The sequence below is a fragment of the Nocardia sp. NPDC049935 genome, from assembly GCF_055586645.1.
Genome location: NZ_JBVJHV010000003.1, coordinates 222,923 through 280,593 on the forward strand (window position 1 = coordinate 222,923; position 57,671 = coordinate 280,593).

47 protein-coding genes (2 of these 47 running past the window's edge) are annotated in these 57,671 nt (G+C 70.0%); 18 read left to right on the plus strand and 29 right to left on the minus strand.

Annotation, left to right across the window (positions count from 1 at the left end):
• A protein-coding gene (gene nudC, locus ACZ6SF_RS14000) for an NAD(+) diphosphatase (protein WP_466062492.1) crosses the window boundary here: on the minus strand, positions 1-714 show its 5' portion. The gene continues 219 nt to the left of window position 1, outside the view; only the first 714 of its 933 coding nucleotides appear in the window; the start codon lies at positions 712-714; its stop codon lies off the left edge, out of view.
• A gap of 41 nt (positions 715-755) precedes the next feature.
• Positions 756-1,721: a potassium channel family protein gene (locus ACZ6SF_RS14005; RefSeq protein WP_466062979.1), complete on the minus strand. Its 966-nt coding sequence runs from the start codon at positions 1,719-1,721 to the stop codon at positions 756-758.
• 239 nt (positions 1,722-1,960) lie between these two features.
• Here ACZ6SF_RS14005 and ACZ6SF_RS14010 point away from each other — a divergent pair, with 239 nt between their 5' ends.
• Positions 1,961-2,374 (plus strand): DoxX family protein, encoded by a 414-nt coding sequence (locus ACZ6SF_RS14010; RefSeq protein WP_466062493.1) that lies wholly within the window; start codon positions 1,961-1,963, stop codon positions 2,372-2,374.
• A 42-nt stretch (positions 2,375-2,416) separates the two neighbouring features.
• On the opposite strand, the gene ACZ6SF_RS14015 is transcribed toward ACZ6SF_RS14010, so the two are convergent.
• Positions 2,417-5,827 carry a UvrD-helicase domain-containing protein gene (locus ACZ6SF_RS14015; RefSeq protein ID WP_466062494.1) on the minus strand — a complete coding sequence of 1,137 codons (3,411 nt, stop codon included), beginning with the start codon at positions 5,825-5,827 and terminating at the stop codon, positions 2,417-2,419.
• Positions 5,824-9,657, minus strand: coding sequence for an ATP-dependent helicase (locus tag ACZ6SF_RS14020; RefSeq protein ID WP_466062980.1), 3,834 nt, complete (start codon positions 9,655-9,657; stop codon positions 5,824-5,826). The genes ACZ6SF_RS14015 and ACZ6SF_RS14020 overlap by 4 nt, the downstream gene beginning before the upstream one ends.
• 87 nt (positions 9,658-9,744) lie before the next feature.
• Here ACZ6SF_RS14020 and ACZ6SF_RS14025 point away from each other — a divergent pair, with 87 nt between their 5' ends.
• From ACZ6SF_RS14025 to ACZ6SF_RS14035, 3 genes are all read left to right on the plus strand, one after another.
• A complete protein-coding gene (locus ACZ6SF_RS14025) occupies positions 9,745-10,521 on the plus strand; it encodes an alpha/beta fold hydrolase (RefSeq protein ID WP_466062495.1) in 777 nt (258 codons plus the stop codon).
• Between the two features lie 8 nt (positions 10,522-10,529).
• A complete protein-coding gene (locus ACZ6SF_RS14030) occupies positions 10,530-10,826 on the plus strand; it encodes an MGMT family protein (protein ID WP_466062496.1) in 297 nt (98 codons plus the stop codon).
• 98 nt (positions 10,827-10,924) lie between these two features.
• Complete coding sequence (locus ACZ6SF_RS14035; protein ID WP_466062497.1) at positions 10,925-12,676, plus strand: NTP transferase domain-containing protein; 1,752 nt, start codon at positions 10,925-10,927, stop codon at positions 12,674-12,676.
• A gap of 21 nt (positions 12,677-12,697) precedes the next feature.
• Here ACZ6SF_RS14035 and narI read toward each other — a convergent pair whose 3' ends face one another.
• From narI to ACZ6SF_RS14055, 4 genes are all read right to left on the minus strand, one after another.
• The gene (narI, locus tag ACZ6SF_RS14040) at positions 12,698-13,438 is read right to left on the minus strand and encodes a respiratory nitrate reductase subunit gamma (RefSeq protein ID WP_466062498.1); all 741 of its coding nucleotides are present in this window, start codon (positions 13,436-13,438) and stop codon (positions 12,698-12,700) included.
• Positions 13,435-14,115 carry a nitrate reductase molybdenum cofactor assembly chaperone gene (narJ, locus tag ACZ6SF_RS14045; protein ID WP_466062499.1) on the minus strand — a complete coding sequence of 227 codons (681 nt, stop codon included), beginning with the start codon at positions 14,113-14,115 and terminating at the stop codon, positions 13,435-13,437. The genes narI and narJ overlap by 4 nt, the downstream gene beginning before the upstream one ends.
• 61 nt (positions 14,116-14,176) lie before the next feature.
• On the minus strand, positions 14,177-15,973 hold the full coding sequence (gene narH, locus ACZ6SF_RS14050; RefSeq protein ID WP_466062981.1) for a nitrate reductase subunit beta: 1,797 nt from the start codon (positions 15,971-15,973) through the stop codon (positions 14,177-14,179).
• Positions 15,974-16,012: 39 nt separating this feature from the next.
• Positions 16,013-19,744 (minus strand): nitrate reductase subunit alpha, encoded by a 3,732-nt coding sequence (locus ACZ6SF_RS14055; protein ID WP_466062500.1) that lies wholly within the window; start codon positions 19,742-19,744, stop codon positions 16,013-16,015.
• A 567-nt stretch (positions 19,745-20,311) separates the two neighbouring features.
• On the opposite strand from ACZ6SF_RS14055, the gene ACZ6SF_RS14060 reads away from it, so the two are divergent.
• Entirely contained in the window at positions 20,312-20,986 is a 675-nt protein-coding gene (locus ACZ6SF_RS14060) for a chymotrypsin family serine protease (protein WP_466062501.1), read from the plus strand.
• A 31-nt stretch (positions 20,987-21,017) separates the two neighbouring features.
• Here ACZ6SF_RS14060 and ACZ6SF_RS14065 read toward each other — a convergent pair whose 3' ends face one another.
• The 9 genes from ACZ6SF_RS14065 to ACZ6SF_RS14105 form a co-directional block, all read right to left on the minus strand.
• Entirely contained in the window at positions 21,018-22,001 is a 984-nt protein-coding gene (locus ACZ6SF_RS14065) for an alpha/beta hydrolase (protein ID WP_466062502.1), read from the minus strand.
• 40 nt (positions 22,002-22,041) lie between these two features.
• Positions 22,042-22,803: a DUF6875 domain-containing protein gene (locus ACZ6SF_RS14070; protein WP_466062503.1), complete on the minus strand. Its 762-nt coding sequence runs from the start codon at positions 22,801-22,803 to the stop codon at positions 22,042-22,044.
• Complete coding sequence (locus ACZ6SF_RS14075) at positions 22,800-26,825, minus strand: amino acid adenylation domain-containing protein (protein ID WP_466062504.1); 4,026 nt, start codon at positions 26,823-26,825, stop codon at positions 22,800-22,802. The genes ACZ6SF_RS14070 and ACZ6SF_RS14075 overlap by 4 nt, the downstream gene beginning before the upstream one ends.
• 291 nt (positions 26,826-27,116) lie before the next feature.
• Positions 27,117-27,995, minus strand: a complete 879-nt coding sequence (locus ACZ6SF_RS14080) for a sirohydrochlorin chelatase (protein WP_466062505.1) — start codon at positions 27,993-27,995, stop codon at positions 27,117-27,119.
• Complete coding sequence (locus ACZ6SF_RS14085) at positions 27,992-29,212, minus strand: uroporphyrinogen-III synthase (RefSeq protein WP_466062506.1); 1,221 nt, start codon at positions 29,210-29,212, stop codon at positions 27,992-27,994. The genes ACZ6SF_RS14080 and ACZ6SF_RS14085 overlap by 4 nt, the downstream gene beginning before the upstream one ends.
• On the minus strand, positions 29,209-29,601 hold the full coding sequence (nirD, locus tag ACZ6SF_RS14090; protein WP_466062507.1) for a nitrite reductase small subunit NirD: 393 nt from the start codon (positions 29,599-29,601) through the stop codon (positions 29,209-29,211). The genes ACZ6SF_RS14085 and nirD overlap by 4 nt, the downstream gene beginning before the upstream one ends.
• A 66-nt stretch (positions 29,602-29,667) precedes the next feature.
• Positions 29,668-32,238: a nitrite reductase large subunit NirB gene (nirB, locus tag ACZ6SF_RS14095; RefSeq protein ID WP_466062508.1), complete on the minus strand. Its 2,571-nt coding sequence runs from the start codon at positions 32,236-32,238 to the stop codon at positions 29,668-29,670.
• A gap of 24 nt (positions 32,239-32,262) precedes the next feature.
• On the minus strand, positions 32,263-33,738 hold the full coding sequence (locus tag ACZ6SF_RS14100; RefSeq protein WP_466062982.1) for a nitrate/nitrite transporter: 1,476 nt from the start codon (positions 33,736-33,738) through the stop codon (positions 32,263-32,265).
• Between the two features lie 282 nt (positions 33,739-34,020).
• Positions 34,021-35,292: a CynX/NimT family MFS transporter gene (locus tag ACZ6SF_RS14105; protein ID WP_466062509.1), complete on the minus strand. Its 1,272-nt coding sequence runs from the start codon at positions 35,290-35,292 to the stop codon at positions 34,021-34,023.
• Positions 35,293-35,357: 65 nt separating this feature from the next.
• Here ACZ6SF_RS14105 and ACZ6SF_RS14110 point away from each other — a divergent pair, with 65 nt between their 5' ends.
• A complete protein-coding gene (locus ACZ6SF_RS14110) occupies positions 35,358-36,026 on the plus strand; it encodes a FadR/GntR family transcriptional regulator (protein ID WP_466062510.1) in 669 nt (222 codons plus the stop codon).
• Between the two features lie 203 nt (positions 36,027-36,229).
• Positions 36,230-37,720: an MFS transporter gene (locus ACZ6SF_RS14115; RefSeq protein ID WP_466062511.1), complete on the plus strand. Its 1,491-nt coding sequence runs from the start codon at positions 36,230-36,232 to the stop codon at positions 37,718-37,720.
• 168 nt (positions 37,721-37,888) lie between these two features.
• Here the strand turns inward: ACZ6SF_RS14115 and ACZ6SF_RS14120 are convergent, their stop codons facing one another.
• From ACZ6SF_RS14120 to ACZ6SF_RS14130, 3 genes are all read right to left on the minus strand, one after another.
• Positions 37,889-38,743 (minus strand): TIGR02569 family protein, encoded by an 855-nt coding sequence (locus ACZ6SF_RS14120; protein WP_466062512.1) that lies wholly within the window; start codon positions 38,741-38,743, stop codon positions 37,889-37,891.
• A 105-nt stretch (positions 38,744-38,848) separates the two neighbouring features.
• On the minus strand, positions 38,849-40,030 hold the full coding sequence (moeZ, locus tag ACZ6SF_RS14125) for an adenylyltransferase/sulfurtransferase MoeZ (protein ID WP_466062513.1): 1,182 nt from the start codon (positions 40,028-40,030) through the stop codon (positions 38,849-38,851).
• Between the two features lie 96 nt (positions 40,031-40,126).
• Positions 40,127-41,179: a DUF3152 domain-containing protein gene (locus ACZ6SF_RS14130; protein WP_466062514.1), complete on the minus strand. Its 1,053-nt coding sequence runs from the start codon at positions 41,177-41,179 to the stop codon at positions 40,127-40,129.
• Positions 41,180-41,397: 218 nt separating this feature from the next.
• Between ACZ6SF_RS14130 and ACZ6SF_RS14135 the strand changes: the two genes are divergently transcribed.
• Positions 41,398-42,054 (plus strand): TetR/AcrR family transcriptional regulator, encoded by a 657-nt coding sequence (locus ACZ6SF_RS14135; RefSeq protein ID WP_466062515.1) that lies wholly within the window; start codon positions 41,398-41,400, stop codon positions 42,052-42,054.
• Positions 42,055-42,119: 65 nt separating this feature from the next.
• Here the strand turns inward: ACZ6SF_RS14135 and ACZ6SF_RS14140 are convergent, their stop codons facing one another.
• From ACZ6SF_RS14140 to ACZ6SF_RS14150, 3 genes are all read right to left on the minus strand, one after another.
• Positions 42,120-42,347 carry a DUF3107 domain-containing protein gene (locus ACZ6SF_RS14140; RefSeq protein ID WP_466062516.1) on the minus strand — a complete coding sequence of 76 codons (228 nt, stop codon included), beginning with the start codon at positions 42,345-42,347 and terminating at the stop codon, positions 42,120-42,122.
• 496 nt (positions 42,348-42,843) lie between these two features.
• The gene (locus tag ACZ6SF_RS14145) at positions 42,844-43,545 is read right to left on the minus strand and encodes a ferritin-like fold-containing protein (RefSeq protein ID WP_466062517.1); all 702 of its coding nucleotides are present in this window, start codon (positions 43,543-43,545) and stop codon (positions 42,844-42,846) included.
• Between the two features lie 195 nt (positions 43,546-43,740).
• Positions 43,741-44,841 (minus strand): alpha/beta hydrolase, encoded by a 1,101-nt coding sequence (locus ACZ6SF_RS14150; RefSeq protein ID WP_466062983.1) that lies wholly within the window; start codon positions 44,839-44,841, stop codon positions 43,741-43,743.
• 577 nt (positions 44,842-45,418) lie between these two features.
• On the opposite strand from ACZ6SF_RS14150, the gene ACZ6SF_RS14155 reads away from it, so the two are divergent.
• From ACZ6SF_RS14155 to ACZ6SF_RS14175, 5 genes are all read left to right on the plus strand, one after another.
• The gene (locus tag ACZ6SF_RS14155) at positions 45,419-47,197 is read left to right on the plus strand and encodes a DEAD/DEAH box helicase (RefSeq protein WP_466062984.1); all 1,779 of its coding nucleotides are present in this window, start codon (positions 45,419-45,421) and stop codon (positions 47,195-47,197) included.
• A 119-nt stretch (positions 47,198-47,316) separates the two neighbouring features.
• The gene (locus ACZ6SF_RS14160; RefSeq protein WP_466062518.1) at positions 47,317-48,606 is read left to right on the plus strand and encodes an Rv3212 family protein; all 1,290 of its coding nucleotides are present in this window, start codon (positions 47,317-47,319) and stop codon (positions 48,604-48,606) included.
• Between the two features lie 37 nt (positions 48,607-48,643).
• A complete protein-coding gene (locus tag ACZ6SF_RS14165) occupies positions 48,644-49,156 on the plus strand; it encodes a nitroreductase/quinone reductase family protein (RefSeq protein WP_466062519.1) in 513 nt (170 codons plus the stop codon).
• Positions 49,157-49,203: 47 nt separating this feature from the next.
• Positions 49,204-49,803 carry an acid phosphatase gene (locus ACZ6SF_RS14170; RefSeq protein WP_466062520.1) on the plus strand — a complete coding sequence of 200 codons (600 nt, stop codon included), beginning with the start codon at positions 49,204-49,206 and terminating at the stop codon, positions 49,801-49,803.
• Positions 49,804-49,882: 79 nt separating this feature from the next.
• Positions 49,883-50,386 carry a GNAT family N-acetyltransferase gene (locus ACZ6SF_RS14175; protein WP_466062521.1) on the plus strand — a complete coding sequence of 168 codons (504 nt, stop codon included), beginning with the start codon at positions 49,883-49,885 and terminating at the stop codon, positions 50,384-50,386.
• A gap of 10 nt (positions 50,387-50,396) precedes the next feature.
• Here the strand turns inward: ACZ6SF_RS14175 and ACZ6SF_RS14180 are convergent, their stop codons facing one another.
• Positions 50,397-50,813 (minus strand): hypothetical protein, encoded by a 417-nt coding sequence (locus tag ACZ6SF_RS14180; protein WP_466062522.1) that lies wholly within the window; start codon positions 50,811-50,813, stop codon positions 50,397-50,399.
• 346 nt (positions 50,814-51,159) lie between these two features.
• Here ACZ6SF_RS14180 and ACZ6SF_RS14185 point away from each other — a divergent pair, with 346 nt between their 5' ends.
• Both ACZ6SF_RS14185 and ACZ6SF_RS14190 read left to right on the plus strand, forming a co-directional pair.
• Positions 51,160-52,107, plus strand: a complete 948-nt coding sequence (locus ACZ6SF_RS14185; RefSeq protein WP_466062523.1) for a diacylglycerol/lipid kinase family protein — start codon at positions 51,160-51,162, stop codon at positions 52,105-52,107.
• Between the two features lie 252 nt (positions 52,108-52,359).
• Entirely contained in the window at positions 52,360-52,614 is a 255-nt protein-coding gene (locus ACZ6SF_RS14190; protein WP_062998119.1) for a WhiB family transcriptional regulator, read from the plus strand.
• 219 nt (positions 52,615-52,833) lie between these two features.
• Here ACZ6SF_RS14190 and ACZ6SF_RS14195 read toward each other — a convergent pair whose 3' ends face one another.
• Both ACZ6SF_RS14195 and ACZ6SF_RS14200 read right to left on the minus strand, forming a co-directional pair.
• Complete coding sequence (locus ACZ6SF_RS14195) at positions 52,834-54,348, minus strand: sensor histidine kinase (protein ID WP_466062524.1); 1,515 nt, start codon at positions 54,346-54,348, stop codon at positions 52,834-52,836.
• A gap of 44 nt (positions 54,349-54,392) precedes the next feature.
• A complete protein-coding gene (locus tag ACZ6SF_RS14200; RefSeq protein ID WP_466062525.1) occupies positions 54,393-54,608 on the minus strand; it encodes a biotin/lipoyl-binding carrier protein in 216 nt (71 codons plus the stop codon).
• Positions 54,609-54,753: 145 nt separating this feature from the next.
• Between ACZ6SF_RS14200 and ACZ6SF_RS14205 the strand changes: the two genes are divergently transcribed.
• A complete protein-coding gene (locus tag ACZ6SF_RS14205; protein WP_022597109.1) occupies positions 54,754-54,828 on the plus strand; it encodes a 50S ribosomal protein bL37 in 75 nt (24 codons plus the stop codon).
• A gap of 94 nt (positions 54,829-54,922) precedes the next feature.
• Here ACZ6SF_RS14205 and rsrA read toward each other — a convergent pair whose 3' ends face one another.
• Both rsrA and ACZ6SF_RS14215 read right to left on the minus strand, forming a co-directional pair.
• Positions 54,923-55,198, minus strand: a complete 276-nt coding sequence (gene rsrA, locus ACZ6SF_RS14210) for a mycothiol system anti-sigma-R factor (RefSeq protein WP_466062985.1) — start codon at positions 55,196-55,198, stop codon at positions 54,923-54,925.
• A 20-nt stretch (positions 55,199-55,218) separates the two neighbouring features.
• Positions 55,219-56,055 carry a sigma-70 family RNA polymerase sigma factor gene (locus ACZ6SF_RS14215; RefSeq protein ID WP_466062526.1) on the minus strand — a complete coding sequence of 279 codons (837 nt, stop codon included), beginning with the start codon at positions 56,053-56,055 and terminating at the stop codon, positions 55,219-55,221.
• A gap of 127 nt (positions 56,056-56,182) precedes the next feature.
• Here ACZ6SF_RS14215 and ybaK point away from each other — a divergent pair, with 127 nt between their 5' ends.
• The gene (gene ybaK, locus ACZ6SF_RS14220; protein ID WP_466062527.1) at positions 56,183-56,674 is read left to right on the plus strand and encodes a Cys-tRNA(Pro) deacylase; all 492 of its coding nucleotides are present in this window, start codon (positions 56,183-56,185) and stop codon (positions 56,672-56,674) included.
• 154 nt (positions 56,675-56,828) lie between these two features.
• Positions 56,829-57,125, plus strand: a complete 297-nt coding sequence (locus ACZ6SF_RS14225; RefSeq protein WP_449999290.1) for a hypothetical protein — start codon at positions 56,829-56,831, stop codon at positions 57,123-57,125.
• 60 nt (positions 57,126-57,185) lie between these two features.
• Here the strand turns inward: ACZ6SF_RS14225 and ACZ6SF_RS14230 are convergent, their stop codons facing one another.
• Positions 57,186-57,671: the 3' portion of an SOS response-associated peptidase gene (locus tag ACZ6SF_RS14230; protein ID WP_466062528.1), read on the minus strand. It continues 375 nt past the right edge of the window; 486 of the gene's 861 nt are visible here — the last part of the coding sequence; its start codon lies off the right edge, out of view; its stop codon occupies positions 57,186-57,188.

Below are 57,671 nucleotides of genomic sequence, written 5' to 3' on the forward strand. Positions count from 1 at the left end.
CAGGGCACAGAACCCCAGCATCAGCGAGCGCGGGAACGGCCACGGCTGACTGCCGAGATACTGGATATCGCCGACATCGAGCCCGACCTCCTCGCGCATCTCCCGTTCGACACAGCGCTCCAGGGACTCACCCGCCTCCACGAAACCGGCCAGCAACGAGAACATGGTCTCGGGCCAGCTGTGCTGCCGGCCCAGCAGCACCCGGTCACCGCCGTCGTGGATCAGGCAGATGACGGCCGGATCGGTACGCGGGAAATCCTCCCGGCCGTCCTCGGCCACCCGGGACCAGCCGCCCTTGGCGGGCCGGGTGGGGCTGCCGTCGGCACCGTGGAAAGCGGCCGAGGTGTGCCAGTTGAGCAGCGCGAGAGCGGCCGAGAGCACACCGGCGGTGAAATCGTCGATCGCGGTATCGGCGAGCCGGCGCAGATCCCGCAGCGAACCGGTGAGCTCGGGATCGCGGACGGCCCACAGGTGTACACCGGCGTCGACACCGAGGAATACCGCGTCCGGGCTGGGTTCGGCGGACAGTTCGGTGGCTCGATCCCAGACCAGCGCCTCGTCTCCGTAGCGCACCGCGCCACCGCGGCCGACCCGGAGCAGCCGGGCGGTGGCCCAGCCTTCTTTCAGCGCGCGGTCGTCGGCGCGCAGATGATCGGCGCGATCGAGTGCGGAGCGAGAGAGCAGGGGAAGCTGGTTGAGCTGGAATACCGCCACGCCTCCGAGCGTATCGCGGCGCCGTTCGCGCCCGCGCCGGGTCAGCGGGCCCGGCGGATGTAGAGCAGTTTGTCGCCGGATTCCAGGGCGTCGGCCTCCGATTCGCCGACCCGGATCAGCACACCGGCGCGCACCACACCCAGCACGATATCGCTGAGATGCCGTGGTGAACCGCCCACCTCGCCGGGTTCGACCTCGCGTTCGGCGACGGCGAAACCGTGTTCGGGGGTGAGCAGATCCTCCATCATCTCCACGACGCTGGGAGTGGTGGTGGCGATACCGAGCAGCCGCCCGGTGGTCTCCGAGGACACCACCACCGAATCGGCGCCGGACTGGCGCAGCAGATGGGTGTTCTCCGATTCCCGGATGGATGCGACGATCTTGGCCTTCTTGGTGAGCTCCCGGGCGGTGAGGGTGACCAGGACCGCGGTGTCGTCCCGGTTCGCGGCGACGATCACCGAGGACGCGTTCTGCACGCCGGCCAGCCGCAGTACATCGGACTGGGTCGCCGATCCGTGCACGGTGACCAGGCCGGCGGTGGACGCGGCCTCCAGGCTCACCGCGTCGGTATCGACGACCACGATATCGGCGGGCTGGACGCCGTCGCCGAGCATGGCGTCGATCGCGGTGCGGCCCTTGGTGCCGTAGCCGACCACGACGGTGTGATTACGCACGGTGCGCCTCCAACGCTGGATCTTCAAGGCCTGGCGGGAACGTTCGGTGAGCACCGCCAGGGTGGTGCCGACCAGGACGATGAGGAACAGCACGCGCAGCGGGGTGATGACGAAGATGTTCACCAGGCGTGCCGACGGGGTGACCGGGGCGATATCGCCGTATCCGGTGGTGGACAGGGACACCGTCGCGTAATAGAAGGCGTCCAGCAGGGTCACCGAATCGTCGGCGTTGTCGCGGTAGCCGTCGCGGCCGAGGTAGACGACCAGCGCCGCCAGGCAGAGCAGCCCGACGGCGAACAGCACCCGCCGCCACAGCGAGATCCAGGGACTCATCTGCGCTTCCGGGATGCGCAGCAGACCGACCAGCGCGAAATCGGGGCGGTTGGCGCCCGCACCCAGCCGCGTCCGCCCGCCGAGTTGCGCGAAGCGTGAATTCACCGGCGATTCCATCGACCGCCCCGGGCTTTACGCCGCTGTCCTGCTGTCAGTCCCTCCGACACAGCTCGGGAGCCTACCCGCTGGTCCGGTCGAACGCCGCGCACGCGGCCCGTAACGATCTCTAGGGTGTGGGCATGGCAGATCTCTCGCCCTCCGGCACACCCGATCCGGGCCGCACTCCCGCGCTGCGGCTGGCCGCGCTTCTCTTCGGCGCCGGCGTCATGCATTTCGTCGTTCCCAAACAGTTCGATTCGATCGTTCCGCCCCAATTGCCCGGTAAGCCACGGTCCTACACCTACTGGTCGGGGGTCGCCGAGATCGGTGTCGGCGCCACGCTGCTGGTGCCACGGACCCGGCGGCTCGGCGGCCGGCTGGCCGCGGTGCTGTTCATCGCGGTGTTCCCGGCCAATATCCAGCTCGTGGTGGATTCGCTGCGCAACCCGAAGACCCCGCGGTTGCTGACGGCGGCCTCGATCCTGCGGCTGCCGTTGCAGTTGCCCATGATCACCCAGGCGCTGAAGGTGAGCCGGTCGGGCCCACAGCGGTGAACCGCTCAGACCTACAACGGTGAACCGTGGCGGGCCGCCGGGCTACCCGGGTGAACCCGGCGGCTCGTCCGGCGACGCCGTCCGGTCCGGCGCGGTGGTCTCGGCGAGCAGGGCCGCGAGCTCCCCGGGGCCGGGCAGCCCACGCGGCGCCACGGTACGACCGCTGCGCACGTAATGGAACGCCGCGCCCACCCGCTCCAGAATCCGCTCCTCGGATTCGCCGGTGCGGGCCGACAACAACCGGGCCCAGGCCAGCCGGTAGACCGCCAGCTGCACCGCGACCGCGGGTTCCTCGGCGGGGCGCGGTTCGGCGCCGGTCTTCCAGTCGACGATCGTCCAGCGCTCCCCCGGCTCGGCGAACACCGCGTCCATCCGGCCGCGGATCACCACTCCGGCGAGGGTGGTCTCGAACGGCACCTCGATCTCCACCGGCCGCCGCGCCGACCACGGTGAGGACAGGAAGGCCTCCTGCATCCGGGCCAGTTCGGCGTCGGCCGCGGCCCCGGAATCGGCCGCACCGGGCAGATCGTCCAGACCGGGCAGCTGATCGGTGGCGAACCAGCGCTGCACCCAGGCGTGGAACGCCGTACCGCGCCGCGCCAGCGGATTGGGCGGATAGGGCAGCGGGCGGCGGAGCCGGGCGGCGAGGCGGTGCGGATCGGCCCGCATCTCCACCAGCGCCGTGGCGGGCAGCTGGGTCGGGAGTTCCACCTCGGTGGCCGCCGCCGTGCCGGCCCGGTATTCGGCGAGCAGGGCGTCGACATCGGCGATCCAGCCGTCGGGGTCCTCGGAGTCCTCGCCGGACTCCGGAGCACCGGTTCCGGCGGCGAGGCCCGCCAATGCGGTGTGCACCAGGGCCGCGCCCGCTTCGATATCGGCGCGGCGCGTACCCAGCGGATCACCGGGCCAGGGCGCCGTCACCGGGGTGCCGGTGAGCGGATTGGGTTCGCCGGGCTCGGGGGCGTCGTCCCACACGGCGATGTCGACACCGCTGCCGGGGAGTTCGGCGGCGGCCCGCACCTCCAGCAGGAATTCCGACGGGCCCTTCGGCTTGTCACCGGTTTCGGCCCAGTGGTGCGCCGAGACCAGCAGCACTCGTTCGGTCCGGGTGAGCGCCACGTAGAACAGCCGCCGGTCTTCGTCGAGACGGCGGCGGGCCAGCGCCTCCTTGTGCGCGGTGAGGCCGCGCTGCAGATCCGAGCGGTCGCCGAGGTCCGCGAGATCCAGGACCGGTACGCCGTCCGGGGAGTCGGCGGTGGCCCGGTCGCCGCGCAGCGAGGTCGGGAGTTCGGCCAGCGCGCCGAGCCAGGTGTTCGCGCCCCGGGTGGACGGGAACACATCGCGGGTGACGTGCGGGACCGCGACCACCTCCCATTCCAATCCTTTCGCCGCGTGCACCGTCAGCACCTGGACCCGGTCGGGCGCGACCTCCACCTCCCCCGGTTCGAGCCCGTTCTCCACCGATTCCGCCGCCGCGAGGAACGCCAGCAATCCGCCCAGCGTGGCACCGGTATCACCGGCGTATCCCGCGACCACCTCGGCGAAGGCGTCGAGATGTTCCCGCCCGGCGCCGGACCCCGCCAGGGCCCGGCGGGCCTGCGTCTCCACCCCCACGCCGATCGTGCGTTCCACATCGGCCACCAGTTCGGTGAGCGGCTGGCCGGCACGTTCCCGCAACGCCGCCAGTTCCCGGCCCAGCACGGTGATCCGGCGATGGCCGGCGACCGAATAGCGGTCCGGCGGCCCCGGATCGGCGATCGCGTCGGCGAGGCCCGCGCGTTCGGCGGGTTCGGGAGCGACCTCGTGCAGGGCCGCGGCCAAGGCGGCCGAATCGGTGATATCGGCGGTGGGTTCGTGCCCGATCGACAATTCCCGGGCGCGCCGGGCCAGGGTGGCGAGATCGGCCATGCCGAGCCGCCAGCGGGCGCCCGTCAGGATCCGGACCGCCGCGCTGCCGGCGGCGGGGTCGGCGATCAGGCGCAGGGTGGCGACGATATCGGCGACCTCGGGCGTCGAGAGCAGCCCACCCAGTCCCACGATCTCCACCGGCAGGCCCTGGGCGCGTAGCTGTTCGGCCAGTTCGGCGGCGTCGGCGTTCCGGCGGATGAGAACCGCGGAGGTGGGGGGCGGCGCGCCGGCGTCCGCGGCGCTACGCCACACGGCCGCGACCTGTTCGGCGATCCAGCGCCGCTCGTCGGCGACCGTCGTGGTGAGTGCGAGTGCGACGACACCGGGTTCGGCACCCGGGCGGGCGCGCAGCGGATCCACCGTCACTCCGCCACCGGCCCGCGCGGCCGCGCGCAGCGGTTCGACCACCATATTGGCGAGTTCCAGGGCCTCCGGCGGATTGCGCCAGCTGGTGAGCAGCGGCAGCACCGGCGCCGGATCGCCGGGGCCGCGCGGGAAGTCGGTGGTGAACCGGGGCAGGTTGGCGGCGGAGGCCCCGCGCCAGCCGTAGATGGACTGCATGGGGTCGCCGACGGCGGTGACCGCCGGGGGGCGCGGCCGGTTGCGCCGGGGCCCGGAACGTTCGGCCGGATAGCCCGCTCCGAACAGCGCGGACAGCAGGATTCGTTGCGCGTGCCCGGTGTCCTGGTATTCGTCGAGCAGTACCAGGCGGAACCGCCCGCGTTCGGCGGCGGCCACCTCGGGGTGTTCGGCCGCCAGCCGCGCCGCCAGCGACATCTGGGCGCCGAAATCCAGGGCGCCGCGCTGGTGCAGCGTTTCGCGCAGCTGCCGGACCAGCGGAAGCAGCGCGACCCGTTCCCGCTGGGCCCGCAGCACCGCCAGCAGGTCCTTGTTCGGCCCGCCGCGCTGGCGCGGGCCGGGCGGCAGGGTGTGCACGAGTTTTTCCAGTTCGGTGTGGGCCTCGGCGAGTTCCTCGGGCTCCACCAGATGTTCGGCGAGCTGCCCCGACAGCGCCAGCACCGCCTCGGTGACGGTGAGCGGTGAGCGTTCGGTCTCCAGATCGCCGTCCCAGCTCCGCACCGCCTGATGCGCGAGCTGCCACAGCTGGGTTTCGGTGAGCAGGGCGGCCGTGGGTTCCACCGGTAGCAGCAGCCCGTGTTCGCCGAGCAGCCGCCCGGCATAGGAGTGGTAGGTGCTGATCTCCGGTTCCGCCCCGGACAGGACCGCGCGCAGTTCGCCGGTCGGGTCGAGATCGCGCAGCAGCCGGGAGCCCGCCAGCCGCGCGAGGCGGGTCCGGATCCGGGCCGTGAGCTGCTGGGCGGCCTTGCGGGTGAAGGTGAGCCCGAGCACCTCCTCGGGGGTGACCAGCCGGTTGGCGACCATCCAGACGACACGGGCGGCCATCGTCTCCGTCTTGCCGGCCCCCGCCCCCGCCACCACCAGGACCGGGCCCTCGGGCGCCGCGATCACCGCTTCCTGTTCCGCGGTCGGCGGCGGCAGGCCGAGCGCCTCGGCCAATTGCCCCGGCGTGACCCGGGCGCTCACTCGTCGGTCACCTGACGTCCGGCGTCCTGCACGGGGCAGCTGTTGCGCACCGAGCAGTGCCGGCAGCCCTCGTTGCGGATGGCCAGGAACCCCGGTCCCTCGGTGGCCGCGGCGGCCTCGTGGACGGTATCGCGCCAGGCCGCGAGCGCGTCGTCGTCCAGCGGGGACTGGACCCGTTCCTTGGCGACTCCCGTCGCCCCGGGCGCGGCCACGTAGACCAGCCGGGCGCCACCCGGTTCCGCGGTATCTCCGCCGGACGCACCGTCGCGTCCTTCCTCGCCCAGCGCGCCGGCGGCGGCCGCCACCTGATAGGTCGCCAGCTGAGCGTGCTGGGCCGTATCCGCTTCGGTGACCGGATTCTTCCCCGTTTTCACATCGACGATGACGAACCGGCCGTGCTCGTCGCGTTCCAGCCGATCGATCCGGCCCCGGATCCGCACCTGCGGCGTCCCCGGCAGGACGCAGTCGACCGGGACCTCGACACCGGCCTGGGTGAGTTCACCGCGCGTACTGCGTACCCAGGCCACGAACGCGTCCAGCATGGCCTCGGTGCGGCGCAGCTCCTGCCGGGAATGCCAGCCCGCCTCCGGATCGATCCCGGGCCAGCTCCGGACCAGTTCGGCGCGGACCTCGTCGAGCGGGACACGACCGGCGAGCGCCTGGACGAGGGTGTGTACCAGGGTGCCCTTCACCGCGTAGGGGTTCTCGCCGTCGGAACCACCGTTACGTTCCAGTGCCCAGCGCAGCGGGCAGGTGCGCAGCAGTTCCACCGTCGAGGGCGATAACGCGATGGGGCCGTCGTCGTCCCACAGGGTTTCGCTGGAGCTGAGTCCCGGGACCCCGTACCAGTCGTCGGGGGCGGTGCCCGGGATACCGGCGAGCGCCAGCCGGGCCAGTTGCTCGGCGGCGCGGCGTCGGCGTACGTCCCCCGCTCCCGGATCGCAGACCGCGGCGCGCAATTCGGCGACCAGGGCGTGCAGGGCGAGCACCCGGCCGGGTTCGGCGACCGGCAGCGCTCCCGGCTCCCCGCCGAGATCGCCGCCTGTCAGCTCGGACAGGAACCGCGACGGCACCAGATCCCTTTCACCTGTCACCGATTCGACCGCGGTGACCAGCAGCGACCGTCGCGCCCGGCTACAGGCCACGAACAGCAGACGGCGTTCCTCGGCCAGGATCGGCGCGGTGCGGCTGACCCGCTCGGTGATTCCGGCGACCTCGTCCACCAGGTCCTCGGTATGCAGCAGCGTGCCGCGGGGGCGGGGGTCGGGCCAGATCCCCTCCTGCACCCCGGCCACCGCGACGACCTCCCACTCCCGGCCCGCCGCGGCGTGGGCACTGAGCAGGTCCACCGCCTCCTCCCGGCGGGCGGCGGCGCCCCGGTCCTGTGCGATCTGCTGCCGCTCCAGATATTCGACGAAACCCTCGATGGTCGCGCCGGGCAACCGGTCGGTATAGGCGGCCGCGGCGTCGAACAGCGCCACCGCGGCGTCGAGATCCCGGTCGGCCTGCACCCCCGCCGCGCCGCCGCGTTCGGACTGCGTCAGCCAGCGCCGCTCGAGCCGCGACCCGGTCCACAGCGCCCACAGCACATCTTCGAGCGCACCGCCCTCGCGCCGCACCCGGCGAGCGCGTTCGAGGGCTCGAACGGCCCGGTTCAGGGGTGCGAGTTCCACCTCGGTGAGCCCCGCCAGGATCCGTTCGTCCCCGGCGCCGAGCAGGAGGTCGCGGAGGAATTCCACGGACGGCCGGTCGGTGACGGGCGGATTCGCGGTGGCCGGATCGTCGTCCGCGGGGTCGGTGGTGGACGGGTCGGCCGGAACCGCCGCGGGGGCCTCGGTGGACCCTGCCGGCGGGACGGAATCCGGTGGGTCGAGCAGAGGGTCGGGTGGAGTGTCTTCGTCGGCGGGTTCCGGTGGTAGCCCCTCCCACGGGTCCTCGTCCACGGGGTCCTGGTCCAGCCCGAACCAGTCGGCGTCGGCGGCGTAGCGGGCGGCCTCGGTGAACGGGTCGCGCGTGGAGTCCTCGGGCGGCGCTCCGGCCGCGGCCTCCGGGTCGGGAAAGGGCGGTTCGCCGGGCAACGGCTCCGCGGGCGCGCCGGGCCGCGCCGGATCCGGTGTGGCCCGGGCGAGTTCCACCGTGGTGCGGCGGATTCCCCGGCGCAGCCGGCGCAGGCTGATCTGATCGGCGCCGCCGAGCGGGCCGGACAGCAGGTCCAGCGCCTCGTCCGGGCCGAACAGCGATTCGGTCGAGCCGGTGCCCCGGCGGGCGGCCTCGCTCGCGAGTACGGCGCGCAGCGCGAGCAGCATCCAGGCGGCGCCGCGCCGGCGGGCCAGCGGCGTATCGTTCACCGGCCGCCGCACCGGCACCCCGGCCGCCATCAGCGCCCGGCGCAGCGGCGGCAGCAGCAGCGGTACCGAGCGCACGATCACCGCCATCCGCGACCACGGCACCCCCTCGGTGAGATGTGCGCGGCGCAGATGGTCGGCGATGAGTGACGCCTCCTTGGCCGGGCTGCCCAGTACCCGCACCCGGACCTGCGCGGCCGGGCTCTCGGAGTGCCCGGGGGTCTCGCCGCGTTCGTCCGGGCCGAGGTCGGCCCGGGTGGTGCGATGCGCGGCGCTACCGGGCAACCGGGCGGCGATCCGGGCGGCCGCGGTATGCACCGCGGGGGCGCTGCGATGGTTGTGATGCAGCACCACCCGGCGCGCGGCCGGGACCTCGAGGCCGGTGAGGAACCGGGAGTCGGCGCCGCGGAAGGTGTAGACGGCCTGGTCGGGGTCACCGGCGACGACAGTGGTGCCCGCGCCGGCCGCGAGTACCCGCACCAGCAGCGCCGCCTGCGGGTCCAGGTGCTGGGCGTCGTCGACGAGCAGACAGCGCAACCGGCCGCGTTCGGCCGCCAGCAGCTCGGGGTCGGCGGCCAGCGCGTCCAGTGCCGCCCCGACCAGTTCGGCCGCGTTCAGCGCCGGAGCCGAGGCCTCCGGCGCCGCCACTCCCACCGACCAGCGCAGCAGCGTCGCCTGTTCGTAGCGGGCCGCGAACCGGCCGGCCGCCACCCAGTCCTCCCGGTCGCGGCGCCGGCCCAGTTCCACCAGGTCTTCCGGGCCGAGCCCGCGTTCGGCGGCGCGCAGCATCAGATCGCGCAGTTCGTCGGCGAACCCGGCCAGGCCGAGCGCGGGCTGTAACCGGCGCGGCCAGAGACCGGTGGCGCCCGCCGCGATATCGGTGAGGTCGCCGTGCAGCATCTCCCGCAGCACCGCGTCCTGTTCGGCGCCGGTGAGCAGCCGGGGCGGCGGATTACCGTGCCGGGCGGCCTGGCGCCGCAGGATCCCGAAGGCATAGGAGTGGACGGTGCGGGCGAGCGGTTCCCGGGTCGCGCCCGGGTATCCGCCGGGGGGCGCGTCCGCCGGCGCGCCGGGATCCTCCGCGAGCGCGAACAGCGCCGTATCGGACGGCACGCCGAGCGGAGTCACGTCGCCGGACCCGTCCGGCGCGTCACCGCCGAACTCCGGCGCGCAGATGTCCCAGTGCGCCAGCCGCTCGGTGAGCCCGTCGCGCGCGGCGGCGGCCGCCTGTTTGGAATGGGTGAGCAGCAGGATCGATTCCGGATCGGCGCCGCCGGCGATACGCGCGGCGGCCACGTCCACCAGCAGCGCGGTCTTCCCGGTTCCCGGACCGCCCAGCACTCGCCACACCCGGCCGGTCCGGGGTTGCGCGGCGGTTGCGGGCGGGTCGGGTGCGAAGAGCGCGCGAAGACCGGCGCCCCAGGTCCGAGCCCGGGGAGCCGATGTCTTCCGGCGCACCAGCCGCACCGGCCTATCCGAACGCACCACGAGGGCTATTGCAACAGACGGGGCCGACACCGCACCGGACCCACCCGCGCTGCGGGTGTCCGGCACAGCGATGAGAATGTCACCGTGTCCACACTGCATGTTCATCGTTTCGGCCCGGCGACCGGGCCGGTGGTGCTGGCCCTGCACGGCCTCACCGGTCACGGCGGGCGCTGGGCGGCGCTGGCCGAGGGGTTGCTGCCCGACGTCCGCGTGGTCGCACCGGACCTGCGCGGACACGGCCGGTCGAGTGCGCTCCCGCCGTGGGATTTCGAAACCGTGGTGGCGGATCTGGTGGCTGTGATCACCGCCGAGACCGCGGAGCCGGTGCTGGTGGTGGCGCATTCCTTCGGCGGCGCCTGCGCGTTGCATCTGGCCCACCGCCATCCGGAGCTGGTCCGCGGTCTGGTGCTACTGGACCCGGCGGTCGCGCTGGACCCGCGGTGGCTGGCGGAGATCGCGACCGCGACCCTCGGCTCCCCCGACTACACCGATGTCGAGGAGGCCCGGATGGACAAACTCGCCACCGGCTGGGGCGCGGCCGCGCCCGGACTGCTGCAGGCCGAACTGGACGAGCACCTGGTGCCCACCGCCGGGGGCCGGGTGGGCTGGCGGGTCGATACCGCCGCCCTGATCGCCTACTGGGGCCAACTCGCGCGGGAGGCGGTGCTGCCGGAGCCCGGTCTGCCGACCGTTCTGGTGCGGGCGACGAAGGTGGAGCCGCCGTTCGTGACACCGGAGTTGCGCGCCGCGCTTACCGCCCGACTCGGCGCGAACCTGGTCGCGCACGAGTGGGACTGCGACCATATGGTGTCGCAGGTCCTGCCCGAGGACACCGCGGCGCTGATCCGCGCGGCACTGTAGGCGGGCCGGTGGCGACGACCGACGAGGAGATCGAACGGGTGCGTGATCTGGTGGCCTCGATCCCGCCGGGGCGGGTGGCGACCTATGGCGATATCGCCGCGGCGGCCGGGCTGTCGACGCCGCGCACGGTGGGCTGGATCATGCGCACCGATGCCGGCGATCTGCCGTGGCACCGGGTCATCGGCGCCTCCGGAAGGCCCGCGGCGCACCTCACCGAGCGACAGCTGCGGCTCCTGGCCGCCGAGGGCGTCCCCGTCACCGACGGCCGCGTGAAACTGCGCACCGCCCGCCACCGCTTCCCCTGACCCGCCCCGCATACCCGGCCTTCCGGCCGGCCGCGACCGGCGCGCGGCGCCGCCGCCCGGCGATCCGGATCGTCCCAGACGGCGAATAGCATGGGCGCATGCCGAATTCTGCACCGGCTCCCGATGTGATCGTGCTGGCCGGGGGCCGGGCCGCCCGGATGGGCGGTGTCGACAAACCCGGCCTGATCGTGGGCGGGCGTTCCATGCTGGATACCGCGCTGGCCGCGGTGTCCGCGCTGGGCCGCACGGTCGTGGTGGGCCCGCCGCGCCCGGAACTCGGCGCCGGGATACTGCAGACCCGCGAAGCCGAGCCCGGGTCGGGGCCGGTGGCGGCGGTGGCGGCCGGTCTGGCCGCCCTGGGTGATCCGGCGCCCCAGGTGGTGATCCTCGCCGCCGATATGCCCTTCCTCACCGATTCCGCAATCGCGGAACTGCTCCGGCGATCGGGTCCGGCGGACGCGGTATTCGCCGCCGACGGGTCCGGCCGGCCCCAGTACCTGATCGGTGTCTGGCGGACGGCGCCGCTGGCCGCGCGGCTGCGCGAACTCGGCACCGTCGTGAACCAGCCGATGAAGGCGCTGGTACCCGCCCACACCACCATCGTGGCCCTGGCGGGGATCGACGACTGCGATACGCCCGGCGATATCGACGCCGCCCGCGCGGCCCTGGCCGCCCCCGCCCCCGCGACCGAACCGCTGGAACTGGAACGGGCCCGGGACATCCTGCGCACCGGGCTGTCCCGGCTGCCGGACCGGCCCGCCCGGCTCCGGACCACCGCGGGCGCCGCCCTGGCCGCCCCGCTGACGGCCGCGGAGGCGCTGCCCCGCTTCGATGTCTCCGCGATGGACGGCTACGCCGTGGCCGGGGAGGGCCCGTGGGAGTTGCGCGCCGATATCGGCTACGCCGGCGGCCGGCGCGCGGACGGTCTGCGCCCCGGCGAGGCGGTCCGGATCGCCACCGGCGCGCAGGTCCCGGAGGGCGCGACCCGGGTGCTGCGCGACGAATTCGCCGACACCGGCGCCGACCGCCGGTTGCACCGCCGCCCGGATTCACCGGTCCGTTCCGATATCCGCCGGCGCGGGGAGGACCGTGCCCCGGGTGACGAGATCGCCCCTGCCGGTACCCCGGTGACCCCGGCGCTGGTCTCCGCCGCCGCCGCGGTGGAGGTGGAAACCGGCCGGGTGCGCGGGCCGGTCCGGGCCCGGATCGTCATGACCGGCGACGAGATCCGCAGCACCGGCCCGCTCCAGGCCGGTCAGACCCGCGATTCGATCGGCCCGATCCTGCCCGGCCTGCTGACCGCGCACGGCGTCACCACTGCCGACCGGGTGCATCTGCGCGATACCGCGCACGGTTTCGACCAGGTCCTGGCCACGGCCGGGGATTGCGATCTGCTGCTGGTGGTGGGCGCCACCGGCGGCGGCGCCGCCGACCAGTTGCGCGGCGCCCTCGACCGCGCCGGATCCCGGATCCTGGTGCCACGGCTGGCCCTGCGTCCGGGCGGATCCACGGTGGTCGCCGAAATATCCTCGGAGACCACGGTTCTCGGACTGCCCGGTAATCCCTACGCCGCGATCGCGACCCTGCTGGCCCTGATTCCCGATATCGTCGGCGGCCGTACCGGGGCCCTCCCCCCACGCCGGGCCGTCGGCCCGCTGCGCAATGCCGCCGAGATATCGGGCCCGGTGACCCGCATCGTGCCCGCCCGCTACGCGGGCCCGGACGGCGGCTGGGTCGGGGATGCCGCCATCCGCACCGCCCACCTCGGCGGTCTCGTCGACCGCGACGGGCTGGTCGTGGTCCCCGCCGACGCGCCCGACGACACGCTCGTGGAGTTCATCCCCCTGTGACGACCGGGTACGGCTCCGGGATCAGCCCCAGCGCTCCGGGGTGACCGGGGCGTCCCAGGCGCGCGCGTACCGGCGCTTATCCGGTCCGGCCGTCTCCTTGCTCCGATACACCACGTACGGCCGGACCAGATAGCCGACCGGCGCCGAGAACATGTGCACCAGCCGCGTATACGGCCAGACCGCGACCAGGACCAGGACGAACAGCCCGTGCGCCTGGAAGGTCCAGGGCGTACCGACCATGAGTTCCGGCTGCGGGCTCAGGGTGAACAGGCTGCGGAACCACGGAGACACCGTTTCCCGGTAGTTGTAGGTACCCCACAGCAGGTTGCTGCCGACCGTATTCAGCATGCCCGTGATCAGCGCGCCGCCGAGCAGGAAGTACATGAATTTGTCGTTGGTGGTGGTGGCCTTGCGCACCGCCGGAACCGTGAACCGGCGGTAGAGCAGGATCCCGATACCGGCGAGCACCATCACCCCGGCGACCGTGCCCGCGCTCACCGCGACCAGATGGTAGGCGTGTTCGCTGATACCGATAGCGGCGGTCCACGATTCGGGAATCAGCACCCCGACCACATGACCGCCGAAGACCCCGAGCATGCCGAAATGGAACAGCGGGCTGCCCAGCCGCAGCAGTCGCGATTCGTAGATCTGCGAGGAGCGGGTGGTCCAGCCGAACTGGTCGTTGCGGTAGCGCCAGATATGGCCGAGGACGAAGGAGGTGAACGCCACGTAGGGCAGGGTCATCCACAGGGTGGAGTTCATCGGCGGCCTTCCGCTCGGTCCGGCATCGTCGGGTCCATGGCGAAGGGTTCGAGGCCGACCTCTTCCTCCGGCGGACCCTGGGCGGCGAGTTCGGCGATGCGCCGCCGGTCCGCGGTGGTGGGCGGGGCGAGGGTGGATACGACCGCCGCCAGCACCCCGGCGTAGGGGGAACCGTTGTCCGCCAGCGACAACCGCAGCAGTTCCAGCACCGGAACGTGCTCGCCGAGCAGGCGTTCCCCGCCCACGGGGTCGACGGTGGCCGCGAATTCCAGCAGCACCGGGAGATGGTCGGGCAGCTCGGATTCGCCGAGTTCCACCCCGGCGTGCCGGTAGGCGTGCTTGAACCGCAACAGCGCCATCCCGCGTTTGCGGGTGTCGCCGTAGGCGTAGAAGGTGAGATGCAGACTGGCGCGGCGCCGCATATCGAAGGTTTCGACGTAGCGGGCGGCCAGTTCGAGTTCGGGTGTGACGCGCAGATGGTCACAGAACTCCGACAACTGGGTCCGCACCGGTTCGGGCAGATCGCGCACCGCCGCGGCGAGCCGGTCGAGCATCGCGAGAGTGCCGGCCCCGGGATAGTCGAGCAGCAGCGCGGCCGTCCGCCAGACGATCCGGCGGTCGCGCTCGCTCATCGCCAGCGCCGGTTCGGGACGGCGGCGCAGTTTCAGCAGAGCCATCGGTTACTCCTCGGAGCGGGTTGCTGTGGATCCGGGAGGACGCCGTCTCCGCGGTCGCGTATCACCGGTGGGCCTCCGTGGTTCCGGGCGCCACTGCCGTGCCACCGTTCGCCTGAGCTCCGTTCCCGTTCACACCGCATCCGTTGCCGTTGCCGTTCGCGGCGTGCCCGTTCGGGCCGTGACCGTTGGCGGCCTCACCGTTGGTGGCGCCCCGGCCGGGCGCCGTGCCGTTCGCACCGGCGCCCTCGGCAGAGCTGCCGTTCGAACCGCCGGCCCCGACCGGCACCAACCCGTCGGTGCTCTTTCCGTCCCAGTTGAGCAGGTTGATCCGTCCCGATTTCTCCTCCGGGGCGGCCTCGTTGCTGTCGGTGAGATGGAATTTCTCCACCATCTGATCGAAGGCGGTCATCCCCGGACCGCCGTCGTTGTCCAGACTGCACCCGGTGGCCAGCGAATCCAGTTCGTGGGCCCGCGCCCCGGCGCCGGTCGGGATCACATACCGGTGCTCGTATTTCGCGATGGCCAGCAGCCGGTACATGGCCTCGATCTCCTCCGGTTCCAGCCGCACCGAGGGCGCGATCGCCGGATCGGGTTCCTGGCCCAGGTTGATGGAACGCATGAACGCGCGCATACCGGCCAGTCGCTGCAGGGCCGCCCGCACCGGCCCCACCTCACCGGCGGTGAACAGTTCGGCCAGGTACTCCACCGGAATCCGCAGCGCGTCGATGGCGCCGAACAGGTTGGCGTGATCCTCGCCGTCGTGCCCGGTCTCGGAGAGCACATCCACCACCGGCGACAGCGGCGGCACGTACCAGACCATCGGCATGGTGCGGTACTCCGGATGCAGCGGTAGCGCGATCTGATAATCGACGATCAGCTTGTACACCGGCGAATCCTGAGCGGCCTGAATCCATTCCGGCGAGATCCCGGCCCGTTCGGCCTCCGCGATCACCCGTGGATCGTGCGGATTCAGGAACACACCGAGCTGGCTCGGATACAGATCCTTGTCGTCGGTGACCGACGCCGCCTCGAGCACCGCGTCGGCGTCGTAGAGCATGACGCCGATATAGCGCAGCCGTCCGACGCAGGTCTCCGAGCACACGGTCGGAATCCCGACCTCCACCCGCGGATAGCAGAAGGTGCATTTCTCGGCTTTACCGGTTTTGTGGTTGAAGTAGATCTTCTTGTACGGGCAGCCGGTCATGCACTGGCGCCAGCCGCGGCATTTGTCCTGGTCCACCAGGACGATGCCGTCCTCGGACCGTTTGTAGATCGCCCCCGACGGGCACGACGCCGCGCACGACGGATTGAGGCAGTGCTCGCAGATCCGCGGCAGGTAGAACATGAAGGTCTCTTCGAATTCGAGCTTCACCTGCTCGGAGACCCGGGCCAGCAGCGGATCCTTGGCCACCTGCTCCGGACCCGACCCCAGATCGTCGTCCCAGTTGGCGCCCCAGGTGACCTTGGTGTCCTCGCCCGTGATCAGCGATTTCGGCCGGGCCACCGGGGTGGTGTCGATGGCCGGGGAGGACAGCAGGTTGTCGTATTCGTAGCTCCAGGGCTCGTAGTAGTCCTCGATGGTCGGCAGATCGGGGTTGGCGAAGATGTTCAGCAGCCGCTTCAGCCGCGACCCCGATTTCAGGGTCAGCTTGCCGCGCTTGTTCAGCGTCCAGCCGCCCTTCCACTTCTCCTGGTCCTGGTACTGCCGCGGATAGCCCTGGCCGGGCCGGGTCTCCACATTGTTGAACCAGACGTACTCGGTGCCGCCGCGGTTGGTCCACGCCTGCTTACAGGTCACCGAGCAGGTATGGCAGCCGATGCATTTGTCGAGGTTCATGACCATGGCCATTTGCGCCATCACGCGCATAGCGATTCCTCCGTAGTCGACCCGATCACGTCAGTACTCCACCTGCTGGCTGCGGCGGCGGATCGTGGTGACCTCGTCGCGCTGATTACCGGTCGGGCCGTGGTAGTTGATCGCGAACGACTGCTGGGCGTAGCCGCCGATCAGATGGGTGGGTTTGATCATGATCCGGGTGAGCGCGTTGTGGATACCGCCGCGTTTGCCCTTGCCCTTGAAGTTCTCGCCGGTTTCCGCGGTGCCCTCGATCCGCGGGACGTCCACCGCGCGGTCCTGCGCGTGGTACATGAACACCGTGCCCTCGGGCATCCGGTGCGAGACGATGGCGCGGGCCACCACCACACCGTTGCGGTTGATCGCCTCGATCCAGTCGTTGTCGGCGACACCGATCTTGGCGGCGTCCTTCTCCGACATCCAGATGGTCTGCCCGCCCCGCGAGAGCGTGAGCATATGCAGGTTGTCCTGGTAGGCGGAGTGGATCGACCATTTGGAGTGCGGGGTCAGGTACCGCACGGTGACCCCCCGCTCACTCACCTCGCCGACCCCGGGTTCGGCGAACAGTGCCGTCATATCCAGCGGCGGCCGGAAGGTCGGCAGTTGTTCGCCGAGTTCGATCATCCAGTCGTGGTCCAGATAGAAATGCTGCCGTCCGGTGAGGGTGTGCCAGGGTTTGAGCCGCTCGGTATTGATGGTGAACGGCGAATAGCGGCGCCCGCCGGTTTCGCTGCCCGACCATTCCGGCGAGGTGATCACCGGTACCGGCCGCGCCTGGGTATCGGCGAAGGTGATGCGCTTACCCTCGTGTTCGGCCGCGAGATCGGCCAGTTCGGTGCCGGTGCGGCGTTCCAGGGCGTGGAAGCCCTCCACCGCGAGACGGCCGTTGGTGGTTCCCGACAGTGCCAGGATCGCCTCCGCGGCGTGCTGGTCCTTGGCCAGCGACGGCCGGCCCTGCGCCGCACCGGATACGACGGTCCCGTTCATGCCCGCCAGGTATTCGACTTCGGCGTCGGGATGAGTGGTGACCCCCTTGACCGTGAGACCCAGCGTTTCCACCAGCGGCCCCAGCGCGGCCATCTTCTCGGCGAGCTTCGGGTAATCCCGTTCGACCACCACCAGTTTCGGCATGGTCTTACCCGGGACCGGTTCGCATTCCCCGGCCTTCCAGTCCAGTACCCGGCCGCCCGCCTGCGCCATCGCATCCGGTGAATCGTGCTGCAGCGGTACCGCGACGATGTCCTTGCGCACCCCGAGATGCTTCTCGGCCAGCCAGGAGAACCCGCGGGCGATCCGGTGGAACGCCTCGAAATCGGTTTTCGCCTCCCACGGCGGGGAGATGGCCGGGGTGAAGGCGTGCACGAACGGGTGCATATCGGTCGAGGACAGGTCGTGTTTCTCGTACCAGGTGGCGGCCGGGAGCACGATATCGGAGAACAGCGTGGTGCTGGTCATCCGGAAATCCAGGGAGAGCAGCAGATCCAGCTTCCCGGTGGCGGCCTCCTCGCGCCAGACCAGTTCCTCCGGGCGCACCCCGGTGGTGTCGGTGGTCTGCAGATTGGAATCCGCCCCGAGCAGATGCCGGTGGAAGTACTCGTTGCCCTTCCCGGAGGAACCGAGCAGATTGGCCCGCCACACGGTGAGCACCCGGGGGAAGTTCTCCGGGGCGTCGGGATCCTCGCAGGCGAACCGGAGGTCACCGGATTTCAGCCCGTCCACCACGTGGTCGGCGGCGGGCCGCCCGGCGGCCTCGGCCTCGTCGGCCAGGTCCAGCGGGTTGCGGTCGAAGGTCGGGTACGAGGGCATCCAGCCCAGCCGGGTCGCCAGCGCGATATTGTCCGCGGCCGTGCGGCCAGCGAACTTCCCTGTCCCGAGCGGGGAGGAAAAGGCGTCGGCGGTGAACGGGTCGTAGCGCCACTGGTCGTTGGTGAGGTACCAGAACACGGTGCCCTGCATCTGGCGCGGCGGGCGCTGCCAGTCCAGCCCGAACGCGAGCGTGCCCCAGCCGGTCACCGGGCGGCATTTCTCCTGACCCACGTAGTGCGCCCAGCCGCCGCCGTTCACACCCTGGCAGCCGGTGAGCAGGGTCAGGGTGAAGAAGGACCGGTAGATCTGATCGGAATGGAACCAGTGGTTGGTGCCCGCGCCCATGAGGATCATGGACCGGCCGCCGGAACGGTCGGCGTTATCGGCGAATTCGCGGGCGATCCGCTGCGCCTGCACGGCGGGGACCCCGGTGATGGCCTCCTGCCAGGCGGGGGTGTAGGGCTCGGACGCGTCGTCGTAGCCGGTGGGCCAGGTGCCGGGCAGTCCCGGCCGGCCCACCGCGTACTGCGCGAGCAGCAGGTCGAACACCGTGGTGACCCGTTTCCCGGCGACCACCGACGTGGGAACACCCCTGGTCAGCACCCCGGGGACATCCGAATCGAACCGGGGGAACTGTACGGCCGCAGCATCGTCGGTGCGGCCGTACAGCGTCAGGAGTGGCTCGACACCCCCGAGATCCAGATTCCAGCGTCCGGCGCCGTTCTCGCCGAACCGATCCCCCAGCGACCCGTTCGGCACCACCGGCGCACCGTCACCGTCGAGCAGCACGGTCCGGAATTGCGCGCCCTCCTCGGTGCTGCCGAGATCGGCTGCGGTGAGGAATTTCCCCGGTACCGCGACCCCGTCCGCGCCCTCCTCCAGTGTGACCAGGAAGGGCAGATCGGTGTACTTGCGGATGTAGTCCAGGAACCGGGGCGTCTGCCGGTCGACGAAGAATTCGCGCAGCACCACATGGCCCATGGCCATGGCGAGCGCGGCGTCGGTACCCGGCCGGGCCGCCACCCATTCGTCGGCGAATTTGGTGTTGTCGGCGTAGTCCGGGGATACCACCACGACCTTCTGGCCGCGGTAGCGGGCCTCGGTCATGTAGTGGGCGTCGGGGGTCCGGGTCACCGGGACATTGGAGCCCCACATGATCAGGTAGCCCGCGTCGAACCAGTCCGCCGATTCCGGAACATCGGTCTGGTCGCCGAACACCTGCGGCGAGGCCACCGGCAGATCGGCGTACCAGTCGTAGAACGACAGCATCGACCCGCCCAGCAGCGAGATGAACCGCGCGCCGACCGCGTGACTGACCATCGACATGGCCGGGATCGGCGAGAACCCCGCGACCCGGTCCGGGCCGTACTTCTTGATCGTGTGGACATGTGCCGCCGCGGCGATCTCGGCGGCCTCCCACCATTCGGCGCGGACGAATCCGCCCTTGCCGCGCGCCGCCTTGTACTTCCGGGCGCGCTCGGGATCCTCGACGATATCGGCCCATGCCAGCACCGGGTCCTTGAGCTCCCGCTTCGCTTCGCGGTACAGCTCCAGGAGGGTGCCGCGCACGTACGGGTACCGCACCCGGGCGGGCGAGTAGGTGTACCAGGAGAACGACGCCCCGCGCGGGCAGCCGCGCGGCTCGTATTCGGGTTTGTCGGATCCGACGGACGGATAGTCGGTCTGCTGGGATTCCCAGGTGATCACACCGTCTTTCACGTAGATCTTCCAGGAGCACGACCCCGTACAGTTCACACCGTGGGTGGAGCGCACCACCTTGTCGTGCGACCAGCGGTCCCGGTAGAACTCGTCGCCGTCGCGGCCGCCGACCTTGTGCACGGTGCGCTGATCCGCGGAGACCTCGCCACGCTGGAAATATTTCCCCAGTCGCAGGAGTGCGTCGCCGGCGTCCCCGGCGGGCCGATCGGTGCCGGTACGCGCCGAGCCCGGAGTTCGTGAGGCAACCACGACGCCCCCTTTTCTGCAAGCGGTGATTTCGGGCTGATGTTGTGTACGAGCGCGTCGGGCCGGGAAGCGGTGGTGCCGCGTGACCACGCGGCGCCCGCTCTCATACACAGTCGATACGAACTGTAAGGACGCCGCCCGACCTGGCCAAACGGTCTTCTCACATCGAAAACCGCAGGTCGGTGAGGTGTGAGGTCACCGCAACGTGACGGTCACGGTGAGCGGTCGCGCGGTATCGCGCGCCCGGCGGAGAACCTGGGAAAACCGCGGGAAACCCGACCGCCCCGGGCGCCGGACGGACCTTTCCGGCCGATCCGGTGAAATTTCGGAAATCGTGGCTTCTCCAGCGGTTTACATTTGTTTACACATCCGGGCGCCCGTGGCGGCGCCGATCCGCGGCGTGTTCCCGGCCCGCTTCCAGCCGCTGGGAAGCCACCGGCGCGCGTACCGGCCGCCGATCGTCTACGCTGCTGCCGATCCGACCGCCGTCGGCGGTCGCCCGAGCAGGTTCGAGGTAGGCGAATGTTCGGCGTTCATCGGCGGGGGCGACGCCGCCTTCCGATTCCCACCGTGCTGGCCCCGATCATCGTGGCGGCCGCCACCGTCCTGCTGCCCGGCCCACTCGCCGCGGCGACCCCGGCGGTCACGGTCCATCCCGGTATGGAGATCCGGCACACCACGATCACCGACGGTAAAGCGGTGATCGACACCTGCACGATCGGGCTCACCGGATCGATCGGAGCGGCGCAGTACGCGGTGACGGCCGGGCACTGCTATCACCCGGGCATCGTCACCGACAAGGTCGGCAATCCCATCGGCTGGTTCGAATTCCACCACCCCGACGACGGCCTCGAGTTCGGGTTCGGCCTCGTCCGGCTCTACGAAGGTATCGGCGTCGCCGCGTCCATGGGCCGCTTCGGCCTGTCCACCATGGATATGAAACCCCAACTGGGCCAGGAGGTCTGCAAGATCGGCGCCACCACGGGGTGGAGCTGCGGCACGATCACCGAGGCCACCGAGAAGTGGCTCTACGTGAGCAACGCCCTCGGCGCCGAGGGCGGCGATTCCGGCGCGGTGGTCTACCGGCAGACCTCCGACGGCCATGCCGCGTTCGTCGGCATCCTGGTGGCCTACGACGACGCCCAGGGCCGCAGCGCCGTCGTGGAACCCGCCGCCTGGCTGTTCGACCGGATCGAGCAGTACGGCCCGACCCGCGACGAACCTTTCACCTGGTACCGGGTCTGACCCGGTACCCGCCCGGGCCGCCGGCGCGCGGTCAGACTCCGAGCGCGCCCGCGAATACCGGCCAGGACCGGTGCAGATCGTCCTGCCAGTAGGCCCAGGCGTGGGTACCGGGATGCAGATGCACCGTCGCCGGAATCCGGGCGGCGGCCAGCGCCGCCACCAGCGGACCGGTGCAGTTGCCGACCACGCCCTCCATGACCCCGCCGACGAGCACCCGGTCGGCCAGGCGCAGCGGATCACCGTCGATGCCGCGCGATTCCAGTACCTCGTGCTGCCCGGGCGCCCCGTTGCCGGAGGAAACATACAGTGCGATACCCCGCAGGCGTTCCAGATGCAGCATCGGATCGTGGTCGAGCCAGGCCGGATCGCCGGGTGCGCCCCACATATTGGTGGCGTTCGCGCCGAACAGTGCCAGCTGTGAATACACGATGGCTCGGGCAGCCGGATCGCTGGTCCGCGTGCATCCGCTGTAGGCGCCGGCCGCCCGGTACAGTCCCGGAGCGCGGATCGCCAGGTTCAGCGCCGAGGTCGCCGACATCGACAGTCCCGCCACGGCGTTGCGCCCGGTCATCGAGAACCGGGAGTCCAGCAGCGGGGGCAGTTCGCGGGTGAGGAATGTTTCCCATTTGCTGCGGCCCAGCACCGGATCGTCGGCGATCCAGTCCGTGTAGTAGCTGGCCCGGCCGCCCATCGGCACGATCACGTTCACCGGTTTGTCGGCGAAGAAGTCCACCACATCGGTGCGCCGCATCCACGGCCCGCCGTCCTCGCCGCCGTCCACGGCATTGAGCAGGTACAGGGCGGGCGCCCCGGCGCCGGGATGTGACATCCACAGCGTGATCGGCCTGTCCATGGCGGCCGAATGCACGACCACCTCCAGCTGGCGGCCGCCCAGCGGCCGGACGTCGAGAATCCGGGCCGGTTCCTCCGCGGCGGCCGGACCGGCCACCCCCACCGGAATCAGGCCGATAGACAGAATGAACAGGTACACCACGCAACGCGGCAGCCGGTACATGCCGAGGTTTCTACCACGCGCCGGACCGGTCCGAGGCCATTCACCTGGCGTGTTCGTCCCGGTCGTGGACCCGCAGCGCGGTGATCCGGCCCGCTTCCTCCTCCGAGACCCGCATCCGCTCCGCGATCGACCATCGCAGTGCACGCGGCAACTGGGGCGCCACCTTCCCGAAATAGGCGTACAGCCACTCGGTACGCGCAACCAGGAATGGATAGTCGGTGGTCATCATCGGCCGGATCACCAGCATCGGCAGGGGCGCGTCCAGTGGATGGAAATCGGCATTCCACAGCCCCGGAACCCGGCACCCCGGATAGAACTGGCCCAGCATGAGCCCGTCGCGAACCACCTCGGACTTGTGCAACCGGTGCACCTGATCCACCCGGCCGGTAGCGGTGAGGCCGGGAAAGGCGGTCACCGTGGTCAGCCAGCGTTCCTCTCTGCCGTCACGTAGGCGCTGGTAGAGGTCGCGGGCATCGAGGACCGATGCCGACATGACTTCCATCGTGAGATCGTCACCGCTGGGCAGCACCGCGATCCACAGCGCGCGGCGCAGGGTGGCCTGCCGCACGAACGGGCAGACCGGCCCGTCCCGGCCCAGATCCGGATGCGGTTCGCAGAGATAACCGGTGATCCACTCGGTCAGCATCGCCGCGTCGGGATGCGAACGCGACCAGCGGTCCGGGTCCGCGTAGACATCCTGCCAGGCGGCACCGGTCCGCGGCCCACGGAACTCGGGCAGTTCGGCCCCGCCGCCCGCCGCCTGGCGGACGGCGGCGGAAGCGAGGGCCCGACGGCCGGTCATCGGGTGCCCGCCGGTTCCCCGCAACGCGCCAGATGCCACGCCAGCACCGGCCCGATCCCGGCCACCACATTGGCATTGGTCAGCTGCCCGTGCGCGGCGTCGACGGGGTGTTCGACGAGCTCACCGGTGATGTAGGGGCGCCAGAGCCCGCCGCCGAGCAACTCGGTCACCCCCCGGGTGGCCGAGAAGTACAGTAGATCGCCGTCGAAGACCCTGGGCCGGTAGCGATGCGATATCTCCACTCCGTCCGCATAGGCCCGGTGCAGGCGGTCGAGCTGACCGGCGGTCAGCCCGGTCCCCAGGCCCGCGCCGGCCGCGTCCAACTCTGCGGCGGCCTCGGCGGCGGTGATTTCCGGTTTCCCGGCAGCGACCGTCTCATCGGGCTCCTCCCCCAGGAGATGGGTGAGCAGATCCCGCATCCGTGGCCGGGGCGGCGGCGGCGAATCGGGCGGGAACACCACGCTGTCCAACATGACCAGCAGCGCGACCGGATAACCGAGATCCCGTAACCGCACTCCGGCGGCATGGGCGAGCTGGCCCCCCAGCGACCAGCCCAGCAGCTGGTACGGCCCCCGCGGCTGCATCCGGAGGATCTCGCGCACATAGTGCTCGGCGAGATCGTCCGCAGTGCCGGGGGCGGGTCCGGGCAGGGTCAGTACCGGCGACTGCACCCCGTACACCGGGCGGTCCCCGATATACCGGGAAAGGCCGGCATAGCACCAGGCGAGTGGGACAGCGGAGTGGAAACAGAACAGCGGGGGCCGGTCGCCGCCGCGCCGCAACGGAAGCAGGATCTCCATCCCCTCGACGGATTCCCGCGGCGCCCCGCTCCCGTTCCCGGGCACGGACCTACGGTTCACGGCCGTCGCCGCACCCGCCGTCACTGTCTCGTGCACCGCGATCCGCTCCGCGAGGTCGGCCACGGTCGGCGCGGTATAGAGCCAGCGCACCGTGACCGGGGCTCCGGTCCGCTCGGCGAGATCGGCCGACAGTGCCACTCCCAGTAGCGAATTACCGCCGAGCGCGAAGAAATCGTCATCCAGGCCCACGGATTCGCGACCGAGGGCGGCCTCGACCCGCCCGGCGACCAGCCGCTGCAGATCGGTCTCCGGTGGCCGATAGTCGCGGACCGGCGCCGGTTCGGGCAGAGCGCCCCGATCGAGTTTCCCACTGGAGGTCAACGGAATCCGGTCGATCGGCACCAGCACCGCGGGCACCAGGGCGGCGGGTAGCGCCGCCCGCAGCCGCCGCAGGGTGGCCGCGGTGTCCACGGGATGACCCGGGGCGGCGACGATATAGCCGACCAGGCGGGCCGCCGGGCCCGGGCCGCCGGCGACGGTGACCGCCGCCTGCGCGACCTCCGGCCCGGCGGCGAGCACGGATTCGATCTCGGCGGGTTCGATCCGGCGGCCGTGCAGCGAGAGCTGCCGGTCCGCCCGGCCCAGGTATTCGTAACCGGCGGGGTCCGGCCGCACGAGATCGCCGGTGCGATACAACCGCCGCCCGCCGCCCGCCGGATCGGCGACGAACCGCGCGGCCGTCGCGGCGGGATCACCCAGATAGCCCAGCGCGACCCCGGGGCCACCGATGTACAGCTCCGCGTGCCCGCCCGCGGGCGCCGGCCGCAGCCTCCGGTCCAGCAGTGCCGCCCGCACCCCGGGCAGTACCGGGCCGATGAGCACCGGATCGCCGGGCGGGAGCGGATCGCTCTGCATCGTCATCACGGTCGCTTCGGTGGGGCCGTACCCGTTGTACAGCCGGACCCGCGGCGCCCATTTCCGCACCAGCTCGGCCGGCGGCGTCTCACCGCCGGTCACCACAACCCGCAGATCCGGCAGGTCGGCGGGGTCCAGAGTCGCCAGTATCGCCGGGGTGCTGAGCAGATGGGTGATACCGCTGGTCCGGACCAGGCGCCCCAGTTCCGCGCCCATCGGCGTATCGGGTGCGGCGACCACCAGTCGCGCCCCGGCGGCGAACGCGCCCAGCAGTTCCAGGAGATGGGCGTCGAACGCCGGGGAGTGCGCGTGCAGGACAACGGAATCGGTATCCAGGCCGTAGTGCTCCAGGAGGTGGTCGGTGAGCGATCCCAAACCCCGGTGGCCCACCAGGACCCCTTTCGGCGTTCCCGTGGTGCCCGAGGTGTGGATCAGATACGCCGGGTGGTCCGGCCGCGGCCTGATACTCCTGGCCGAGCCGGTGGCGGGCGCCGGCCGGTCGAGGTCGAACCACTGGATCGCCCCGGCACCGTCCGTCCCCCGTCCGGCTTCCGGAGCATTCGCGTCTCGGGCCTGCGTACCGGCCGGGAGCGTCGCCCGAACGGCCGAGATCGTCAACCCGGCCCGCACCCGCGCGCCGGCCAGCACCGTCGCGATACGGTCCGGCGGATCGTCGGGATCGATCGGCACCAGGCAGCCACCGGAGGTGGCCACCGACCACACCGCGAGCACCGATTCGATCGATCGCGGCACCACCGCGGCGACCGCCGTCCCGGGCCGCACTCCGGCGTCGCGCAGCACGCCGGCCCAATGACGTGCCTGCTCGTCGAGTTCGCGATAGGTCACCGCGCGGCTGCCGTCGCGGATCGCCACCGCGCCCGGTTCCGCCGACCCGCCCCGCAGCAGATCGGACAGCGTCCGCACCCGGCCGGAACCGGCTTCGGCAGTTCGGATTCCGGCCATCCGGGTACCGGAACCGCTCGGTCCGGGCAGGTCCGGCTCGGGGACGGGGGCATCGGCGGAGGTGGTGAGGAACGCGCCGAGATAGCCGAGGAACCCGCGGTGGTACCACGCCAGGGTCGCGGCACTGTAGCGGGCGGGGTTGCCGTGGAAATCGAGGGTGACGGTCCGTTCGTCCGGACCCAGCTGATAGCCGTTGACCAGCAGATCCTCCACCGGCCCCGACGACAACAGCTGGGCCGTACCGGTGAGTGGGCCCAGCCGCAGCGGTTCCACGAAGCCCATGACGTTGATCACCGGCCCGAACCCGCCGCGCACCACCCGCCCGGCGGCGCGGTCACGCTGGATGTCCTCGTACGGGTAGCGCTGATGGCGGAGCGCACCCAGCACCCGCCGGTGGACGTCGGCGATGGCCGCGCCGACCGTGCCGCGGCCGATCCCCGTCAGCCGCAGCGGCACCACATTCGAAACCGTACCGGCCGAGCGGCGCAGCGCGGCGGTGGTGCGAGCCGGTAGCGGCAGGGCCAGCACGGTGTCGTCACTGGCGGTGAGCCGGGACAGATAGCACGCGAACGCGGCGACCACGAGTTCGCCGAAGGTGGCGCCGAGCCGGTCCCGGGCCGGCGCGATCGAATCCGCGACCGGGGTGTCCAGGACCGCGGAGACCCGATGCGGGCGGGGCCGGGGCGCGGCCGGATGACCCGCCAGTCCCACCGGGTCGGCGAATCCCGCGAGTTCGGCCTGCCAGAATTCCCGGTCCGTCCGGGACCGCGCCGACCGGCGGTAATCGTCCTCGGCGGCCAGCATCCCGGCCGTATCGAGCGCGCCCGCCGCTTTCGCGGTGGTCCCGGCCACACCGGCCCGGTAGAGCTCCCCGGTGCGGCGCAACAGCGCCACCGCACCCGCGCCGTCGAGGACCACATGATGACTGCGCAGGTACAGCAGATGCCGTTCGGCGGCCACCCGGAAGAGGATCCCGACGGTGAGTGCCGCGGTCAGGGGATTCAGTGGCGCGCCGTAGTCGTCGGCCATAGCCGATGACGCGGCGGCGACCGGGTCGGGGTGGCCGGTGAAATCCGCTACCCGCAATTCCAGCGGTGAATCGGCCCGCTGCCGTGGCTGTCCGAGGTCGGAGTACAACCGGATATTGGGCGATTCCAGTTCGCCGGCGGCGCGGTGGCCGCATTCCCGCATGAGGCCGATATCGAGTGGGCCATGCAGATCGAGGTACATGGCGACGGTGTTCGGGATTTCCGGATTCAGCTGCTGAGCCACCCACCATCGCAGTTGGGCCGCCGAGAGTGGATGATCCGGTTCCGTTTCGTGGTGCGTCACAACCTCGACCACGCCTCCTGCGTTGTCCCGGTCGGCCGCGAGGCCCACACAACACGCGACGCCAGGTCACGCGCCGTCCGGAAACCGTCCCGGCCCCTACGACTACCTGCGGAATCACCTGCGGGAAAGGCTACGCCCGATGGGCAGAGTAGTACATACGAGAACGACAGAGCGTTGTACGCGCAGACCCGATACCGTTTCCCGGTAACAGCGGTTTCCGCGGCCACGCCGCCTTGTCGCGCCGGGCCCGCGCGACGAATCGGGAAACTACCGAACAGGCCCGGAATCGCCGCACAGCCCCCGTCAGCGTGCCCCTTCGTGGGCGGCACGGCGGGCGGCGAGGCGGTAGCGGTCGGCGATCAGGCGTACCACCGCCGGATGCACGCCGATCGGCTCGGCCACCCCGGTGGCGCCGGCGGTGTGCAGGCGTTCGTGGAACAACCCGTGGGCCAGCAGGTAGGAGGCGATGAACACCCGCCGCTGCCCGGACTCCCGCAGTTCGGCCACCACCTCCGGCACGCGGGGCGCGCCGGTGGCGACATACGCCGTGCGCACAGGTGTTGCCAGCTGCTCGGCGAGCATGGCGGCGGCCCGGCGCACATCCGCGCGGGCCCGGGAGTCCGATGAACCGGCGGCGGCGAAGACCACCGCGTCACCCGGCCGCCATCCGGCCGCGCGCAGGCGGACGGCCATGATGCGGGCCAGGGCGGGATCGGGTCCCATGGCCGGGGTGACGGTCACGGCGGGATGGCCGCTGTCCGCCACTTCCCGCGGCACGTCCTGGTACACGTGGTAGCCGGAGGCCAGGAAGGCCGGAACCACCACGGCCGGAACCGGATCCGCGGCCAGATCGCGCAGGACCTCCGCGGGCGAGGGTCCGAGGACGTCGACGAAAGCGGTCCGCACCACCGGCGCCCCGGGGGCCGGTGCGGGCGTCCCGGGATCGGTGCGCGAGTCCGGGGCACAACCGCAGACCGCGAAGCCGTGGGTCCCCGGCAGCATCGCGGCGCGGAGATCCCGGGTCCTGCCCTGGTTTCCGGTCGGCGCGCACGGTCCGGCGGCGCCGTGGCGATGGCCCAGTTCCCGGCCGACCGCCTCGGCCAGGGCGGCGATCATCTCCACACCTTTTCCGCTCCGGGTACCGTGCGCCACCAGCACCAGCGGTGGCGTCGGCCCGGTCATCCGGGAACCACCGTGCGGACGTAGCGGGTGTTGCGGGAGGGGACCACGGGCAGCGGGCCGGTATCGGAATTGTTATCGATACATTCGGCGGGGTCCATGGCCAGCCGGTACCCGCGTTTCACCACGGTCTGGATGGCCTTCGGCGCCCCCAGACCCGCCCGCAGCCGGGCGATGGCGGTTTCCACGGCGTGGGTGTCGTCACCGCCACCGGGCAGCGCCGCCAGCAGATCCTCGCGGGAGACCACGCGACCCGGCTGGCGGGCCAGCGACCGCATCAACGCCATCGGGGCCGGGGCCAGCTGTTTCACCGTGCCGTCCACCACCACGCACGCCCCGCGCACACTGATGGCGTGCCCGGCGGCATTGATCCGCCCGGCCCGGCGCGGCAGTTCCTCGGCGACGTGGCGGGCCAGTGCTCCCAGCCGCGCGCGACCGGGCATGGTGGTGGGTACGCCGAGTTCTTCGAGCGGCGCCGCGGTGATCGGTCCGACGCAGGCCGCCGGGACCCGGCTGCGCAGCGCGTGCAGCACACCTTCGAGCACACCGGTCTCCTTGGCCCGGATCAGCATCGAGGCGACCGCCGGAGCGCTGGTGAAGGTGACACAGTCGATGGCGGAGGTCACGATCGCCTCGATCAGCTGATCCATCGGACCCCGATCGGCGGGCGGCTCCCACCGGTACACCGGTACCGGCACCACATCGGCGCCGGCGCAGCGCAGCACCTCACAGAAATCCGGGATCGGCTCCCATTCGGTGGTGGCGCCGTGCAGCTGCACGGCGATGCGCACGCCCTCGACGCCTTCGGCGAGCAGATGGTCCAGGACCTCCGCCGAGGATTCCGAGGCCGGCGACCATTCCTCCCGCAGTTCCGCGGCCCGGATCGCGCCCTTGGCCTTGGGACCGCGCGCGAGCATCCGGGTACCCCCGAGGGTGGCGCGCAACTGTTCGGCCAGGCCCCAGCCCTCGGCGGCCTCCACCCAGCCTCGGAAACCGATACCGGTGGTGGCCACGGTGATCTGCGGCGGGGCCGCGACGATTTCCCGGGTCACCCGTTCGAGCTCGGTATCGTCGGCCAGCGGGATGATCCGGATGGCCGGGGCAGAGACGATCGACGCGCCACGCCGGGTGAGCAGGGTCGCGAATTCTTCGGCCCGCCGGGCCGCGGTGATGCCGACGGTGAAACCGGCCAGCGAGGTGTTCGTCTCGGCAACTGTCATGTCGGGAGGCCGTTCATATCCACGGGTTCGTCGGAGATCGAGACCGTTCCGTCGGCCACGCGCACCGAATATACCGGCAGCGATTTCGTCGCGTCGTCCAGGCAGCGACCGTCCAGCAGCGAGAACGGCTGCTTGAGCAGCGGCGACGCCACAACCGGCTCACCGCCGCGGTCGCCGACGATACCGCGCGACATCACCGCCGCCCGGCCGAACGGGTCGATATTGCCGACCGCGTACAGCGTGCCCTCGGGCAGCAGGAACAGGGCGGCCTGGCGGCCACCGGGCAACAGAACCGCCACACCGCGGCCGGGAATCAGATATTCGAGAGGGCATGCCTCGGTCCAGCTGGTGGTGGCCGGGGCAGCTACCGGGGTGTCGATCACGGTCATGTGGGTGTCTCCTCCGCGTGCCGTTACCCATTGGTACCGGCGGGCTGTTTCCTGACGGTTAAGCGGTCATTTCCCGCTGATAGCGGGCTCCGTGGCGTCGGACACGCTGTCACTGTTCCCGGGCATCCCCGGCATCCCGGGCAGGCCGAGCAGCACCGGGACCTTGCGCTCCCCGCTGTCGTCGAACGAGATGGTCGGATCGGCCTCGGCAGGGGCGTTGACGAAGGACACGAACCGCGACAGCTTCTCCTCGTCGTCGAGAACGGCGGCCCATTCGTCGCGGTAACCGGCCACATGGGCGGCCATCGCGGACTCCAGGTCCTCGGCGATACCGAGGCTGTCCTCGCACACCACCTCGCGCACATAGTCGATGCCGAGGTCCTCCTGCCACGGCGCGGTGCGCTGCAGCCGGTCGGCGGTGCGGATGTAGAACATGAGGTAGCGGTCGATATAGGAGATCAGCGTCTCGTCGTCGAGATCACCCGCGAGCAGCACCGCGTGCTTGGGCGTGAGACCGCCGTTACCGCCGACATAGAGGTTCCACCCGTTCTCGGTGGCGATCACGCCCACATCCTTGCCGCGGGCCTCGGCGCATTCGCGGGCGCAGCCGGATACCGCCAGCTTCAGCTTGTGCGGCGACCGCAGACCCCGGTACCGCTTCTCCAGCAGCACGGCCATCCCGACCGAATCCTGCTGGCCGTACCGGCACCAGGTCGACCCGACACAGCTCTTGACCGTGCGCAGCGATTTACCGTAGGCGTGCCCGGATTCCATCCCGGCGTCCACGAGCCGTTTCCAGATCAGCGGCAGCTCTTCGACGCGGGCGCCGAACAGGTCGATCCGCTGACCACCGGTGATCTTGGTGTAGAGCCCGAACTCCTTGGCGACCTCGCCGATCACGATCAGCTGTTCCGGGGTGACCTCACCACCGGGCATCCGCGGCACCACCGAATAGGTGCCGTTCTTCTGCATATTCGCCAGGAAGTGGTCGTTGGTGTCCTGCAGCGCGGCCTGTTCGCCCTCGAGGATGTGATCGCTCGAGGTGGAGGCCAGGATCGACGCGACGGTCGGTTTGCAGATATCGCAGCCGGTGCCCTTCCCGTGCCGGGCGATGAGCTCGGAGAAGGTGCGGATACCGGTGGCCTGCACGACCTGGAACAGCTCGGCGCGGGACTGCTCGAAATGCTCACACAGCGCCTTGGACATCTCGACGCCGGACTGTTCCAGCACCTTCTTGATCATCGGCACGCAGCCGCCGCACGAGGTACCGGCCTTCGTGCAGGCCTTGATGGCCGGGATATCGCAGGCGCCCTCGGCGATGGCGCCGCAGATGGCGCCCTTGCTCACATCGTTGCAGGAGCAGATCTGCGCTTCGTCGGGTAGTGCGTCGGCTCCCAGTTCGGCGCCGGCCGGGGAGATCAACGCGGCGGGTTCGGCGGGCAGCGGCCGCCCGACCAGCGGGCGCAGGGCGGCGTACTGGGTGGCGTCGCCCACCAGGATGCCGCCGAGCAGGGTTTTCGCGTCGTCGGAGATGACCAGCTTGGCGTAGGTACCGGCGGCCGCGTCGTGCAGGACCACCGACAGCGCGCCCTCGGTGCGGCCGTGCGCGTCACCGAAGCTCGCCACATCGACTCCGAGCAGCTTCAGCTTGGTGGACATATCCGCGCCCGGGAACTCACCGGCGCCGCCCAGCAGCCGGTCGGCCACGATCTCGGCGGTGGTGTAGCCCGGCGCGACCAGGCCGTAGCAGACACCCTCGACCGCGGCGCATTCACCGATCGCGTAGATATTCGGATCGGAGGTGGCCAGGCCCAGATCGGTGACGATGCCGCCGCGCGGGCCGACCTCGAGGCCGGCGTCCCGGGCGATCTGGTCCCGCGGGCGGATACCGGCGGAGAACACCAGCAGCGCGGCGTCGATCTCGCTGTCGTCGGACAGGCTGATCTTCAGCCGTTCGGCCGGACCGGCCGATTCGCTGCGTTCGATACCGGCGGTCCCGACCCCGGTGTGCACGGCCAGCCCCAGATCGGTGACCAGCTTCTCCAGGATCGCGCCGCCACCCTCGTCGACCTGGGCCGGCATCAGCCGGTCGTTGTATTCCACGACATGCGGGGTGAGGCCGAGCAGACGCAGCGCGTTGGCCGCCTCCAGCCCGAGCAGACCGCCGCCCACGACCACACCGTGCGCACCCGGACCGGCCGCCTCGGCGACGGCCTTGATGCCGTCCAGATCGTCGATGGTGCGGTAGACGAAGCATTCCGGGTGTTCGTGCCCCGGCACGGGCGGCACGAACGGATACGACCCGGTCGCCAGGACGAGCGCGTCGTAGTCGAGCACCTCCCCGGAGGTGGTGGTCACCTTCTGGGCGTCCTTGTCGATGGACTCCGCACGCTGGCCCAGCCGCAGATCCACCAGTTCGTCACCGGCGTATTCGTTACCCGGCAGCGCCAGCGCCGACGGTTCCCAGTTGCCGATGTAGGACGACAGCCCGACCCGGTCGTAGGCGGCCAGCGTCTCCTCGCCGAGCACGACGACCTGCCAGGCGCCCGCCTCGTCCCGGGAGCGGAGCGCTTCGACGAACCGGTGCCCGACCATGCCGTGACCGGCGACGACGACTGTTTTGCGCTGTGCGTTCATGGTGTCCTCCGTGGAGATCCGGTGTCAGAGCGACCGGGCGGACCGGGATCCGATGGGCTGGGCTGTGGTGCGGGAGCCGGCCTCGGCCCCACGGACCAGGGCTTCGGCCGCGGCGACGACCTCGTTGTCGGATACCGGGCGACCGGGACGGCGCAGGAACACCGTCCAGGTGACGAGAGCGCAGGCGACGTAGAACGCCGTGAACACCCAGAAGGCGGTGGTCGCGGACTGCGTCGAGGCGTAGGACGACCGCAGCACCAGGTTGATGCCGACGCCGCCGAGCGCGCCGATGGCGCCGACGAAACCGATCAGCGCGCCCGAGGTGTTCTGCGCCCAGGCGGCGCGTTCGGCGGGGCTCGCGTCGAGGCTGCGGGATTTGGCGTCGAATACCGACGGGATGATCTTGGTGACCGAGCCGTTGCCCAGACCGGACAGCACGAACAGGGCCACGAATCCGGCGACCAGCACGCCCAGGACCGGCCCGGAGAATCCGTGCGCCGAGCCGTCGGCGACGGTCGAGGCCACCGCCACCACCACCGCGGCCGCCATCATGGCCGCGAACGTGTACACGGTGACCCGGCTGCCGCCGATGCGGTCGGCCAGTTTGCCGCCGTAGGGGCGGGCCAGCGAGCCCAGCAGCGGTCCGATGAAGGCGATCTGAGCGGCGTGCAGGGTGGCTTCGGCGGCGGTGTCACCACCGGCCACGAAGCTGATCTGCAGGATCTGGCCGAACGCGAAGCTGTAACCGATGAAGGAACCGAAGGTACCGATGTAGAGGAACGAAACCGCCCACGACTGCGGCACTTTCAGCGCGGTCAGCATGAAGGACAGATCGGCCTTCTGGTTCGGCAGATTGTCCATGAACAGCGCGGCGCCCACACCGGCCAGCACGACCAGCACCAGGTAGGCGGCGCAGATCACGGTGGCGTACTCGTTACCCAGGGTGGCGATGATCAGCAGCCCGAACAGCTGGATCACCGGAACGCCGATATTGCCGCCGCCGGCGTTCATCCCCAGGGCCCAGCCCTTGAGCCGTTGCGGGTAGAACGCGTTGATATTGGTCATCGACGACGCGAAGTTACCGCCGCCCAGACCGGCGAACGCCGCCACGATCAGGAAGGTCGTGTAGGACGTCCCCGGCTGATTGACGAAGTAGAGCGTGAGCAGGGCCGGGACCAGCAGCGCGGCGGCGCTGAACACCGTCCAGTTGCGGCCGCCGAACCGGGCCGTCGCGACCGTGTACGGGATGCGCAGGATCGCGCCGACCAGAGTGGGCACCGCGACCAGGAAGAATTTGCCGGCCGCGTCGATGCCGTAGGTCTCGGTGGGCATGAACAGCACCATCACCGACCAGATGGACCAGATGGAGAATCCGATGTGCTCGGCGAATACCGACCAGATCAGGTTGCGCGTGGCGATCTTCTTCCCGCCGGCCTCCCAGGCCGCGGTGTCCTCGGCATCCCAGCGCTCCAGCTTCGGCCGCCGGAGATACTCCCGAATCGGGTTCCGGTGGCTTTCCGTCCGCGTGCTCAAAGTGGGCCTCCCAACGTGGTTCGACCCCAACGTTAGGAAAGCGGTATTGCCGGAATGCTGCCCAAAATGACCGTCGAATCAACGGTTTCTCACGCGGTCGCGACCGCTCAGGTGAGAAGACCCGGGTTGTTAATTCGGTGTCACATCAGCGTTTCCGTGCGTCACGAAGAGCCCAAATCCGCCGGCGGGCGCGGTGAGGGCCTGCGGAGATGATGACCCGTGTCACTCCCGGCCGCAACTCGGGGCGGATCAGGACGCGGGGCGGCACACCGCGGGATCGTCCTCCAGCGTGCGGGGTTTACAGGCCTGCCAGGCGCCGATCAGCAACACCAGCACCGAGACACACAGCAGCGCGAACGGCGCCGTCCAGCCGCCGGTCGCGGTGTGCAACATCCCGAACGCCACGGGCCCGATACACGCCAGCGCGTATCCGACGCCCTGCGTGAAGCCCGACAGCGCCGCCGACCCGGCCGCGGTCCGGGTACGCAGATTGATCAGCGTCAGCGCCATCGGGAAGGTGCTGGGACCCAGGCCCAGGATGACCACCCACAGCACCGGCACACTCATCGGCGCCAGCCACAGTCCCGCGAAGGCGACGAAGAAGCACAGGGCACATCCCACGACCACCGGGAACGGATTGGTCATCCGGGCGGCCACGGTCGGGGCGGACAGGGCCGCCACCAGACCCATCAGCGCGAACAGCGCGACCATGGAACCACCGAACGCCGCGTCCGCACCGGCGTCGGACAGGATCGTCGGCAGCCAGGTGAACACCGAATAGGTGGTCAGCGAGGTCATCCCGAACATGGCGCCCATCCCCCAGGCCAGTGGCGAGCGCCACACTTTCGGGGCCGGAGCGGTCGAGGCGGGCAAACCGGTCGTATCGCCCACATCCCGGCCGCGCCGGGCACGCAGCACCCCGATCCACGGGACGGCCGCCGCGAAGCCCAGCAGCGCCCACACCCCCAGCGAGACCCGCCACCCGTGCGCTTCGGCGAGCGGCACCGCGACCAGCGCCGGCAGCACCGTGCCGATCTGCACCATCGTGATGTAGAGCGCGCTGACCGTGGCCAGCCGGTCCGGGAAATACCGTTTCACCAGCGGCGGGACCACCACATTGCCGATACCCATACCGCCCAGGGCCAGCGCCGAGAACAACAGCAGTTCCACGGTGCCCGAGACCAGCACCCGGATGAGCATGCCCGCGCCGGCGGCGGCCATGGCCAGCAGCGCCGTGCGCTCCAGGCCCAGACGCCGCACCAGCACCGGTGTGAAGAGGCCGGTCACCGAGAACATCAGGGTAGGAATCATCCCGAAGACACCGACGACAGCGGTGGAGTAGCCGATCTCCGCGCCGATCTTCTCGGCGAGCGGGGTGAAGGCGGTGACCGCCACCCGCAGGGTGAGCGCGGACATCAGAATCGCCGCGAGTACCAGCAAACGGCCTTCGATGAGCGCACGCCGACGGCCCGCGGCGGGCTGGTCGGCCTTACGGGTCACCTCGGGCAGCGCTGCAGTCACCGAGAAATCATAGGATGACCCAATGAGCGGGACAAGTGGATTGTGACGGGCGGTACGCTGTTGCCGTGCAAAGCGTTCGCCGCACCAGTCTCATCGCCCAGGTCACCGAGCAACTCAAAGAGGATATCCGCTCGGGACGCTGGCCGGTCGGGACGCGGATCCCGACCGAACCCGAACTGGCCGAACTCACCGGTACCGGCCGCAACACGCTCCGCGAGGCGGTGCAGGCGCTCGTCCACGCCGGCATGCTGGAGCGCCGCCAGGGTTCGGGTACCTATGTCATCGCCACCTCCGAAGTCGGCGGCACCCTCACGAAGTACTTCGCCGAGGCGGCCGAACGCGACGTCCTCGAGTTACGCCACGGGCTGGAGTCCACCGCCGCCGCGCTGGCCGCCCACCGCCGCGACCGTGCCGATATCGCCACCCTGCACGAGTTGCTGGACGCCCGGAACCGCCTGTGGCGCACCGACCGCGCCGCCGCGATCGAGGCCGATGTGCAACTGCATCGCGCGATCGTGGTCGCCAGCCACAACGCGGTGTATCTGGAGTTCTACGATTCGCTGCTCGGCACCATCGAATCGGGGATCCGCTCCCGCACCGATCGCATCGACAGCTGGTACTGCGCCGAGCACCGGGACCTGGTGCAGGCCATCACCGATGGTGATGCCGAACGCGCGGCCAAGACCACCCGGTGTTTCCTGGACAGCCTGCTCGCCGAGTACCCCGAGCCGTGACGGGTTCCATCCGCGTTACATACCGATCACCCGGGTATTTTGCTCCCGTGAGCGGGAATTGTGCTCATCGTCATTGCGCGCTATTCCTCTGAAACACCCGGCTTCTAGCGTTTTCTCACGTCACACACCGCACTCGACCCGCCCGGCGCATCCGCCGGGCGACCCGGCTCCGGGGGCGTCGAGCCATGACGAGAGGGACGCCGATGACCGCGATTGTCGACACCGGCCAACAGTCATCCGATACGACAGCATCGTTCACCCATCGCCGCCGCGGGCGCTGGATAGACCGGTGGGAACCCGATAACGAGCAGTTCTGGCAATCCGGCGCCGACCGCACCGCCCGGAAGAACCTGATCTTCTCCGTTTTCGCGGAGAACCTCGGCTTCAGCATCTGGGTGCTGTGGGCCAGTGTCGTCACCAGTATGGGAGCGGCCGGTTTCGGCTTCCTCGAAGGTCTCGGCAAAGGCAACCCCACGGCGGTGAGCAACGCCCTGCTGCTCACCTCGATCCCCACCCTGGTCGGCGCGACCCTGCGCATCCCGTACACCTTCGCCATCCCGCGCTTCGGCGGCCGGGCGTTCACGGCCTTCAGCGCGGCGATGCTGCTGATCCCCACCCTGGGCCTGATCTACTTCGTCAACCAGCCCGGTACGCCCATGTGGGTCTTCGTGATCCTGGCCGCGCTGTCCGGTTTCGGCGGCGGCAACTTCTCCTCGTCGATGGCCAATATCTCGTTCTTCTTCCCCGACGGGAAGAAGGGCGCGGCACTGGGTATCAACGCCGCCGGCGGCAATCTCGGTGTGGCGCAGACCCAGTTGCTGCTGCCGCTGCTGATCACCCTGGGCACCCATCTCACCGCGAAGGACGCCGCCGGCTACCGGTTCGGTATCACCCTGTCGGTGCTGATCTGGGTGCCGTTCATCCTCGCCGCCGCATTCGGCGCCCTGCGCTATATGGACAGTCTGTCCACCGCGAAATCCGACGGCCGCTCCTACCGCCTGGCCCTGACCAACCGGCACACCTGGGTGATGGCCTTCCTCTACATCGGTACCTTCGGTTCCTTCATCGGGTTCTCGTTCGCCTTCCCGACGCTGATCAAGGCCAACTTCCCGGACCTGGCGAATATCGGCTGGATCAGCACCATCGGCAACCTCGCCTTCCTCGGCGCGTTCGTGGGCTCGTTCTCGCGGCCGTTCGGCGGCTGGCTGTCGGACAAACTCGGCGGCGGCGCGAAGATCACCATCATGGTGTTCGGCGGTATGTCGGTGGCCGTGGCGCTCATCATGGCCGCATTGGAGATGAAGAGCTTCCCGCTGTACCTGCTCGCGTTCCTGGTGCTGTTCGTGCTCACCGGTATCGGCAACGGTTCGACCTACCGGATGATCCCGTCCATCTTCACCGCCGAGGCCAAGAAATACGCCTCCGAGCACGGTATCGAACCGGCCGAATCGGCCGCGTCGGCGAAACGCCAGGCAGGCGCCGCGATCGGCGTCATCGGAGCGGTCGGCGCGTTCGGCGGCTTCATCCTCCAGCAGGCATTGCGCCTGTCCAACACCAACTTCGGCACGATGGCCCCGGCCTTCTGGGCCTACGCCGTGGCGTTCCTGGTGATGGGTGGAGTGACCTGGTGGTTCTACCGGCGGTCCTCCTTCGCGGTGACGCGGGTCCCGTCACTGGCCTACGCCAACATCTGACACACCGGAAACTCTCCGGCACACCGGGTATTCCGCGCTGCCGGAAACCCGGTGTGGATACGCCCGAACCCGGCGGGCCGGTCACCGACCGGCCCGCCGGTCGCGTCCGGATACCACTGCACCGCGGTCCGCCGACGCGCCCGTCCGTCGGCGCCCGGGATACCGGACTCAGAGCAAGAAGCGCACCATATCGGCCGTACGCACCAGCCCCGGAAGCGCTTCCGGCGTCGACCGCGGGTGCAGTACATGCACGGCCAGCCGGAACATCACCGCGCGCAACAGCATCTGCGGCCATTCCGGCAGATCGGACCAGCGTTCGAGCAACCCGTCGTCGGCGCCGCCCCAGGACAGCGCGTCCACCACGACCACACCGGCCGCCCAGGCCGCGGGCCGCCAGTAGGGGGTCAGATCGGTGAGCGCGGGCGTGCGGGAACCCGCGAAGAGCACGGTGCCGAACAGATCCCCGTGCACCAGCTGGGGCGGCGTCCGCACCGGTTTGCGCAGGGTGGCCAGCTGCCCGATCAGTTCGAGACTGTGCCGGCCGTCGGGGGAATTCTCCATCACCGCGCCGGCCGCGCGCAGCGTGCGCAACGGCACCGCTTCCCAGGCCGCCCGATCGGCGGCGACGAACACGTCCACGTCCAGCCACGGCGTCACCGGCGGCTGCGAGAGGAAGCGCGGCCGGTCCAGTTCCGCGGTCGCCTCGTGCAACCGCAGCGACACCGAGACCACCTCGTCGTGGCGGGGCTCGGGGGCGCCGGTCATATGCGTATCGCAGCGCCATCCGGACACCACGTACCGCCCATCGGTGGCACGCACCGGTTTCGCCAGCCGCAGTCCGTCCACCCGCAGGCTCTCCCGCGTCTTCGCCGACCACGCCGCCCGGGCATGATCGGCGACCGGGCTGAGCACCACATCACCCAGCCGCCAGCCGCCCTCCCAATCACCGAGGGCGACCGGGGTCATCTCACGCAGCCCGAAGGTGGCCCGCACATGCTCGGGGGGTTCGACTGTGGTGGTCACGGGCCGTACCGTACCTGCGGAGCCGGGCCCGGCAGGTGCGCCACACCGTGTCGTGGCGGTGCCGCGACACGCCCATCGAAGGGTGTCGCGGTCACCACCGCGGGATCAGTAGACGGGCAGTGAGGGGTCCACCTGATGGGCCCAGGCGATCACACCGCCCTGCAGGTGGGTGGCGTCGGAGAAACCGGCCCGCTTGAGCGCCGCCAGCGCCTCGGCCGACCGGATACCGGTCTTGCAGTGCAGCACGATCTTGCGGTTCTGCGGCAGTTCCGACAGCGCCTCACCCGACAGGATCCGGTCCTTGGGGATCAAGGTGGCGCCCTCGATATGCACGATGTCCCATTCCACGGGTTCGCGCACGTCGATCAGTTCCACATCCCCGGCGTCCAGGAGATCCTTGAGTTCGCGCGCGGTGACGGTGGAGCCCGCGGCCGCGGCCTGGCCCTCCTCCGACACCACACCACAGAACGCGTCGTAGTCGATCAGCTCGGTGATCGGCTGCCGTTCCGGATCGCGACGCAGTTTGATGGTCCGGTAGTTCATATCGAGTGCGTCGTACACCATCAGCCGGCCCAGCAGCGGGTCGCCGATACCGGTGATGAGCTTGATCGCCTCGGTCACCATCACCGAACCGATCGACGCGCACAGCACGCCCAGCACGCCGCCCTCCGCGCACGAGGGCACCATTCCCGGCGGCGGGGCCTCCGGGTACAGATCGCGGTAGTTGATCCCGCGACCGTCCGGCGCGTCCTCCCAGAACACCGAGACCTGGCCTTCGAACCGGTAGATCGAACCCCAGACATACGGCTTGCCGGCCAGCACCGCGGCGTCGTTCACCAGGTAACGGGTGGCGAAGTTATCGGTACCGTCGACGATCAGGTCGTATTCGCGGAACAGTTCCACCGCGTTGTCCGGCTCGAGCCGGATCTTGTGCAGGCGCACATCGATACCGGAGTTGATCTCCAGAATGGAATCCCGGGCGCTGTCGGCCTTCGGGCGGCCGATATCGGATTCACCGTGGATGACCTGCCGCTGCAGGTTCGAGGCGTCGACCTCGTCGAACTCGACGATGCCCAGGGTGCCCACCCCGGCGGCGGCCAGGTACAGCAGCGCGGGAGAACCCAGCCCGCCGGCCCCGATGACGAGCACCTTCGCGTTCTTCAGCCGCTTCTGCCCGTCCATCCCGAGATCCGGAATGATCAGGTGGCGGCTGTAACGGGCGACCTCGTCCCTGGTCAGCTCGGCGGCAGGCTCCACAAGTGGGGGCAGGGACTGCGGTGTTGACACGTCTGTGCACTCCTCGTATCGATATGGCCGTTGCCGGGTACAACGCCGACGCCGGAACCATTCTTCCCGGGCGTATCGCCGGCCCGGCGGCCGGGCTCAGCCGCGCGGATACGGCCACGGATTGAAGCGGCAGGTCTTCCCGTCCATCGGCACCACACCGTCCGGATCGAGGGCCGCGATCTCGTTGTTCGCGGTACCGAAGGTCTGCTGCATCATCACCGGGGCCAGCCCGCCGTCGTTCTCGCACGGCTGATGCGCGTGATAGCCGATGGCGTGGCCCACTTCGTGATTGACCAGATACTGCCGGTAGGAGCCGATATCGCCCTCGAAGGCCGGGGCGCCCCGGACCCAGCGCGCCTCCGACAGCACCACCCGGCCGTCGTCGGAGTTGTAGCAGGAGGAGTCGATGGGGATATCGAACCCGCAGGCCTGGCGGGTGGTCGCCCGCGCGGTCAGCGACACCCGGAAATCCGGCTCACCGCGATCGATCCGCTGGAACGCGAATTTCCGATCGTGCAGCCAGCTCTTCGGGTTGGACAGGGTCGAATCGACCATCCGGGCCACCGACTCGTCACCGCCGAACGCCCGGGTGTCGATCCCGTTCTCGATCTCGACGGTATAGGTGAAGGTGTACTGCTCCCCCGCCCCCACCCGCGGGGAACCGCCCGCGACGATCCGCCACGAGCCCTTCCCTGCCTCGGTGAACTTCCCGCCCTCCGGCAGGGCGCCCACCGGCAGATCCTCCGGGAACCGGCCGTCACCCGGTGGCGCGCCGATCACCCCCGCACTCGCCGGGGGCGGACCGAGCTCACCCAGACCCGGTTCGGACGCGGACGGCTGCGATCCCGAACCCGACCGCACCGCGTCCACCGCCACGAACACGGTCAGCACCAGCAATACCGGCAGCGCGAACGCCCGCCAGCCGAACCGCGAGAAGAAAGGCCTGCGCCGCCCGCCCCCGGAATCGCTCGCACCGGATCGCGGGGCACCGGGATCCCACTCCGCCAGCAGCGGCGAACGAGGATCGTCGCCCTGCGAGACCGGGACCTCCGGTGCCGCCTCACGGGCGGCGATCACGAGGTCCGAGTCGGGGAGGCGGTGCGCGCTGCGCCCGCCGCCGGAGGCGGAACTGTCCGGTCGGTCGGTCACACATTCCAGAGTCTCACAGCCGGCCGGACCCGGGGAAAACGGCGCCGTGCGGTAACCCCGGACCCACCGGCCGACAGGCGAACCGGTCGCCGCCCGCATCGGTCCGGACCGGAACCGGGTTCCCAGACCCGGGTCGGCAACCGCGCGAGATGCGAGTATGGTGCTCGAAAGACCCGGTACACACCCCTTTGCCGGGGAATCGACTGGGAGATCCGAATATGACCGACCTCGTGGACCGGATGACGCCCCGCTCCTCGTCCGGCACCGCCCCCAAACGTGGCACCCGGCTTCCACGTGACGAAAGACGCCAGCAGCTACTCGCGGCCGCCAGTGAGATCTTCGTACTCCGCGGCTACCACGCCGCCGGTATGGACGAGATCTCCCAGTGCGCGGGTGTCAGCAAGCCGGTCCTCTACCAGCACTTCACCAGCAAACTCGAGCTGTATCTCGCGGTGCTGCAGAACTACGTCGACATGCTGGTCTCCAGCGTGCGCCAGGCGCTGCGCTCCACCACCGACAACAAACAGCGCGTCCGCGCCGCCGTCGCCGCCTACTACGACTTCGTCGACAACGAGATGCAGGGCTTCCGCCTCGTCTTCGAATCCGACCTCACCAACGAACCGCAGGTGCAGCGCCGGGTCGAACAGGCCACCGAAGCCTGCGTGGACGCCGTCTACGACCTCGTCGCCCACGACTCCGGCCTCGACCCCTACCGCGCCCGCATCCTCGCGGTCGGTCTGGTGGGCGCCAGCCAGTTCACCGCCCGGTACTGGCTCGAAGCCGACCGTCCCATCCCCAAGGACGACGCCGTCGACACCACCGTCGCGCTCGCCTGGGGCGGCCTCAAACACGTGCCACTGCACCCGATGGTCTGACCCTATGCTCCGAACCGCAACAAGCCCCCGCCGGAACCGGCGGGGGCTTGTTGCATCAGGACCTGTCAGACCGCGGCGAACCCGACCTTGCCGCCGGTAACGGCGCCGATCTCCACATAGGCGACCTTGCTCGCCTGGATCAGGTACTTGCGCCCCTTCTCGTCGGCCAGCGCCAGGACACCACTCGAGCTCGCCAGCGCCTCGGACACCAGGGCCTCGACCTCATCCGGGGTCTGCGAACTGGAGATGACGAGTTCACGCGGGCTATCCGAAATACCGATCTTGACCTCCACGGCCAACCTCCGAACTAGTAAGTCCTGTCCTGTCGAAGCAAGGCTATATCTTTTGGCCCCGCCTTCGGCGGGGCGGGGTTGCGGGCCCCTTGTGTCCCGTGTTTCCGGCCTCGAGACTCGCGGCTTCGCCGCCTCGCTTCGAGGCCGGAAACACGGGACGGCCCGCAACCCTTGGAGGGCCTCGCTGAACTCGGCGCTCGGAGGGGGGAGGGATTCTCGGCACCGGACCAGCTGGTCGGCAGTGCTGCAAACCTGATTGGCCCGACGGCCACCGGCCGACCGGCTTTCCGTCGGAACGCTGCCCTACTCGGGAACGGCCACCCCGACCACTCACGAAGCCCACCCACTCGGCGCCGAGCCATACCACAGGCCCTGAAAGGGTTCGGCCCGCGTCTGCTGTCAGCCCTCGAAGCGCATGCGGCGAAGCCGCGAGTCTCGAGGGCTGACAGCAGACGCTCAGGAGGGCCGAAGCTCGAGCAGCGGAGCTGCTCCAATGTTAGAGCCCAAGGACTGCCATGCGGTCGGCGTGGGCGGTCTGCATGCGGTCGAAGAGGGCGGCTATGCCGTTGAGGTCGCCGGTGGCGGCGAGGACCAGTTCGGTGAGTTCGTCGCGTTGGGCCATCACGTATTGGGCCTGGGTGATCGCCTCGCCGAGCAGGCGCCGGCCCCAGAGGGTGAGGCGGTCGCGTTCGGATCGGCTGGCCGCCACTGCCGTGCGGACCTCTTCGACCACGAATTCCGAGTGGCCGGTGTCGGCGAGGACATCGCGGACCACGGCGGCGACGTCGGGGCTGAGGGCGCCGGCGATCTCGCGGTAGAAGTCGGCGGCGATACCGTCGCCGACATGGAATTTCACCATCGATTCGAGCCAGGTCGACGGGTCGGTGGACCGGTGGTAGTCGTCGAGGGCGCGGGTGAAAGGCGCCATGGCCGTGTACACGTCGGCGCCGCGTTCGGTGAGGGCCACGTCGAGGCGTTCGAAATGGGCGAGTTCGGCGGAGGCCATCCGGGCCACCGCGACCTTGCCGCGGAGCGACGGTGACAGGGTCGCTTCTTCGGCCAGCCGGTAGAAGGCGGATATCTCACCGTAGGCGAGCACCGCGAACAGATCGGTCACGCCGGGATGCTCGGCGGGAATCGGTGACGAGGCCGGTTCGCCCGGCGTTACGACCGGCTCGGCGGGTGACTGTGCTCCCATGGAACTCCAGCGTAGTACTTGTAATTCTGGAGCAGCTCCGCTGCTGTAACTCTGGAGCGGCTCCGCCGCTCGAGGGTCGGCCCTCCTGGGCGCCTGCTGTCAGCCCTCGAGACTCGCGGCTTCGCCGCATGCGCTTCGAGGGCTGACAGCAGGCGCGGGCCGAACCCTTTCAAAGCCTCGTCGGGCTCGGCCCTTTCAGGGCCTCGTGAAGCTCGGTGCGGGGGCGGTGAGGAATTTGTCGAGGTAGGTCCAGGTGGTGTCGCGGGCGGTGGCTCCGGCGAGGATGCCGAGGTGCCCGCCGGGGGCGGTTTCGTAGTGAACCGAAGCGGCGCCGGTGAGGGTGCGTAATCCGTGCTCGACCGCGCGGGCGGGGGTGATCACATCGCTGGGGCCGCCGACCAGCAGGACCGGGGCCGTGATGTCGGCGAGCCGGATCGGGCGCGGGCCGATGTTCACCACGCCGCGGCCGATCTCGTTGCGCAGCACCAGATTGGTCCACAGCTGCTGATACATCCGGCCGGGATAGCCGGGCATATTCGCCATGAACCGGTCGATGGCCTCCATCCGGGCCAGTGATTCGGTGCGGGCCAGATTGCCGGCCACGAACAGCGGGCGTTTGATCTCCCGGTCCCAGGCGGTGAGCCGGTAGGCGAGCCGGGTGAGCGGGGCCGGGACTCCGCCGACCGCGCGCAGCGCGCTGCCGACGGCCTCTCCGGTGCCGGTGAAACGGGCGGCGGCCGCGAGCTGGGGTGTCGCGGGCATGGCGTTGTAGTTCAGCGGCGCCCCGATGGCGGTGATCGACCGGATGGGCAGATCGGTGCCGGCGGCGGCGGTCAGCAGCGCCATCGTGCCGCCCAGCGACCAGCCGACCAGGTCCACACCGGATTCACCGCCGTCCCGGCGGTCGGCGACGGTACGCCGGATGGCCTCGGGCAGGATGTCGTGGATCCAGTCGTCGAACCCCATCCGGCGGTCGGCGTAGGTGATCTCGCCGTAGTCGATGACGTACGGTGCGCGCCCGGTGTCCAGCAGGAACTCGGCCAGGCTCTGGCCGGGTCGCAGATCGAAACAGCTCGCGGGGGCGGCGAGCGGGGGCACCAGCAGAACCGCGGGCCGGTCGAGCCGCCGGCCCGCGACCGGGGCCGCTTCGAACCGGCTCAGCCGCCGATGCGGCTCGTCCCAGAGCACCGTGGCGGGGGTCGGCCGGTGCCCTTCGACCCCGTCGCCGAAGGTCAGGGCCCACGCGTTGCGGGCGGCGCGCCCGAGGGTGCGGGTCCGGTCGCCGTCGCGGTCCACCACGCGCAGGGCTCGGTCGGCGAGGGCGATACCACGGTCTGCGATGCTCACGGCACGAATCTCTCATATTCCGATACGGCTGTACCAGCCGTGCACCGGCCGTGACCTCGTCGAGTGTGTGCCGAATCACCTTCGGCGCGGGCGGCCTACCACCGCCGCGGCCGAGGTCGCGGAACCGGGTGAAACGTCCTATCGCACAGGCGCGCTCGGCGGGCGCCCGAACGACGCGGAATCCGCTCCGGCGGATTCGCGCCGCCGGGTTTCGGAAGGCGGGACAATAGCACGCTACAATCGCGACGGACAACGGAAGAATTCCGCCGATACGTAAGAACCGGCAGCTCCGAAAGCCGCGCACCACGGGTGCGCGCAGCGGTGATCCAGAGAATTCTCCGGTGTCCACGGAAAATGTGCGCGCACCAGATCCGCGTCACCGATGCGCTGCGCCGATGTCCGAGCTTCGCTGCCCTCATCCGGGCACTGCCGACATCCGGCGGCGGCCCGGGTGAATATCGCAGGGCGGATCCGTGGTCGTCGTGGACCGGCCGGTCCGCCCCACGCCTCGTGCGCGTGTAGCGCGATAACGAGGGAAGGCACGAACCTGAGCAAGATCACAGTAGAACCGGAACCCGGTCTGGCGGAAACTCTGCTGACGGCGGAGTTGGACTCCGCCCATACCGCGCCGTCTTTCGCGGAATTGGGTGTGCGCGACGAAATCGTGCGCGCTCTCGGCGAGATCGGAATCGAACGTACTTTCGCGATCCAGGAACTCACCCTGCCGTTGGCGCTGAGCGGTGAGGACCTCATCGGCCAGGCCCGCACCGGTATGGGTAAAACATTCGGATTCGGCGTACCGCTGCTCCACCGGATCAGCTCCGCGGAATCCGGGACCACGCCGCTGGACGGCACCCCCCGCGCACTGGTCATCGTGCCGACGCGCGAATTGTGCATCCAGGTGACCCAGGATCTGGAGAACGCGGCGAAATATGTCGCCACCGAGCGGGGACCGCTGCGGGTGACCTCCATCTACGGCGGCCGGCCCTACGACGCGCAGATCGATGCGCTGCGCAAGGGCGTGGACGTGGTGGTGGGTACGCCCGGCCGGCTGCTCGACCTGGCCGACCAGCAGCATCTGATCCTGGGCAAGGTCGGGGTGCTGGTACTCGACGAAGCCGACGAAATGCTCGATCTGGGCTTCCTGCCCGATATCGAACGCATTCTCGGAATGGTCCCCGACAAACGGCAGACCATGCTGTTCTCGGCGACCATGCCCGGCCCGATCATCACCCTGGCCCGCACGTTCCTCACCCGTCCGACGCATATCCGCGCCGAGGAACCGCACGATTCCGCGGTGCACGACCGCACCGCGCAATTCGTCTACCGCGCGCACGCGCTGGACAAGAGCGAATTGATCGCCCGGGTGCTGCAGGCCGAGACCCGCGGCGCCACCATGATCTTCACCCGCACGAAGCGCACCGCCCAGAAGGTGGCCGACGAATTGGCCGAACGGGGTTTCGCGGTCGGCGCGGTACACGGCGATCTCGGGCAGATCGCCCGTGAGAAAGCCCTCACGAAATTCCGCCGGGGCACCATCGATGTGCTGGTAGCGACCGATGTCGCGGCGCGCGGTATCGATATCGACGATGTCACCCACGTGGTGAACTACCAGTGCCCCGAGGACGAGAAGACCTATGTGCACCGGATCGGCCGCACCGGCCGCGCCGGGCGTACCGGGGTCGCGGTCACGCTGATCGACTGGGATGAGCTCACCCGCTGGGGCGCGATCGACGCCGCGCTCGGCCTGGGTATCCCCGAACCGGTGGAGACCTATTCGCGGTCCCCGCATCTGTTCTCCGACCTGGGTATCCCGGAGGGCGTCACCGGAACCGTGGGCAACCGGAAACCGCAGCGCGATCCGGACGCGGTGGTCGTGGAACGGCCCGAGCGCGGTTCCCGCAAACGCAACCGCAAGCGCACCCGCGGCGGGCAGCCGGTGGACGCGGCCACGACCACCGACGAGACCGGGACCGGCACGGCGACCGACGACGGCGCCACCGGCACGGACAGCGGCGACGACTCGGGCCGGACCCCGCGCCGGCGCCGCCGTCGCCGGCGCCCCGCCGAGGCGGGCACCGCGCAGGAAACCGGGTCGTCCGGCGACACCACCGGCTCCCCGGCCGAGTCCGGTACGGATCCGGATACCGAGACGGGCGTCGAGAAACCGGCACGCCGCCGTCGGCGCCGCCGGTCCGCCGATACCGCGGCGGCGACCGAAGGCGATGCGCCGGGCAGCACCGTTGCCGACGACTCCCGCACCGTGAGCGCCGGGGCGGGCGCGAACGGATCGTCACCGAGCTGACGACGGGTACCGGGCCGGGCCGTGGTGGCGACACCGCGGCCCGGCCGCTTTTCCGGGCCGGGTGAGCCCGGTCCGAGCGCTGTCGGAGGCCGTCCGGGCCATCCGTTACGCTCGCCTACGTGCTCGCACCTGAGCGGCGAACGCGCGCCGATGTCATCACCGCTGCCGCGATCGCCGTCTTCGTGGTGATCGCGGTGATCGTCGCATGGGCGACCAGCGATGTGGCCGATACCGAATCGGTGGTGGCCGACCGTCCGGCCCGCACCCCGCAGGCCGCCCAGGAGCTCCCGGAAACCCTGCGCGAGATGTGGCACGCCCCCGATACCGCGACCACCCGCGCGCTCACCTCCGAGGGAGTGGCCGTCACCGGCGCGGACGGTACCGTCACCGGGCACGATCCGCGGACCGGCGAACAGGTGTGGCGCTACTCCCGTGATCTGCCCCTGTGCGGGGTGGAGGCCCAGTTCGGGATGGTCATCGCGGTCTACCGCAACGAGCGCGGCTGCAGCGAGACCACCATGATCTCCGGCGCCGACGGACAGCGCCGTACCGCGCGCAGCAGCTATATGGACGATCGGGTCCGCCTGTCCGTCGACGGCACCTATGTGGTGGCACAGGGCCCCGACCGGCTCGAGGTGTGGCGTTCGGATCTGGTGCGCACGCTCGAGTACGGATACGTCGACGCCAAGGACAATTGGAAGACCCAGCCGCGCAGCGGATGCGCGCTGCGTTCGGCCGCGTCGAGTTCCTCCCGGCTGGCGGTACTGGAACGCTGCCCCGGCGAGCCGGCGAACCGGCTGACCGTCCTGGCTCCCGCCCCGAAGGACGACAACGTTCCCGAGGAATACGGATCGCGGGTGCTGGAGGGCGCCGGCGCCGACTCCCCCGCGGCCCGGGTGATCGCGGTGTCGGACAACCGGATCGCCGTCTACCAGCCCGGCGCCGGCGGCCGCGACCCGGCCGCCCCGCGACTGACGATCTTCGACGCCAAGGGTAATCCGGTTCTGGTGCAGGAACTCTCCGCGCCGATCGCCGAAACCGCCACGACCACCCGGACCGGTTCGGCGTTCCTGGTGTTCAGCGGCAACAGTGTGATCGCCCTGCAGGCCAGCACTTTCGAACCGATGTGGACGGCCGCCGACGCGCTCGGCGCCCCGGTCCCGATGGCCGGCAGCCTGCTGATCCCGGTACCGGGCGCCGTGGCCGCGCTCGATCCGGTCACCGGGACGGAGGTCAGCCGGATCCCGGTCGCACGTCCCGGCTACGGCGGCGGCCCGATCTCCCTGGGCGTCCTGGGTACGACAGTGCTCGAACACCGCGACGGCGAACTGTTCGGCTTCGCCGACCCCGCCGACACCGCGCGGCCGGAGACCGAGGACGCCGAACGTCCGGCAAAACCACTGCGGTGAAACGTTTTTGTCGGTGCCGCCCGGCACACTGGCCGCCATGACAGAAGCAGCCCGGCCCACCGATACCGCTCCTGCCCTCGCGGCCGAATTCACCCGATACGACGATCCCGACGCGCCCTGGAACCAGTTCACCGAACAGGATCCGGCCGTCTGGAACACCGAGGTGATCCGTGAGTTCCGGGCCAACGGCGGCCGGGTCGGGGGCGCGTACGCGGGCGCCACACTGCTGCTGCTCACCAGCACCGGCGCGAAAACCGGTAAGCGGCACGTGGTTCCGCTCGGCGCGCTGTACCGCGGCACGACCCTCTACGTCAGTTCGCTGGCCGATGCCGGTTATCCCGCGTGGTACCACAATGTGCAGGCCGACCCCGCGGTCATAGTGGAACTCGGCGACCACGTCCACCACGGCACGGCCCGGGCCCTGACCGGCGCGGAATACGACGAATTCGCCACCTGGGCGCTGGCCGACAACCCCCTGCTCGCCGACTTCCAGGCCACCACCGACCACCCCGTCCCCCTGGTCGTCATCACCCTCGCCGGTGAAGCCTGACCCCACCTGCCCCGTCCCCCCGAGGTCGCGCCGAAGATAATTACGCGATGCCCGCTCCCGCCAACGCTCGCGTCGTGCTCCTCCGTCACGGTGAGACCAGCTGGTCCGTGGCGCACCGGCACACCGGCCGCACCGATCTGCCCCTCACCGACGCCGGTGAACGCCAGGCCGTCGCCGCCGGGCGGATCGTGGCCGGGCTGGCTCTCCGCGACCCGCTGGTGTACGTCAGCCCGCGCGTCCGGGCCCGCCGCACCGCCGAACTCGCCGGGTTGCGCGATGCGCGGATCGAGCCGGACCTGGCCGAATGGGATTACGGCGACTACGAGGGCCGCACCACCCCGGAGATCCGGGAACAGGCGCCCGGCTGGACCGTGTGGACCGCGCCCGTTCCCGGCGGCGAATCGGCGGGGCAGATCCGCGACCGCGCCGACCGGGTCCTGACCGTGGCCGGCGCCGCGCTGGACGCCCGCGATGTGATCCTGGTCGGGCACGGGCACTTCTCCCGGGCCGTGATCGCGCGCTGGCTCGGCTTCGAGGTCCGGGAAGGCCGCCGGTTCGCGCTGACAACGGCCGCCGTCAGCGTTCTGGGGTTCGAACACGCGGAGCCCACGTTGTGGGCGCACAATCTAGGTCCGGGGTCTCTATGACGCCGCCCCGGGCGCCCGCGCGGGCGCCCGGGTCCCGTACCCGCCCGTCCGCGGGCCGATCCAGGAGGTTTTCGTACCGGTGACACCCGCTGTGCGCGTCCGCCGCGCCGTCCCCGGCGATGTACCCGCGCTCGTCGATCTGGTCTACGGCCTGGCCGAGTACGAGAAGGCCCGCCACGAGTGCACCCTCACCGCCGAACAACTCCACACCGCGCTGTTCGGCCCCGAGGCCGCCGTCTTCGCCCATACCGCGCTGCTCGACGACCGGATCGCCGGCTGCGCCATCTGGTTCCTGAACTTCTCCACCTGGGACGGCGTACACGGTATCTACCTGGAGGATCTGTACGTCACCCCCGAGGCGCGCGGCAGCGGTCTCGGGCGCGCCCTGCTGGCCGCCCTCGCCCGGGAGGCCCGGACCCACGGCTACAGCAGGGTCGGCTGGTCGGTGCTGACCTGGAATACGCCGTCCATCGGCTTCTACGAATCACTCGGTGCCGTCGCGCAGGACGAATGGGCCGGTTACCGCCTGTCCGGCGACGCCCTCACCGCGCTCGCCGCGACCGCGCACCCCGGCGCCCCCTGACCGCCGCCGGTCATTCCTCGTCGGCCACCCCGTACTCCTGTGCCGCCCACCGCGAGGTGGGGGGCGCGAACAGCAACCCCAGCGCGCCCAGCGCCAGCACTCCCAGCAGCGTCCCGTACAGCGGCTGCTGCGACCCGAACAGCAGTGACCACACCACCGGCAGCAGCAGCAACTGGGTGATCACCGCGATGGCCCGCCCCCACCGCTGCCCGAACAACAATCCGATCCCCGCCGCCAGCACCGCGCCCCCGAGGATCCCGAACCACATGGCCGTGCCGTAGCCGCTGATGGCATCCTCCTCGTGCCCCAGCAGCGCGCGCACGATCAGCACCACCGCGACGGTCACCGCGACCGCGCCCTCCAGCGTCACCAACCCGCCCGCCCCACGGACCGTCCCCGGCACACCAACGTCTTTTCGCTCGACCACCCGGCCAGCCTATTTGGCACGGCCCCCCCGCGCGGGATTCGGCCCTCCCGAGCACCGGCCGTCACCCCGAGGGCCCGACCCACCCGACCTTCTCGTCACCCCGGTCACCCCCGAGACCAGACCCGCCCGGCACCTCACACTGCACCCGTCACCCCCGGTCGACCCCGGATATCCATCCTCTCCCCCGAGCGCCGAGTTCAGCGAGGCCCTCCGAGGGTTGCGGGCCGTCCCGTGTTTCAGCCCTCGAAGCGAGGCGGCGAAGCCGCGAGTCTCGAGGGCTGAAACACGGGACTCGAGGGGCCCGCAACCCCGCGGCGCCGGAGGCGCCGCCAACTACACTGCGCGGGTGCGGACGTTGTTGATCGTCAATCCGAATGCGACTTCTACCACGGCGGCAACCCGTGATCTTCTCGCGCATGCCCTGGAGAGCCGGACCCAGCTCACGGTGGCGCATACCCAGCATCGCGGGCATGCGGCGGAGTTGGCGCAGTGGGCGGCCACCAACGAGATGGATCTGATCGTGGTGCACGGCGGGGACGGGACGGTCAACGAGACGATCAACGGGTTCGTGCCGCTGCCGCAGGTCGACGACGGGCAGGCGTGGCGGCCACGGCTGGGGATCATTCCGGGTGGGTCGGCGAACGTGTTCGCGCGGTCGCTGGATATCGCGCCCGATCCGGTGGCGGCGACCAATCAGTTGATCGATCTGCTGAAGGCCGGCGACGGTGATCGCCGGATCGGGTTGGGGATCACCGACGACCGCTGGTTCTGTTTCAGCGCGGGTGTGGGATTGGACGCGGATGTGTGTGCCGCCATCGACGCGAGCCGCGCGAAGGGACGGTCCGCGACTCCCGCGCGGTATGTGCGCACCACGGTCCGCCAGTTCTTCCGCACCAAGCGGGCGATGCCCGAGGTGACCGTGCACGTTCCGGGGCGGGAACCGGTGACCGGGGTCCACTACGCGTTCGTCACCAACACCAGTCCGTGGACGTATCTGGAATCCCGTCCGGTGCGCACCAATCCGGGTACCCGTTTCGAAACGGGTCTCGGAGTGTTCGCCGTGCGAACCATGGCGTTACTGCCTACACTGCGCCTGGCGACGCAGCTGTTGTCGCCGCACTCCGAGCCGAAGTCGCGGAAATTGTTCCGGGACGACGATGTTCCGTCGGTGCGCATCTCGAGTGCCGAGCCGATCGGCCTGCAAATCGACGGGGACTTCATCGGCGAACGCGACGTGGTGGATTTCACCGCTGTGCCCAACGTCCTGGACGTGGTCGCTCCGCGACCGGTTTGAACTGACGCATTCGGGAAATACATCTCGTTGTGCTGCAGAAACCGGCGTAGGCGAGTACAAAGGACTGCGGCAGGGCCCCGATGTGGGACTGCAGTGCGTGAGCTTTGCCACGGTGCATCGGATACCTATTGACATCTACGGTGTTCGTGAAAGCATTCACAAGCAACCGTGCGGAAACATTCAGTTCGCACAAGTGAACGACCCACCAACCGAACGGCGCCCTGTGCGGCGCCCTACAAAGGAGCAGAAGGAATGGACTGGCGCCATAAGGCCATCTGTCGCGACGAGGACCCCGAACTGTTTTTCCCGGTGGGCAACAGTGGTCCTGCGCTCGCGCAGATTGCCGATGCCAAGCTGGTCTGCGCCCGCTGCCCCGTTACCGCCGAATGCCTGTCCTGGGCCCTGGGTTCCGGACAGGATGCCGGTGTATGGGGCGGTATGAGCGAAGACGAGCGGCGCGCGCTCAAGCGCCGCAATGCGCGCACCCGCACTCGTACGTCTGTCTGACAGCGCGGGGAAGCGACTACCGGACCATTCAGCCCGGCCCGGGGAGTCGTGGAATGCCCGGCACCAGCCTTCTGGTGCCGGGCTGAATTTTTTCCGGAGCGGGCACAACTCGGACGTTCGTTATTTTGCCGAAATACGGCCCCCGAAAAATAAGGGGTGTTTTCGGACACAGCCGATCATGGCTATGCATAATCGATACAGGCGAGTTTCCGTCGGGTATCAACGCGCCGCACGGCGCCCCAGCGGTACCCGCAGGACCGCGTCCGTTCCGATATCCGCGCCCGGGTGCAGCCCGATGGATCCGCCCAATTCCGCGGTGACCAGAGTGCGCACGATCTGCAGTCCGAGACTGTCCGACGATTCGAGGCTGAACCCGGCGGGCAGACCACCGCCGTCGTCGCTGATGATCACATCCAGCCAGCGCGCCGATCGTTCCGACCGGATGGTGACGGTTCCGTTCTGACCGCCGTCGAAGGCGTGCTCGATGGCGTTCTGCACCAGTTCGGTCAGCACCATCACCAGCGGCGTCGCCCGTTCCGCGGAGAACACGCCGAGAGATCCCGCCCGCCGCACCGTGATTCGCGCGGTGTGCACCGTGGCGACATCCGCCATGATCGGCAGCAGCCGGTCCACGACCTCGTCCAGATCGACCTCTTCGTCCACCGACATGGACAGCATCTCGTGCACCGACGCGATCGAGGTCACCCGGCGCACCGATTCGGTGAGCGCCACCCGGGCCTCTTCGTTCTCGGTGCGCCGCGCCTGGAGCCGCAGCAGCGCGGCCACCGTCTGCAGATTGTTCTTCACCCGGTGATGGATCTCGCGGATGGTGGCGTCCTTGCTCAGCAACGCCCGGTCCCGGCGCTTCACCTCGGTCACATCACGGACCAGCACCGCCGCGCCCGCCAGTTCTCCGTGCGGCCGCAGTACCAGAGTGCGCAGCAGCACCGTGGCGCCCCGCGCCTCCACCTCCATCCGGCGCCCGGTCCGCCCGGCGAGCGCGGCCTGGATATCGCCCACCACTTCCTGGGCGTCGAAGGGGTCGGTGACCAGCGATCGTGTGGTGACCGCCAGATCCTGGCCCGCCAGATCCGCCTGCAGACCCATCCGGTGATAAGCCGACAGCGCGTTGGGGCTCGCATAGGTGACGATGCCCGCGGTGTCGAGCCGGATGAACCCGTCACCGGCACGCGGACTCGAATGCGTGGCCGCCCGGTCCTCGGTGGTCGGGAAGGTACCGTCCGCCATCATCTGGCACAGATCGTCGGCACACGCCACATAGGCGATCTCCAGGCTGCTGCGCACCCGCGACCGCTGCCGGTCGGTATCGCGGCTCAGCACCGCGATCACATCGTCGCCGCACCGCACCGGAATGGCCTCCCGGATCGCATGCACCGGGTACGGGTGATAGACCCCCTTCGCCTCCCCCTCGGTATCGGTCCGCACGATCTCCCCGCTGGTCAGCGCGTCGAATACCTGCGAATGCTCGGAATACCGGGCGACATTGCCCACCAGGTCCTCGAGGTGCACCGTCGGCGCGGTGGTCGGCCGGCACTGGGCGACGCAGACGATATCGGCGCCGTCGCGCACCGGACCGGCCCCCACCCACAGCAGCAGATCCGAGAAGGACAGATCCGCGAGCAACTGCCAATCCCCCACCACCCGCTGCAGATGATCGACCGCCACCCCGGGTAGATCGGTGTGCTCGGCCAGCAGATCACTCAGTGTGGACATGAGCAGGATGGTATTTGGCGCGTGCGGGGCACGCTCGGTCCGGTCTAGTCGATGACGGCGATGAGGTCACCCTGCTGGAGCACCTGGCCGGGGGTGACTGCGATGGAGGCGACCGCGCCGCCGACCTCGGTGATGACCGGGATCTCCATCTTCATCGATTCGAGCAGGACCAGCGTCTGATCGACGGCGACCGAGTCGCCCACCGCGACCTCGACGGTGAGCACCGTGGACACCATTTCCGCCCGTACTTCTTCCGCCATGACATCCCGTTCACTAGGTTCGTTCGGTCTCGGGGGCCGGGGCCCGCTGTACCGCCGTCGGTACAGCCAATCACACGTGAAAGAATGGGCCGGATCAACATGTACTCCCCGCAGTCGCGGGAATTGTCCCCAGGAGGAGCTACCCATGGGTAAGCGTGGCCGCAAGAAGCGCAGCCGTAAGGGAAACGCAGCCAACCACGGCAAGCGTCCCAACGCCTGAGCCGCCCGGGCACAGCCCGGCACAGACGACGAACGGCCCGTACTTCCTCGGGAAGTACGGGCCGTTCGTCGTCTGCGTGGCGCTCGCGAGCGCGTCAGCCGCGGCCGGGATCGGCGGTGACGTCGTCGGAGGTGATGGTCACCGAGCGGCGGATCTCGATCGTGAGGCGCTCGCGCAGGGCGTCGGGCGCCCTGTCACCACCGCATTTGCGGCTGAGCATGCTCTTGATCTTCTCTTCGATCCCGTACGCCTCGATACAGGGGGCGCAGTGGTCCATATGGTGCTGGAGGCGTTCACGGGTGCGGTCATCGCATTCACCGTCGAGCATCAGCCAGACATCGGCCAGTACCGCCGTGCAGTCGAGCTCCATATCGGGATCGCGCTCGGTGCTCACTGCTTGACCTCCTGGCGCACCGCCGAAGCGGTATCGGCATTCCCGGACCCCGGCGCGGCGCGGTCGAAACCTCGTTCGCGCGCCACATCGGCGAGCAAACCTTTCAGTTGTTTCCGGCCGCGATGCAGCCGGGACATCACCGTACCGATGGGAGTGCCCATGATGTCGGCGATTTCCTTGTACGGGAACCCTTCGACATCGGCGTAGTACACGGCCATCCGGAACTCTTCGGGCAGCTGCACCAGCGCGGCCTTGATGTCGTCGTCGGGCAGCGCGTCCAGCGCTTCGACCTCCGCCGAGCGCAATCCGGTGGAACTGTGCTCCGCGGTGGCCGCGAGCTGCCAATCGGTGATCTCGTCGGTCGGATACTGCGCGGGCTGGCGCTGTTTCTTCCGGTAGGAGTTGATGTAGGTGTTGGTGAGGATGCGGTAGAGCCAGGCCCGCAGGTTGGTGCCCTCTTTGAAGGACTTGAAGCCGGCATAGGCCTTGACGTAGGTCTCCTGCACCAGGTCTTCGGCGTCGGCGGGATTGCGCGTCATCCGCAGGGCCGCGCCGTACAACTGGTCCAGCATGGGCAGCGCGTCCCGCTCGAACCGCCGGGCCAGTTCGGCACCGGTCTCCGGCCGGCCGGCAGGCCGCTCGTCGGCGCCGGTTCCGGTCGCCACGTCGTCCTCGCTCGTCACACGTGTCCCTTCGATCGGCTTACCAGCCAAATCTACCGGCACTGTGAAGTCGGCGAGGAACCGCGTGCGCGCCGGAGCCGGATCGTGCTGGACCGGGCGTTGTTCGACGAGAACGGGCACCGTCACTCCTTTGCTTCCGCGGTATCGCATCCAGCGGGCTCGGCCCGCATATGCGCTGTTCTGCCGCGTACAACTACGGCAACGGCCGGTCTGTTCCCCATCACGGGAAAGTCACGCCGCGACCCGGGCCGGGCCGGCGCGGCGGTAGGGTCGCGCCATGTCAGCAGGCGCCACCCCGGCGATCCGGGCCCTGGTCACGGCCGGGGCCGAGCACACCGTCCACGCGTACGACCACGATCCGCGCGCGGAGTCCTACGGTGGCGAAGCGGTCGACGCGCTGGCGGCCCGGCTGGGTGTGGCGCCGGGGCAGATCTTCAAAACGCTGGTGCTGCAGTTGTCCACCGGATCCCTGGCGGTGGCGGTACTGCCCGTGCCGCGCAGCCTGTCGCTGAAGGCCGCCGCCGCGGCGCTCCGGGCCCCCAAGGCCACGATGGCCGACCGGGCCGCCGCCGAACGCGGTACCGGCTACGTCCTCGGGGGTATCTCGCCGCTGGGGCAGCGCAAACGGCTTCCGACCGTTGTCGACGAGTCGGCACTGGAATGGGATCGGATGCTCTGCAGCGCGGGACGACGCGGTCTGGAGATCGAAGTGGCGCCCGGCGACCTGATCCGGCTCACCGGGGCGGTCACCTCCCCGATCACCGTGTAGGGGAGGACGGCGGCCACCACGCACTGCTCCGCGGCGCGGGCGCCGGCGGAAATGGACCGCCACCCGCGTGCCGGGCGGCAATTCGGCTGGTCGCGGGCGAACGTATGCGTTACTGGGATCGACCGTTCGACCCGATCCGAGGATGTGATGCGATATGTCCCAGCGCAAACCCGTGCGCACCGCGTTCTTCGTCGTATCCGCGGCAGCGGCGCTGCTGGCCGGACCTGTGCTCGTGACGGCGCCGGTGGCGGCGGCCGCCCCGGAGTATCCGCTGGGTGGCGAGGGCGGAGGCGGAGGCGCCACCGAGAAGAAGCCCGAGGAACAAGCGGGCGAACGCGCCGAACGCGCGGGCGGCGGACTGGCGTCGGAGGTGATCGACCTCGGCGCCGACCTGCTCAAATGCGGACTGAGCATCGCCACCGAGGCGGTGAGTTGCCCGCTCGGAAAATAGCGGCGGCGACGGCCCGGAGCGGTCATCCGCTCCGGGGTCCCGGTTCCGGTGTCGCGACGGCTACAGCAGGGTGGCCTGCTCCCCGGCCTCTCCGACGGGCGCCAGCAGCTCCGGGCCGTTGTTCTTCACACTGTTCACCAGGGGTGACACCGGCCGCGCGGTGATCTCGGCGACGAGCGCTTCGCTCGGTGTCTCCAGCAGCCGGGCGGGCGCCGGATGGTCCGGGTCCAGCCAGGCGGCCCAGTTCTCCTCCGGCATCGGCAACGGCATCCGATCGTGGATGCGGGTCAGATCCCCGACCGCGTCGGTGGTGAGGATGGTGCACGACAGCAGCGGTCGCGGGTCGTCGAGGGAGCGGTCCCGCCATACCGACCACAGGCCCGCCATGTACAGGCGTGATCCGTCGGCGCGCGACATGAAATAGGGGTGTTTGATCACCTTGGGCTTCTTGCCCTTCCCGGGCCCCGCGGGGTCGGGTTCGACCAGCCACTCGTACCAGCCGTCCATCGGCACCAGGCACCGCCGGTATTTCACCGCGTCCCGGAA

Bases quoted from the DNA above. Each gene is read 5' to 3' on its own strand.
- ACZ6SF_RS14005 (WP_466062979.1), bottom strand. From the start codon at position 1,721: ATGAGTCCCTGGATCTCGCTGTGGCGGCGGGTGCTGTTCGCCGTCGGG.
- ACZ6SF_RS14010 (WP_466062493.1), top strand. From the start codon at position 1,961: ATGGCAGATCTCTCGCCCTCCGGCACACCCGATCCGGGCCGCACTCCC.
- ACZ6SF_RS14035 (WP_466062497.1), top strand. From the start codon at position 10,925: ATGCCGAATTCTGCACCGGCTCCCGATGTGATCGTGCTGGCCGGGGGC.
- narI (WP_466062498.1), bottom strand. From the start codon at position 13,438: ATGAACTCCACCCTGTGGATGACCCTGCCCTACGTGGCGTTCACCTCC.
- narJ (WP_466062499.1), bottom strand. From the start codon at position 14,115: ATGGCTCTGCTGAAACTGCGCCGCCGTCCCGAACCGGCGCTGGCGATG.
- narH (WP_466062981.1), bottom strand. From the start codon at position 15,973: ATGGCGCAAATGGCCATGGTCATGAACCTCGACAAATGCATCGGCTGC.
- ACZ6SF_RS14065 (WP_466062502.1), bottom strand. From the start codon at position 22,001: ATGTACCGGCTGCCGCGTTGCGTGGTGTACCTGTTCATTCTGTCTATC.
- ACZ6SF_RS14070 (WP_466062503.1), bottom strand. From the start codon at position 22,803: ATGACCGGCCGTCGGGCCCTCGCTTCCGCCGCCGTCCGCCAGGCGGCG.
- ACZ6SF_RS14080 (WP_466062505.1), bottom strand. From the start codon at position 27,995: ATGACCGGGCCGACGCCACCGCTGGTGCTGGTGGCGCACGGTACCCGG.
- ACZ6SF_RS14085 (WP_466062506.1), bottom strand. From the start codon at position 29,212: ATGACAGTTGCCGAGACGAACACCTCGCTGGCCGGTTTCACCGTCGGC.
- nirD (WP_466062507.1), bottom strand. From the start codon at position 29,601: ATGACCGTGATCGACACCCCGGTAGCTGCCCCGGCCACCACCAGCTGG.
- nirB (WP_466062508.1), bottom strand. From the start codon at position 32,238: ATGAACGCACAGCGCAAAACAGTCGTCGTCGCCGGTCACGGCATGGTC.
- ACZ6SF_RS14115 (WP_466062511.1), top strand. From the start codon at position 36,230: ATGACCGCGATTGTCGACACCGGCCAACAGTCATCCGATACGACAGCA.
- ACZ6SF_RS14135 (WP_466062515.1), top strand. From the start codon at position 41,398: ATGACCGACCTCGTGGACCGGATGACGCCCCGCTCCTCGTCCGGCACC.
- ACZ6SF_RS14145 (WP_466062517.1), bottom strand. From the start codon at position 43,545: ATGGGAGCACAGTCACCCGCCGAGCCGGTCGTAACGCCGGGCGAACCG.
- ACZ6SF_RS14165 (WP_466062519.1), top strand. From the start codon at position 48,644: ATGACAGAAGCAGCCCGGCCCACCGATACCGCTCCTGCCCTCGCGGCC.
- ACZ6SF_RS14170 (WP_466062520.1), top strand. From the start codon at position 49,204: ATGCCCGCTCCCGCCAACGCTCGCGTCGTGCTCCTCCGTCACGGTGAG.
- ACZ6SF_RS14190 (WP_062998119.1), top strand. From the start codon at position 52,360: ATGGACTGGCGCCATAAGGCCATCTGTCGCGACGAGGACCCCGAACTG.
- ACZ6SF_RS14195 (WP_466062524.1), bottom strand. From the start codon at position 54,348: ATGTCCACACTGAGTGATCTGCTGGCCGAGCACACCGATCTACCCGGG.
- ACZ6SF_RS14200 (WP_466062525.1), bottom strand. From the start codon at position 54,608: ATGGCGGAAGAAGTACGGGCGGAAATGGTGTCCACGGTGCTCACCGTC.
- rsrA (WP_466062985.1), bottom strand. From the start codon at position 55,198: ATGGAGCTCGACTGCACGGCGGTACTGGCCGATGTCTGGCTGATGCTC.
- ACZ6SF_RS14215 (WP_466062526.1), bottom strand. From the start codon at position 56,055: ATGCGATACCGCGGAAGCAAAGGAGTGACGGTGCCCGTTCTCGTCGAA.
- ybaK (WP_466062527.1), top strand. From the start codon at position 56,183: ATGTCAGCAGGCGCCACCCCGGCGATCCGGGCCCTGGTCACGGCCGGG.
- ACZ6SF_RS14225 (WP_449999290.1), top strand. From the start codon at position 56,829: ATGTCCCAGCGCAAACCCGTGCGCACCGCGTTCTTCGTCGTATCCGCG.